The sequence below is a fragment of the Novosphingobium sp. BL-S-34 genome (assembly GCF_056857015.1).
Genome location: NZ_CM166473.1, coordinates 63,306 through 120,976 on the forward strand (window position 1 = coordinate 63,306; position 57,671 = coordinate 120,976).

General features: G+C 67.0%; 39 protein-coding genes and 1 other annotated feature (2 of these 40 cut by a window edge). Of the genes, 16 read left to right on the forward strand and 23 right to left on the reverse strand.

Going from position 1 to position 57,671, the window contains the following annotated elements; translation table 11 throughout:
• Positions 1 to 1,395, reverse strand: partial view of a TonB-dependent receptor domain-containing protein gene (locus AC1VV3_RS14700; protein ID WP_482962652.1) — the beginning only. It extends 1,614 nt beyond the left edge of the window; only the first 1,395 of its 3,009 coding nucleotides appear in the window; its start codon is at positions 1,393 to 1,395; the stop codon falls past the left edge of the window.
• Positions 1,396 to 1,545: 150 nt separating this feature from the next.
• Entirely contained in the window at positions 1,546 to 3,039 is a 1,494-nt protein-coding gene (locus AC1VV3_RS14705) for a S10 family serine carboxypeptidase-like protein (protein WP_482962653.1), read from the reverse strand.
• A 174-nt stretch (positions 3,040 to 3,213) separates the two neighbouring features.
• Here AC1VV3_RS14705 and AC1VV3_RS14710 point away from each other — a divergent pair, with 174 nt between their 5' ends.
• Together AC1VV3_RS14710 and AC1VV3_RS14715 are read left to right on the forward strand one after the other, a co-directional pair.
• Positions 3,214 to 4,482: an aminotransferase class V-fold PLP-dependent enzyme gene (locus tag AC1VV3_RS14710; protein WP_482962654.1), complete on the forward strand. Its 1,269-nt coding sequence runs from the start codon at positions 3,214 to 3,216 to the stop codon at positions 4,480 to 4,482.
• A gap of 16 nt (positions 4,483 to 4,498) precedes the next feature.
• Positions 4,499 to 6,049: a S10 family serine carboxypeptidase-like protein gene (locus tag AC1VV3_RS14715; protein ID WP_482962655.1), complete on the forward strand. Its 1,551-nt coding sequence runs from the start codon at positions 4,499 to 4,501 to the stop codon at positions 6,047 to 6,049.
• 64 nt (positions 6,050 to 6,113) lie between these two features.
• Here AC1VV3_RS14715 and AC1VV3_RS14720 read toward each other — a convergent pair whose 3' ends face one another.
• The 4 genes from AC1VV3_RS14720 to AC1VV3_RS14735 all read right to left on the reverse strand — a co-directional run bounded on the left by AC1VV3_RS14720 (position 6,114) and on the right by AC1VV3_RS14735 (position 9,251).
• Complete coding sequence (locus tag AC1VV3_RS14720) at positions 6,114 to 6,584, reverse strand: nuclear transport factor 2 family protein (RefSeq protein ID WP_482962656.1); 471 nt, start codon at positions 6,582 to 6,584, stop codon at positions 6,114 to 6,116.
• Complete coding sequence (locus AC1VV3_RS14725) at positions 6,584 to 7,210, reverse strand: pyridoxamine 5'-phosphate oxidase family protein (protein WP_482962657.1); 627 nt, start codon at positions 7,208 to 7,210, stop codon at positions 6,584 to 6,586. The genes AC1VV3_RS14720 and AC1VV3_RS14725 overlap by 1 nt, the downstream gene beginning before the upstream one ends.
• 71 nt (positions 7,211 to 7,281) lie before the next feature.
• Positions 7,282 to 8,106, reverse strand: coding sequence for an alpha/beta fold hydrolase (locus tag AC1VV3_RS14730; protein ID WP_482963144.1), 825 nt, complete (start codon positions 8,104 to 8,106; stop codon positions 7,282 to 7,284).
• A 266-nt stretch (positions 8,107 to 8,372) separates the two neighbouring features.
• Positions 8,373 to 9,251 (reverse strand): LysR family transcriptional regulator, encoded by an 879-nt coding sequence (locus AC1VV3_RS14735; protein ID WP_482962658.1) that lies wholly within the window; start codon positions 9,249 to 9,251, stop codon positions 8,373 to 8,375.
• A gap of 170 nt (positions 9,252 to 9,421) precedes the next feature.
• On the opposite strand from AC1VV3_RS14735, the gene AC1VV3_RS14740 reads away from it, so the two are divergent.
• Positions 9,422 to 10,819, forward strand: a complete 1,398-nt coding sequence (locus AC1VV3_RS14740) for an aldehyde dehydrogenase (RefSeq protein WP_482962659.1) — start codon at positions 9,422 to 9,424, stop codon at positions 10,817 to 10,819.
• Between the two features lie 52 nt (positions 10,820 to 10,871).
• Here the strand turns inward: AC1VV3_RS14740 and AC1VV3_RS14745 are convergent, their stop codons facing one another.
• Complete coding sequence (locus AC1VV3_RS14745; protein WP_132268875.1) at positions 10,872 to 11,282, reverse strand: MarR family winged helix-turn-helix transcriptional regulator; 411 nt, start codon at positions 11,280 to 11,282, stop codon at positions 10,872 to 10,874.
• A gap of 77 nt (positions 11,283 to 11,359) precedes the next feature.
• Here AC1VV3_RS14745 and AC1VV3_RS14750 point away from each other — a divergent pair, with 77 nt between their 5' ends.
• The 3 genes from AC1VV3_RS14750 (at position 11,360) to AC1VV3_RS14760 (ending at position 14,805) form a co-directional block, all read left to right on the forward strand.
• Positions 11,360 to 12,193, forward strand: coding sequence for a p-hydroxycinnamoyl CoA hydratase/lyase (locus tag AC1VV3_RS14750; protein WP_132268873.1), 834 nt, complete (start codon positions 11,360 to 11,362; stop codon positions 12,191 to 12,193).
• Positions 12,194 to 12,218: 25 nt separating this feature from the next.
• Positions 12,219 to 14,342 carry an acetate--CoA ligase family protein gene (locus AC1VV3_RS14755; RefSeq protein ID WP_482962660.1) on the forward strand — a complete coding sequence of 708 codons (2,124 nt, stop codon included), beginning with the start codon at positions 12,219 to 12,221 and terminating at the stop codon, positions 14,340 to 14,342.
• An 85-nt stretch (positions 14,343 to 14,427) separates the two neighbouring features.
• A complete protein-coding gene (locus tag AC1VV3_RS14760) occupies positions 14,428 to 14,805 on the forward strand; it encodes a VOC family protein (RefSeq protein WP_134095945.1) in 378 nt (125 codons plus the stop codon).
• Here AC1VV3_RS14760 and mddA read toward each other — a convergent pair.
• The 5 genes from mddA to AC1VV3_RS14785 form a co-directional block, all read right to left on the reverse strand.
• Positions 14,786 to 15,541 carry a methanethiol S-methyltransferase gene (gene mddA / locus AC1VV3_RS14765; protein ID WP_482962661.1) on the reverse strand — a complete coding sequence of 252 codons (756 nt, stop codon included), beginning with the start codon at positions 15,539 to 15,541 and terminating at the stop codon, positions 14,786 to 14,788. The two genes, AC1VV3_RS14760 and mddA, sit on opposite strands and share 20 nt — an antisense overlap.
• A gap of 201 nt (positions 15,542 to 15,742) precedes the next feature.
• A complete protein-coding gene (locus tag AC1VV3_RS14770; RefSeq protein WP_482962662.1) occupies positions 15,743 to 18,256 on the reverse strand; it encodes a glycoside hydrolase family 3 N-terminal domain-containing protein in 2,514 nt (837 codons plus the stop codon).
• Positions 18,257 to 18,349: 93 nt separating this feature from the next.
• Positions 18,350 to 20,644, reverse strand: coding sequence for a beta-glucosidase family protein (locus tag AC1VV3_RS14775; RefSeq protein ID WP_482962663.1), 2,295 nt, complete (start codon positions 20,642 to 20,644; stop codon positions 18,350 to 18,352).
• The gene (locus tag AC1VV3_RS14780; RefSeq protein ID WP_482962664.1) at positions 20,641 to 22,194 is read right to left on the reverse strand and encodes a tryptophan halogenase family protein; all 1,554 of its coding nucleotides are present in this window, start codon (positions 22,192 to 22,194) and stop codon (positions 20,641 to 20,643) included. The genes AC1VV3_RS14775 and AC1VV3_RS14780 overlap by 4 nt, the downstream gene beginning before the upstream one ends.
• A gap of 22 nt (positions 22,195 to 22,216) precedes the next feature.
• Complete coding sequence (locus AC1VV3_RS14785; RefSeq protein ID WP_132268864.1) at positions 22,217 to 24,694, reverse strand: TonB-dependent receptor; 2,478 nt, start codon at positions 24,692 to 24,694, stop codon at positions 22,217 to 22,219.
• A 177-nt stretch (positions 24,695 to 24,871) separates the two neighbouring features.
• Here AC1VV3_RS14785 and AC1VV3_RS14790 point away from each other — a divergent pair, with 177 nt between their 5' ends.
• A complete protein-coding gene (locus tag AC1VV3_RS14790; RefSeq protein WP_482962665.1) occupies positions 24,872 to 26,137 on the forward strand; it encodes an MFS transporter in 1,266 nt (421 codons plus the stop codon).
• The gene (locus AC1VV3_RS14795; RefSeq protein ID WP_482962666.1) at positions 26,134 to 27,150 is read left to right on the forward strand and encodes a LacI family DNA-binding transcriptional regulator; all 1,017 of its coding nucleotides are present in this window, start codon (positions 26,134 to 26,136) and stop codon (positions 27,148 to 27,150) included. The genes AC1VV3_RS14790 and AC1VV3_RS14795 overlap by 4 nt, the downstream gene beginning before the upstream one ends.
• A gap of 122 nt (positions 27,151 to 27,272) precedes the next feature.
• On the opposite strand, the gene AC1VV3_RS14800 is transcribed toward AC1VV3_RS14795, so the two are convergent.
• The 7 genes from AC1VV3_RS14800 to AC1VV3_RS14830 all read right to left on the reverse strand — a co-directional run bounded on the left by AC1VV3_RS14800 (position 27,273) and on the right by AC1VV3_RS14830 (position 39,753).
• Positions 27,273 to 28,100: an FAD-dependent oxidoreductase gene (locus AC1VV3_RS14800; protein ID WP_482962667.1), complete on the reverse strand. Its 828-nt coding sequence runs from the start codon at positions 28,098 to 28,100 to the stop codon at positions 27,273 to 27,275.
• A 1,215-nt stretch (positions 28,101 to 29,315) separates the two neighbouring features.
• On the reverse strand, positions 29,316 to 30,380 hold the full coding sequence (locus AC1VV3_RS14805; RefSeq protein WP_482962668.1) for a Ros/MucR family transcriptional regulator: 1,065 nt from the start codon (positions 30,378 to 30,380) through the stop codon (positions 29,316 to 29,318).
• Positions 30,381 to 30,625: 245 nt separating this feature from the next.
• The gene (locus tag AC1VV3_RS14810) at positions 30,626 to 32,893 is read right to left on the reverse strand and encodes a glycoside hydrolase family 3 N-terminal domain-containing protein (protein WP_482962669.1); all 2,268 of its coding nucleotides are present in this window, start codon (positions 32,891 to 32,893) and stop codon (positions 30,626 to 30,628) included.
• A 159-nt stretch (positions 32,894 to 33,052) separates the two neighbouring features.
• The gene (gene proP / locus AC1VV3_RS14815; protein ID WP_482962670.1) at positions 33,053 to 34,498 is read right to left on the reverse strand and encodes a glycine betaine/L-proline transporter ProP; all 1,446 of its coding nucleotides are present in this window, start codon (positions 34,496 to 34,498) and stop codon (positions 33,053 to 33,055) included.
• Between the two features lie 347 nt (positions 34,499 to 34,845).
• Entirely contained in the window at positions 34,846 to 37,308 is a 2,463-nt protein-coding gene (locus AC1VV3_RS14820; RefSeq protein WP_482962671.1) for a TonB-dependent receptor, read from the reverse strand.
• 301 nt (positions 37,309 to 37,609) lie between these two features.
• Positions 37,610 to 39,010 carry an ATP-binding protein gene (locus tag AC1VV3_RS14825; protein ID WP_482962672.1) on the reverse strand — a complete coding sequence of 467 codons (1,401 nt, stop codon included), beginning with the start codon at positions 39,008 to 39,010 and terminating at the stop codon, positions 37,610 to 37,612.
• Entirely contained in the window at positions 39,007 to 39,753 is a 747-nt protein-coding gene (locus AC1VV3_RS14830) for a response regulator transcription factor (protein WP_132268970.1), read from the reverse strand. Before AC1VV3_RS14830 ends, AC1VV3_RS14825 begins: the two co-directional genes overlap by 4 nt.
• A gap of 192 nt (positions 39,754 to 39,945) precedes the next feature.
• Here AC1VV3_RS14830 and AC1VV3_RS14835 point away from each other — a divergent pair, with 192 nt between their 5' ends.
• The 3 genes from AC1VV3_RS14835 to AC1VV3_RS14845 all read left to right on the forward strand — a co-directional run bounded on the left by AC1VV3_RS14835 (position 39,946) and on the right by AC1VV3_RS14845 (position 45,843).
• Positions 39,946 to 41,067, forward strand: coding sequence for an efflux RND transporter periplasmic adaptor subunit (locus tag AC1VV3_RS14835; protein WP_442047320.1), 1,122 nt, complete (start codon positions 39,946 to 39,948; stop codon positions 41,065 to 41,067).
• A 4-nt stretch (positions 41,068 to 41,071) separates the two neighbouring features.
• Complete coding sequence (locus AC1VV3_RS14840; protein WP_482962673.1) at positions 41,072 to 44,323, forward strand: efflux RND transporter permease subunit; 3,252 nt, start codon at positions 41,072 to 41,074, stop codon at positions 44,321 to 44,323.
• Positions 44,324 to 44,436: 113 nt separating this feature from the next.
• Positions 44,437 to 45,843 carry an efflux transporter outer membrane subunit gene (locus AC1VV3_RS14845; protein WP_482962674.1) on the forward strand — a complete coding sequence of 469 codons (1,407 nt, stop codon included), beginning with the start codon at positions 44,437 to 44,439 and terminating at the stop codon, positions 45,841 to 45,843.
• Positions 45,844 to 45,852: 9 nt separating this feature from the next.
• Here the strand turns inward: AC1VV3_RS14845 and AC1VV3_RS14850 are convergent, their stop codons facing one another.
• Both AC1VV3_RS14850 and AC1VV3_RS14855 read right to left on the reverse strand, forming a co-directional pair.
• A complete protein-coding gene (locus AC1VV3_RS14850) occupies positions 45,853 to 46,797 on the reverse strand; it encodes a DMT family transporter (protein WP_482962675.1) in 945 nt (314 codons plus the stop codon).
• A 62-nt stretch (positions 46,798 to 46,859) separates the two neighbouring features.
• Complete coding sequence (locus AC1VV3_RS14855) at positions 46,860 to 47,678, reverse strand: AraC family transcriptional regulator (RefSeq protein WP_482962676.1); 819 nt, start codon at positions 47,676 to 47,678, stop codon at positions 46,860 to 46,862.
• 155 nt (positions 47,679 to 47,833) lie between these two features.
• Positions 47,834 to 47,889 (forward strand) — a sequence feature (sul1 is cis-regulatory element that is thought to sense ions involved in sulfur or methionine metabolism; They are found in Alphaproteobacteria).
• A 64-nt stretch (positions 47,890 to 47,953) separates the two neighbouring features.
• Between AC1VV3_RS14855 and AC1VV3_RS14860 the strand changes: the two genes are divergently transcribed.
• Positions 47,954 to 49,450 (forward strand): SulP family inorganic anion transporter, encoded by a 1,497-nt coding sequence (locus AC1VV3_RS14860; RefSeq protein ID WP_132268832.1) that lies wholly within the window; start codon positions 47,954 to 47,956, stop codon positions 49,448 to 49,450.
• 221 nt (positions 49,451 to 49,671) lie between these two features.
• Here the strand turns inward: AC1VV3_RS14860 and AC1VV3_RS14865 are convergent, their stop codons facing one another.
• Positions 49,672 to 50,997 (reverse strand): dicarboxylate/amino acid:cation symporter, encoded by a 1,326-nt coding sequence (locus AC1VV3_RS14865; RefSeq protein ID WP_482962677.1) that lies wholly within the window; start codon positions 50,995 to 50,997, stop codon positions 49,672 to 49,674.
• Between the two features lie 350 nt (positions 50,998 to 51,347).
• Between AC1VV3_RS14865 and AC1VV3_RS14870 the strand changes: the two genes are divergently transcribed.
• The 4 genes from AC1VV3_RS14870 to AC1VV3_RS14885 all read left to right on the forward strand — a co-directional run bounded on the left by AC1VV3_RS14870 (position 51,348) and on the right by AC1VV3_RS14885 (position 56,735).
• On the forward strand, positions 51,348 to 51,500 hold the full coding sequence (locus AC1VV3_RS14870) for a hypothetical protein (RefSeq protein WP_165921496.1): 153 nt from the start codon (positions 51,348 to 51,350) through the stop codon (positions 51,498 to 51,500).
• A 22-nt stretch (positions 51,501 to 51,522) separates the two neighbouring features.
• On the forward strand, positions 51,523 to 53,967 hold the full coding sequence (locus AC1VV3_RS14875) for a glucose/quinate/shikimate family membrane-bound PQQ-dependent dehydrogenase (RefSeq protein WP_482962678.1): 2,445 nt from the start codon (positions 51,523 to 51,525) through the stop codon (positions 53,965 to 53,967).
• A gap of 87 nt (positions 53,968 to 54,054) precedes the next feature.
• Entirely contained in the window at positions 54,055 to 55,428 is a 1,374-nt protein-coding gene (locus AC1VV3_RS14880; RefSeq protein WP_482962679.1) for a carbohydrate porin, read from the forward strand.
• A gap of 173 nt (positions 55,429 to 55,601) precedes the next feature.
• Positions 55,602 to 56,735 (forward strand): BON domain-containing protein, encoded by a 1,134-nt coding sequence (locus AC1VV3_RS14885; protein WP_482962680.1) that lies wholly within the window; start codon positions 55,602 to 55,604, stop codon positions 56,733 to 56,735.
• Positions 56,736 to 56,825: 90 nt separating this feature from the next.
• Here AC1VV3_RS14885 and AC1VV3_RS14890 read toward each other — a convergent pair whose 3' ends face one another.
• Positions 56,826 to 57,671 carry the 3' portion of a magnesium and cobalt transport protein CorA gene (locus tag AC1VV3_RS14890; protein ID WP_132268825.1) on the reverse strand. It continues 135 nt past the right edge of the window, so 846 of the gene's 981 nt are visible here — the last part of the coding sequence; its start codon lies off the right edge, out of view; the stop codon is at positions 56,826 to 56,828.

Here is a 57,671-nt window from a genome sequence, read left to right on the forward strand (position 1 = left end):
GCTGCCGGAAACCGACCAGTAGAAGTTGCGGCTTCCGGCCGAGAACTCACCGTCCACGCCGAGCAGGGCGCGATAGGTGTCGGTCTTGTAGCGCTGGAGATTGTCCGGCGTCAGCTTCTGGAAATACTTGGACAGGAACAGCGGCGCGCCGGCCGCGAAGGCCGGGCGGGCGGCGGAAAGCGCGGCCTTGGCCTGGTCGGTCAGGTAGGGGTTGTCGATCGTGAAGACCACCGGCCCCGCGTAAGTGCCGAAGTTCAGGATCGTGCGGCTCTGGCCCTGCGGGATCTCGGTGCCTTCGGTATGGGCATAGAGCAGTTCGGTGCGCAGGGTGATCGCGTCGGTCAGGTCGTAGTGCGCGATCAGGTTGCCGGTGAAGCGCTGGACGCCGGTGCGCAGCCCCGCCAGGTCGCGATAGGCGAAGCCCTGTCCGCCGCTGGAGAAGGGAATGCCCACGCTGGTACCGGGATCGTAGGGCACCACGTTGCCGCTGGAATCGAACTGCAGCGGCGTGCCGTTCGACTGGGTCAGGAAGCGCGTGAAGGGGGCGGGCGTGTTGAACAGCACGCCGTTCGAGTTGAATTCCCAGAAGTGCGCGTCGAACAGTTCCTTGACCGAGGGAATGCCGTCGCTGGGGCCGGTATCGTCCGGGTTGCTCACCGTCAGGCGGCCCAGCGCCGAAAGCGGGCGCGCGGCGAACATCAGCGTAGGCGACTGGGCATAGTTCAGGTCGATGGCGACATTGCCGCGTCCGTCCGCGAAGTTCTTGCCCGCTGTGCCGCGCAGGCTGTAGGTGTGATAGTCCCCGCGCGAGGAAATGCCGTTCTGGCCATCGAGTTCGAGGCCTTCGAAGCTTTCCTTCAGCACGTAGTTGACCACGCCGGCGATGGCGTCCGATCCATAGACCGCCGCGCCGCCGCCCTGCACCACTTCCACCCGGTCCAGCAGGCCGAGCGGGATGATGTTGGCGTCCACCTGGGCATCGCCCAGGCCCGAGGAGCTGGTCACCATGCGGCGGCCGTTGAGCAGGGTCAGCGTGCGCCCGGCGCCCAGGCCGAAGAGGTTGGGGAACTGCTGGCCCGAACCGCTGCCTTCGCCGCTGCCGTCGGCCTGGTTGAGCATGGGGCTGTTCGAAGTGAGCTGGTTCAACGCTTCCGAGGCGCTGATATAGCCGCGATCCGCGATCGTCTGGCTGTCCACGACATTGAGCGGGGCGGTCTCGTCCGAGGCGTCGCGGCGAATGCGCGATCCGGTGACGACGATGTCCACGGCGGAAGCGCTGTCGTCGGCAGCCGGCGCGAGGTCCTGCGCGAAGGCCGGGGCGGCGAACAGCGCGGCGACGGCGGTGGAAACCATGAGCGCCGCCAGGCCGGCCCTCTCCATGCGTGACTGGATCATCGAACTACCCCTCATGTGCTCTATGCGTTTTTAATCCCTGAGCGAGAGACTAGCGCAGGCGGGCAGCGAGGGGGTTGCGTTGTGCGATGCGCGGGTGAGGCTGTTTGAATTGAAATTTCGCACCGAAGCGGAATCGCGAAATTTCTAGCCTCACTTTGCCGAGGGTTGTGAATTGCGGAAGAAGGCGGATAAGTCGCTGGCGAATTGCACGGCCTCTGCGGGCTCCTCGTACATCATGTGGCCGCCGCGATAGCAGTGCGCCGTGATCCGCTCCGCCAGGGCGGCGGGAAAATCGGCGGCGGCCTGCCGGTTTGCGGCGCAGCCGTTAAGCGAATCGTAAAGGCCGGTCGCCACCAGGACCCGCAGGGCAGGCGCCTTCTCCAGAGCGCGCTGGACCCAGGGCTGCGATGCGCTGGGCGGGCCTTCGCCGGCCATGGCGCGGGCGAGCGATTCTTTGGTGATGGGCGATTGGTCGTATTGCCAGTCGTTGCCTACCGGCAGCTCCGGAATGTCGATCCCGGCGTATTGGCCCTGCCGATAGCCCAGCGTCTGGCGGTAGAAGGCCAGGATCGCGGCATCGCCGGCCTTCTCGTCGGTCTTGTCGTCGGCCGGCGGCGCGGTGCGGCGCATGTCGAAGATGCCCAGCGTCTTGCCCTCCGATGCCAGCAGCCTGGTGCGGAAGTCCCGCGGCGATACCCAGAGCGTCTTCGCGTCGATCGCGGCCGGTGCAAGCCCGGTATAGCGCGCCAGGCCGGCCACCACGCGGGTGCGGTCGCCGGGGGCATCGGGATGGGCCAGGGCGGGATACCAGACCTCCCGCGCCCATTGCTCGGCAGCGGCAAGGGTCTTGGCCGGCTTTGCCGCCAGCGCCGGGTCGAGCTTGCCGAGGGCCAGCGCCGTCGCCGTGCGATTGGGCAGGGTCAGCGCGCGCATCAGCGCCCGGTCGCGTTCCTCGCCCATCGGTATCCCCCCGGAAACGAGCGCGATCCCGGCGACCGGCTGGCCCGCGTCGATCAGGGCTTCCGCCACGCCGGCCGCGCGCCAGGTGCCGAAACTCTCGCCGACGAGATAGACCGGCGCCTTCTCGCGCCCCCGGCTCTTGAGGAAGTTCAGGATGAACGCCGTCGTGGCGGAGAGGTCTCCGGTGGTCGAATAGAGGCTCTTGGCCGCCCGTTCGGAAGCGGCGCGGCTGAAGCCCGTGCCGGCGGGATCGAGAAATACCAGGTCGGCCGCGGCCAGGGGGCTGCCGGGATTGTCCGCCAGCGCGGCGCCCCTGAGCGTTCGCGGGCCGAGGGCATGGAACTGCAGCAGGCGCGAATCCGCGCCGGGCCCGCCGTTCCACACGAAGGCGATGGGCCGCGTTTCGGGGCTTGCGGCCTTTACGAAGTAGGCGGTGTAGAACAAGTCGGCCTGCTTGCCGGTCTGGCGGTCGCCGATCTCCATGGTCCCGGCGCAGGCGGCATAGTCCATGCGGCCGAGCCGGGCCGAGGCACCGGATTCCGCAGGGGTGCAGACGCTGCCCGCTGGTTCGGCATGGGCCGGGATGCTGTTCCCCAGGGTAGGGGTATTGGCCCCCAGTGTGGCGGCGATCAGGGCGGTGAAGATCCGTGCCGGGCGAGGCAGGCGGTTGGGCTTGGCAGGCATCTGGGACCTTTCACGGGGATCAGCTTCCCGCCGACCCTAGCCGAGTTGTGGAGGCAAGTTTATGCGCGAAAGGGGATGGCGCGCGATCACCGTCGGCACGCGTTCTTGACTGCCGATGCAGCAACGCCCGAAATGCGCAATTCTTATGCGCAAGCCTTTGCCTAGGATGCGTAAATGATCCAGCGATCCGATTCGCCCGCCGAAACCGCACTTTCCCGCCGCACCTTGCTGCGCGGTTCGGCGCTCCTGCCGCTGGCCCCGGCAATGGCGGGAGAGGCCCTTGCGGCCGCGCCTGCTGCGGCCGGCTCGCTTTCACGGGCGGGCGACTTCGCGCCCATGGCCAAGGTCTACCTCGATTCCGGCACGATGCATCCGGTGCCCCTGCCGGCTAAGGCATCGGTGGACGCCTATTTCCGGACCCGCACCGAAATGCGCGAGTGGTCCAGCCACGATACCGAAGTCCGCATCAAGTCCGCCTTCGCCCGCCTCATCAACGCGGCCCCGGAAGACCTCGCGTTCGTCCAGAGCACGACCGCGGGAGAGCAATCGATCGTCGATGCGCTCGACCTGCCGGCCGCCAGAGGCAGCGTGGTGACCGATACGCTGCATTTCTTCGGCTCGTTCTGGCTTTACGACCAGCTTGGCAAGCAAGGCGTGGACGTGCGCTGGATCCGCCCGACGGAAGGCCGGATCGATCCCGATGCCTACGAGAAGGCGATCGGTCCCGATACGAAGCTGGTCAGCCTCTCGCTCGTCTCCACCTACAACGGCTTCGAGCATGACCTGAAGCGCATTTGCGAGATTGCCCATGCCCGCGGCGCGCTGGTCTATGCCGACATCATCCATGCGGCGGGCACCGTGCCGATCGACGTCAGGGCCACCGGCGTCGATTTCGCGGCGACGGCCAGCTACAAGTGGCTCATGGGCGATTTCGGGCTGGGCTTCCTCTATGTCCGCCCAGACCGGCTGCCGCGCCTCAAGCGCAAGCGCTTCGGCTACTATCAGCTCGATGGCTTCAACCCGCACGTCTATCCCTACGACCAGCCCGGCGAGACCATCGCCGACATGACGCCGCGCAGCGATGCCGAAGGCCTGTTCGCCATGGGCACGCATTCGCACGCGGTGATGGCCCAGCTCGACTGGTCCCTGGCGAAGCTGCTGGAACTGGGCGTGGACAATATCATGGCCCATCGCCAGCCCCTGCTGCGCCGACTGCACGAAGCGCTGCCCGCCAAGGGCTACACGGTCGTCACGCCGCGCGACTGTCGCAGCCCCTTGCTCACATGCGTCCTGCCGGATGCGCACAAGGCGCTGGCCGAGCCGCTGAACCGGGCCGGGGTGGCGATTACGCTCAGCCACAACCGGTTCCGCATCTGTCCTTCGTGGTTCAACACGATGGACGACATCGAACGCCTGATCGCCGCGCTGCCGGCTTCCTCCTGATCTGGAACCAGACCCCATGTCCGCCAAGAAGACCGTTTTCCCGCGTTCCAGCCTGCTAGCCCTTTCCGCGCTCCTGCCTTTGGCCGCGCTCCTGCCCGCGGGTCCGCTGCTGGCGCAGGACGAAAGCCTGCCGATGCCGCCGGTATTCCTCAAGGCCATGGAGCCGATGGTGGAGCGTCCTGCCGCCAGCGACAGGGTCGTGCTCACCCGCCACCAGGGGACTTTCGGCGGCCGAAAGCTGGGCTATGACGCTATCGTCACCGAAACGCCGGTGGCGAACGCCAAGGGGCAGACGGCGGCGGTGGTCGTCACTTACGCTTATGTCGCGCGCAATGCGGCCCATGCGAAGCACACCGGGGTCACTGCGAAGCGGCCGGTGCTGTTCTTCTTCAACGGCGGCCCCGGCGCATCGTCCTCGCCGCTGCACCTCAACGCCTTCGGCCCACGCCGGATCGTCGGCAAGGGCGATGCCGCGCGGCTGGACGACAATCCGCACAGCCTGCTCGACGTGGCCGACCTGGTGTTCATCGATCCGCCGGGCACCGGCGCCTCGATGCCGGTGAAGGGCGCCGACGCCACCAGCTTGTTCTCGGTCTCCGGCGATGCCGCCGCCGTGGCCGACGTGTTGCAGCGCTGGCGCCGGGCCAATGGCCGCACCGATGCGCCTTTCGCGATCGTGGGCGAAAGCTACGGCACCGCACGGGCGCTGGCCATGCTCGATGCCGAAAGCAAGGCGAAGTTGCCGCTGCCCGACGGCGTGGCGCTGTTCTCGCTCTCGCTGGGCGACAACGACGGCCCCGTGATCTCCGACGTTTCGCTCCTGCCCACGCTCGCCGCCGTCGCCTGGTATCATCAGGCCGTCGACCGCAAGGGCAAGTCGGTGGCGGAGCACTTCACCGAAGCCCGCGCCTTTGCCGAGAACGACTATGCCCGCGCCCTCATCGCCGGCGCGTCGCTGACGGAGGCCGACCGGGCGAAAATCGCCGCACGCATCTCGGAACTGATCGGGATCCCCGCGGCGACGGTGGAAAAGGACGGGCTGCAGCTCGACCGGCAATCCTTCATGCTCGGCCTGCTTTCCGCCAAGGGCCTGCGCACCGGCCAGCTCGACGGCCGCGCGACGCGCGCCATTGCCGAATCCAACATGCATCCGCCCTTCGACGATCCTTCCATGACGCTGGGCGGGGAGACCGGCCATCTGATCGCCGACTACATCGGCAAGGACCTGGGCTATCCCTTGCCGAGCGCCTATCGCACGCTCAACCTGGGCATCAACTTCAAGTGGGACTGGGGCCGCGGCGAAGTCTATCGCACCGTGCGCTTCGCGCCCTTCCTGGCCAGGGCCATGGCCGACAAGCCGGACATGAAGCTGATGACCGTTGGCGGTTACTACGACATCACAACGCCGGTCGCGGCGGGGCAGTTCGCGCTCGACCATGCCGGGATCGGGCCGGATCGCCGCACCTCGAAGACTTATGCGGCGGGCCATTCGGTGTTCGAGGACGAAGGCGAACTGACGCGTTTTGCCGCGGACATGCGTGCCTGGGCCGGGACGCTGGGCCGCTGAACGTCCCGATGTGCCGGGCCGGGTGCGCTGAAGCGCAACACCGCGCCCGGCGCAGCGGATATCGTCAGAGCCCGAGGTCGCTGAGGCCGCGGTGCTCGTCCGGACGGCGCCCGAGCGGCCAGTGGAACAGCCGGTCGGCCGCGGCGATGGGGGCGTCGTTGATGCAGGCCAGGCGCCTGCGCATCAGGCCATCGGCGTCGAACTCCCAGTTCTCGTTGCCATAGGAGCGGAACCAGTCGCCGCTGTCGTCGTGCCATTCGTAAGCGAAGCGCACGGCGATGCGGTTTTCGCGGAAGGCCCAGAGTTCCTTGATCAGCCGGTAGTCGCGTTCGCGCTGCCATTTGGCGGTGAGGAAAGCGACGATGGCCGGGCGTCCGTTCAGGAATTCGGCGCGATTGCGCCATGCGCTGTCAGGCGTATAGGCCAGCGCGACACGGGCAGGGTCGCGGCTGTTCCAGCCATCCTCGGCCAGGCGTACTTTCTCGGCCGCGCTTTCGGCAGTGAACGGCGGCAGCGGCGGGCGCGGGTTTTCCATCATGCGTGTCCTTCTTCCAGGCGGCTGCGCAGGGCTGCGTTCTCCGCCTCCAGTTCGGCCATCCGCTCGTGCAACGGGCGGACCGCCTGTTCGATTTCCCGCTCGGTGAAGCGGGGCGTGATGTGCTGGGGGCAGTTCCAGTCGAACGCCGCCAGCCGCAACCGGAAGATCCGCTCCGGCCGCGCCTTGTAGCCGGGGTCCATGACGAGATCGGTCAGCGCCGCATCGGCGTCAAGCGAGAGCTTCTCGACATGGGCATAGATCTTCAGCCGCATGCGGCGCGGATAGTCCATCAGGATCAGGCAGGCCCGGTCGTTCGCGGCCAGGTTGCCGGTGCTGATGTACTGGCGGTTGCCGCGATAGTCGGCGAAGGCCAGCGTCCGTTCGTCCACCAGCTTGAGGAAGCCGGCGGGGCCGCCGCGATGCTGGACATAGGGCCAGCCGTCTTCGGATACGGACCCCATGTAGAAGCTGTCGCGCGCGGCGATGAAGGCCGCCTCGTTCGCGGTGAAGCGGTCGAATTCGCGGTCTCCCTCGAAGTGGGCCCATTGGCGGTCGGCGCCCATTTCCGCCTGGGCCGCGCGAACGCCGGGCGTCGTGGCGATATCCAGAAATCCGTAGGACATGGTCCATCTCCAAAGCGATGACGGGTGGGAAAAGGGTGCCGGGCGGGTGCCCGGCCCCCTTGTGGCCCGGATCAGCGGGTCGCCACCTCACGGTCGAGGAAGCTGCGGATGAGCGGCGCCATCTCGTCCAGCTTGTCCTCCAGGGCGAAGTGCCCGGTGTCTAGGATGTGCATTTCGGCCTGGGGCAGGTCGCGCAAGTAGGGATGAGCGCCGGATTCGGGGAAGATCGTGTCGTTCTTGCCCCAGACGATCAGCGTCGGCGGCCTGCGTTCGCGGAAGAACTGCTGGAACGCGGGATAGAGCGGCACATTGGTGCGGTAGTCGTAGAACAGGTCGAGCTGGATCTCGCGGTTGCCCGGCCGGTCTAGCAGGGCCTGGTCGTGGACCCAGTTGTCCGGGCTGATGCGGGTGACGTCGCGGACGCCGTCGGTGTACTGGAAGCGGGTGGCTTCGGGCGTCACCAGCCAGGCCTGCGCCTCGCGGTCCTCGGCCGATCCGCTCTGCCAGTAGGTCTTGATCGGGTCCCAGAACGCGCCGAGCCCCTCGTCATAGGCATTGCCGTTCTGCACGATCAGTCCGGTGACGCGCTCGGGGTGCTTCAGCGCCAGCCGGTAGCCCACGGGCGCCCCGTAATCCATGACATACATGGCATAGCGCGCGGCGCCGAGCTGCTCCAGCAAGGCGTCGACCAGGTCGGCATAGTGGGCGAAGCTGTAGTCGAAGGCGGTGTGGTCCGGTGCGTCGCTCTGGCCGAAGCCGGGATAGTCCGGCGCGATCACGCGGTAGCCATCAGCCAGCAGCGGGATCAGGTTGCGGAACATGTGCGAAGACGTGGGGAAGCCGTGGAGCAGAAGCACCACCGGGGCGTCCGCCGGGCCGGCTTCGCGATAGGCCATCGTCAGGCCTTCGACCGTGGCGGTGCGGTAGTGGATGGCGGCGGAGGCCGCATCGTGGGCGGCGGCGGAGGCCGTATTGTGGGTGGCGGCTTGGAACGTCTCGGGGATCGGGGCGGGCATCAGGGGCTTGGTCATGTCTTCCACTTTCGTGAGAGCGGCCGAGCGAGCTGCGTCAGCCTCTGATGGAAGAAGTAGTTCTTATGCCCGATCTCGATAATCGGGTGTCTGCGGAAATCATTGTTCCTGTTTGAGGAATAATGGCCCCATCACTGCAACAGGTCGTTGCCGCGCAGGCGCTGGACGGCCAGGTCCACGAAAGCCCGCACTTTGGCGGTGGCATGCCGCCCCTCGGCATGGACGACGTGGATCGGCATCGGGCTTTCGGCATGATCGTCCAGCACGGACTGCAGGCGCCCCGCCGCCAGCGCCGGGCCGACCTGGTAGGACAGCACGCGGGTGATGCCCCAGCCCTGCTCGGCGGCGGCGATAGCGGCCTGGTTGGTATTGCACAGCAGCCGCGGGTGCACGGTCACGCGGGTCCGGCCGTCGGGGCCGAAGTGCCACTCCGGGGAGACCCAGGCGCCGGTCGGCACGATCACGCGGTGATCCGCGAGATCGGCTGGGGAGCGAGGCACGCCGTGCCGCTCGAAATAGGAAGGCGCGCCGCAGATCGTCCGCCGCACCCAGCCCACGCGCGTGGCGCTGAGGCCCGAGGCGGGGAGATGCCCGATCCGCACGGCGACATCGATCCCTTCCTCGACGATGTTGACGCCCCGGTCCACGAAGAGGCTGCGGCCGGTGACGCGTGGGAACATGTCGAGATATTCCAGCAGGATCGGCAGGACGTGCATCTGCCCGAACATGATCGGCCCGGTGACGATGAGCGTGCCGGTGGGATTGCCGTGCGATCCCGCCGCGGAAGCCTCCGCTTCGGCGATGTCGGCCAGGATGCGGCGGCAATCCTCGAAATAGCGCTGGCCGGCTTCGGTCATCTTCACCGATCGCGTCGTTCGCACCAGCAGCCTGACCCCGATGTCCTCTTCCAGGCCCGACACCGCCCGCGTGACGGCCGGCGGACTGAGATGCATCTGCCGGGCCGCCTCGACGAAACTCGCCGTTTCCGCCACCCGGACGAAGATCCTCATGGCTTGCCACCGGTCCAATTCCACATCCTTCAGCCATGCAACGCTGGGCGGACGATGCGCGGAACAGGGCCTGCCGGTCAACGCCTTGCGGCCGTCAGCCGATGCGCGCCGCTTGCATGGCCCGGTTTAATGCTATAGCCAATAGCTAAATCTTTGGGAGAATCCACGCCATGAAGTTCGAGCGCATCAATCCGCTGACCGGCGACGTCGCCTCCAGCGCAGAGGCCATGACGGCCGAACAGATGCCTGCGATCGCCGCCCGGGCCGGCGCTGCGCAGCCAGCCTGGGGCGCGCTGGGGCCGAATGCGCGCCGCGCGGTGCTGCTGCGGGCCGCCGATGCGCTGGAAGCGCGCAAGGAGGCGTTCGTCGATGCCATGATGGGCGAGATCGGCGCAACCGCGGGCTGGGCCATGTTCAACCTGACGCTGGCCGCCGGGATCGTGCGCGAGGCGGCCTCGCTGACCACCCAGATCACCGGCGAGATCATCCCCTCGGACAAGCCGGGCTGCCTGGCCATGGCGATCCGCGAGCCGGTGGGCGTGATTCTGGGCATTGCGCCCTGGAACGCCCCGATCATCCTGGGCGTGCGCGCGATCGCCGTGCCGCTGGCGTGCGGCAATGCCGTGATCCTCAAGGCCAGCGAGCAATGCCCGCGCACCCATGCCCTGATCATCGAGGCTTTCGCCGAGGCCGGATTCCCCGAGGGTGTGGTCAACGTCGTCACCAATGCCCCGGCCCAGGCGGCCGAAGTGGTGGGCGCGCTGATCGATGCGCCTGCCGTGAAGCGCATCAACTTCACCGGCTCCACCGCGGTCGGCAAGATCATCGCCAAGCGCGCGGCCGAGCATCTCAAGCCCTGTCTGCTCGAACTGGGCGGCAAGGCGCCATTCGTGGTGCTGCACGACGCCGACCTGGATGAGGCGGTCAAGGCCGCGGCATTCGGCGCCTTCATGAACCAGGGCCAGATCTGCATGTCGACCGAGCGGATCATCGTGGTCGATGCGGTGGCGGACGCCTTTGCGGAGAAGTTCGCCGCGAAAGTCTCCACCATGACCACGGGCGACCCGCGTGAGGGCAAGACCCCGCTCGGCGCCGTGGTGGACCGCAAGACCGTGGACCACGTCAATGCGCTGATCGCCGATGCCGCCGACAAGGGCGCGCGCATCCTCACGGGCGGCGCGGCGGACAGCGTGCTCATGCCCGCGACCGTGGTGGACGGCGTGACTTCGGCGATGAACCTCTACCGCGACGAGAGCTTCGGCCCGGTCGTCGCCATGATCCGCGCGCGGGACGAGGACCACGCCGTCGAACTGGCCAACGACACCGAATACGGCCTGTCCGCCGCTGTCTTCACCCGCGACACCGCACGCGGGCTGGGCGTCGCGCGGCGCATCCGATCCGGCATCTGCCACGTCAACGGCCCGACCGTGCATGACGAGGCGCAGATGCCCTTCGGCGGCGTCGGCGCCTCGGGCTATGGGCGCTTCGGCGGCCGGCAGGGCCTGGACAGCTTCACCGAGACCCGCTGGATCACGGTGGAAACGCAGCCGGGCCACTACCCGATCTGAGGGAACCGAGAGCGGGGCAACCCGCTCTCCACTTCGGCGGCGCGCCCGCCGCCTATCGCCAGATGGCGTTGAGCGCGGGGAGCAAGTGGTCGCGGTGCTCGGCGGGCACGCGGTCCAGCAGCTTCTGCTCGAACGCCTCGATCACTTCACCGAGTTCCGTGACTTTTGCCGCCCCTTCGGGCGTAAGCATGATCGCCAGCGATTTGCCGTCCAGCGGCTCGCGGCGGATCCAGCCGGCCGCTTCCAGCCGGTTCAGCAGCGGCACCATGTTGGCGCGCTGGATGTCCAGCGTCTTGCCGATCTGGCTGCTGGTGAGGTCCGAACGGTCCTGGACCAGCAGCAGCACGGCAGCCTCGGTGATGCGGAAACCGCGATCGCCCAGCAGGTCGCCCAGTTCGCCCATCACGGCATTGGCGGCGCGGCGCAGCGCATAGCCCGGCAGTTGCCCCAGAAGATCGGTCATGGTCCCTCGTTGTTTATGCTATTGACGATAGCAATCGTGTTGCTATGCATGACAGCAATCAAGGAAAGAGGATAGCCATGCAAGACCGCGCTGAAACCGATACCGTTTCCTACACCGTCGAAAACCGCATCGCCTGGGTCTCGTTCAATCGCCCCGAGAAGCGCAATTGCATGAGCCCCAGCCTCAACCGGCGCATGAAGGAAGTGCTCGACGAGCTGGAATTCCGTGACGACGTGGGCGTCCTGGTGCTGACCGGAGAGGGCACCGCCTTCTCGGCCGGCATGGACCTCAAGGAATACTTCCGCGAAAACGAAGAGAAGGGCCTCGGCCATGTCCGCAAGGCCCAGCGCGAAGCCTATGGCTGGTGGGAACGCCTGCGCTGGTACGAGAAGCCGACGATCGCGATGGTCAACGGCTGGTGCTTCGGCGGCGCTTATGGCCCACTGTTCGGCTGCGACCTGGCGGTTGCCGCGGAAGACGCGCAGTTTGGCCTGTCCGAAATCAACTGGGGCATCCTGCCCGGCGGCGGAGCCAGCAAGATCATCGTCGAGCTGACCGGCTTCCGCAACGCCATGTACCACGCCATGATGGGCGAGAACATCGATGGCCGGAAGGCCGCCGAATGGGGCCTCGTCAACGAAGCGGTGCCGGCGGAGAAGCTGAAGGCGCGCGTGACCGAAGTGGCCACGGTCCTGCTCGGCAAGAACCCCGTGGCCCTGCGCGGCACCAAGTGGGCGATCCGCCGGGTGAGCGAGATGACCTTCGACAATTCGATGGACTACCTCGTGCGCACGCAGGAAGCGGCGAACTTCTTCGATGGCGAGGGGCGCAAGGAAGCCACCCGCCAATTCATCGACGACAAGACGTACAAGCCCGGTCTCGGCGCCTACGATCTGAACAAGGCGCGCTGAGCGCCAGGCCCTGGGAGAGGCAGCGATGAACGAAAGAACCCTGCCGAGGGACGCGATCGCGCGTCTGCTGCGGCCGCGCTCGGTCGCGGTGGTGGGTGCAAGCGACAAGCCCGGGGCGCTCGGCGCCTCGGTGCTGGGCAATCTCGACCGCAACGCGTTCGCGGGGGAGGTCTATCCCATCAACCCCAAGCGCGAGACGATCGGTTTCCGCACCTGCCTGCCTTCCGTGGAGGCTCTGCCCGAAGGCGTCGACGTGGCGGTCCTGGCGATCCCGCAGGCGGGCGTGGTGGACGCCGTGCGCGGTCTGGCCGCGCGCGGCTGCGGCGGCGCGATCATCTTCTCGGCAGGCTTTGCCGAAGGCGGTGAAGAGGGCAAGGCGCAGCAGGCGGAAATCGCCCGCATCGCCGCCGAGCACGGCATGGTGATCGAGGGGCCGAACTGCCTGGGCCTGGTCAACCATGTAGACGGCATACCGCTGACCTTCGTGGAGACCGACACGGTCGCCCCGTCGGGCCGCCGCGCGGTGGCGGTGGTGTCGCAATCGGGCGCGATGGCGGCCGTGCTCTGCACCACCTTCCAGGCGCGCGACCTGGCGATCAGCTATTCGGTTTCGACCGGCAACGAGGCCGCCAGCGGCGTCGAGGACTATGTCGACTGGCTGGTCGAGGATGGCGACACCCAGGTCATCGCCATGATCGTGGAGCAGTTCCGCCGTCCCGCGCGCTTCCTGGCCGCGGCGCGCCGTGCCCGCGAAGCAGGCAAGCAGGTGGTGCTGCTGCACCCCGGCAAGTCCAGCGCCGCGCGCGAATCCGCCGCGACCCATACCGGGGCCATGGCGGGCGACTACAAGCTGATGCGCCGCAAGGTGGAGCGGGCCGGCGTGGTCTTCGCAGAAACGCTGGAAGAGCTGGGCGATATCTCCGAAGTGCTCCTGCGCGCGCCCGCGCTGGCGCAGGCGGAACTGGCGGTGCTGGGCGAGTCCGGCGCCTTCAAGGCGCTGACGCTCGATCTGGCGGAAGAGCTGGGCATTGCCCTTGCGCCGCTGGGTGATGCGGATTCCCCGGCCCTGCGCGCCGCGCTGCCGCCTTTCGTGCCGGTCAGCAATCCACTCGACATCACGGCGCAGGGGTTGAGCCAGCCGGAGATATACACCCATACGCTGGCCGCTCTGCTGGACGATCCGCGCGTCGGCGGCGTGGTGGCGGGGATCATCCAGACCGATCCCGTGACGTGCGCCATCAAGGTGCCTGCGATCCTGGCCGCGCTGGAAGGCCGCACGATCGACAAGCCGCTGGTCTTCGCCGGACTGGACGAAGGCGCCCCGATCCCACCCGAGCATATCGCCGCGCTGCGGGCGCGGGGCATCCCCTGCTTCCCCAGCAATGAGCGGGCCTTCCGCGCGCTCGCGCGGCTGGGGGCGCTGGCGGCGCGCGACCTCAAGGCGGCAGAGACGGCCCCGATGCCGGTCCCGGGTCTGCGCGATCGCAAGGGCGTGATCGCCGAGTACCGCGCGAAGGAACTGCTGGCGCCGCTCGGCTTCGCGTTCCCGGCAGGGCGCTTCGCGGACGGCGCCGAGGCTGCCGTTTCGGCTGCCGATGCGGTGGGCTATCCGGTGGCGATGAAGGCCCAGGCGGCGGCGCTGGGGCACAAGAGCGACGCGGGCGGGGTGATCCTGGGGCTGGCGGATGCCGATGCGGTGGCCCAGGCGTGGACGCGTATCCATGCCAATGTCGGCGCTTACGATGCCGCGCTGGTGCTGGACGGCGTTCTCATCGAGAAGATGGGCGCACGCGGGCTGGAGATGATAGTCGGCGGTCGCAACGATTCCGAATGGGGCCCGGTGGTCCTGGCCGGGTTCGGCGGCGTGGCGGCGGAAATCCTGCAGGACGTGCGCCTGTTCACGCCCGACATGACGCAGGAGCAGATCGCGGCGGAGCTGATGCAGCTTGAAAGCGCGCCGCTGCTGGCCGGCTACCGCGGATCGCCGGCCCTCGATGTACCGGCGCTGGCGCGGCTGGTAGCGCAAGTGGGCGCGATCCTGGCGGCAGAGCCCTCGCTGGCGGAGATCGACCTCAATCCGGTGATCCTGCATCCCACTGGGCAGGGCGCGGTGGCGCTGGATGCGCTGATGCTCGTCAGTCCCGCCTGACGGGTCGGACCGTCATCCGGTTCCGGCGAAGCGGCAGCAAAGCCCCCGCGCCGGAACCGGATCGCCCGGCGCTCGTTCCCCGGGCATGCTCCATCACGTTTCCCTCGGCACGTCCGACCTCGCCCGCGCCCGCGCCTTCTATGACCCGGTCATGCGCGAGCTGGGGCTGTCGCGGACCCTGGATGTGGATGAGGCGGTCGGCTACGGGGCGGGGATCACCGTGTTCAGCCTCAACCTCCCGGCAGACGGCGGCGCGGCGACGCCGGGCAACGGCGTCCACATCGCTTTCGAAGTGGAAGCGCGCGCGGCGGTGGAGGCGTTCTTCCGCGTGGCGATCGCCAGCGGCGGCAGCGCCGACGGGGCACCCGGACTGAGGCCGGAGTACGACCGTCACTACTATGCCGCCTTCGTGCGCGATCCCGACGGCAACAAGATCGAGGCGCTCACTTTCGCGGCGGCCTAGAAGCTTTCCCCGGGAACCGCGGCACCAGCATGCCCACGCGCAGCCGATAGCTCTCGTAGTCGTGGCCGAACAGATGCACCAGGTCGCGCTCCTCGTAGCGGATGGCGATCAGGATATAGGCCGAGATTCCCAGCGCCAGCAGCAGGTGGCCGCCGGTCATGGTCGGCGCGGCCCAGAACGCCAGGAAGAAGCCCGAATAGAGCGGATGGCGCACGACGCGGTAGAACAGCGGCTGGCGCATGCGCGGGGCGGCGGGCGTTCCTCCGCGCGCGTGGCGGATGACCTGGCTCAGGCCGAAGAGTTCGAAGTGATCGATGAGGAACGTGCTCGTCAGCACGATCACCCAGCCCGCGGCGAACAGCGCCCAGACCAGCGCGCGGGGCGTCGGGCCGGAAAGATCCCAGACGATCGCGGGGATGGGCCGCCACAACAGGAACAGCACGATCAGCGCGAGGCTGGCAAAGAGCACATATGTGCTGCGCTCGATCGGGGGCGGGACGATCCGGGTCCATCGCCGCTTGAAGCCCTGCCGCGCCATCACGCTGTGCTGGAGGCCGAACAGCGCGATCAGCGCCAGATCGAGCACCCCTGCCGCCGCGAGAGGAGCGCCCGGTCCGCGGTCCACCGTGAAGGGAAGACCCGGAACATTGCCGAGGAAGCCGATCAGATAGAGGAAGGTCGCCAGGAACAGTCCGTAGACGACCAGGGCGTAGACCAGAAAAGCTGCCTTGTGCATGGCGAGGTCCCAACGTCAGGGGCCAGCACCATGGCCCGGCAAGAGGGCCCATCGTCAGGGTAACGGACCCTTTCTGCGCAGGCTGACGCTTGCAGGCCGGGCCTACGCGTGCAGGGCCTATTAGATCACTTCTGCGCGTGGAACTCAATATGTCCGAGGGGCCGAAAAGCGGGGGAGATGCGTTCCGGCCCCTTGCGGGCCTCAGCCGCCGCAGGCGTTCATCGGCATCGAGACATAGTCCAGCTTCACGTCGGAGATGGCGATGGCGAACGGTCCGGTGGCGGACAGCACCAGCGGCGCGGTGAGGGCGTGCATGTCGGCGCCGCGGCTGGCGAAGCATTGCAGCGGGATGGCGAACGTGGTCCAGGTGCCCGGCGCCGCCTTGGCCAGTGTCTGTGTGAGCGGGACGCCCACCGTCTTGCCGCCGCTCTCCATGCCCAGCGTGACCGGGCCGGTGGGCTTGCCCTCCAGCCGGTACTGGATCACCAGGCTGATCTCTCCGTTGCTCTCGCGCGAGAGGTCGATGGGGCGGGGCGCGACGATGGCGACGCGGCCTGTTGCCGTGCCGCTTGCCGCCTTGCCGCCCGGCTCTCCCCAGGTGAACAGGCGGGCATCTTCCTGCGCGCGCCGGTCCACGCCGGTTTCCTTGACCAGCTGCGTGTCGAACTGCCAGCCCGGAGGAGTCCGCCCGGTGCCGTAGAACGTGCCGGGGGTCGCCTCGGTCATGCCTGCGGGGCGGGTTTCGTCCAGCTTGCCCACTTTGCCGGGGCGGGCATAGGAAAGGCCGTAGCCGAACGCGAACAGGGGATCGTAGCCCGGATCGCGGCGGTTCAGCACATATTGGTCGGGGCGCTTGGGCCAGGAGAAGCTGAGCTTGCCCTTGAAGTCGTGAGCGACCGCGCCGTCGGCCCGGGCGAACAGCACGTCGGCCACGCCGCCGCCCTCGCTGCCCGGCAGGAACGCCGCGACGAAGGCGTCCGAGGCGTTCAGCTCCGCATTCACCCATAGCGGGCGGCCGGACAGGAACACGGCAACGACCGGAATGCCCGCCGCCTTGAGGCGCTTCAGCGTCGCCAGGTCCGGCTTGTCTCCGGGGCTGTATTCCAGGTTGGGAATGTCGCCCTTGAACTCGGCATAGGGCGTTTCGCCGAAGACCACGATCGCAGCGTCGGGCTTCTTCGCGAATGTGCCGTCCGGCGCGTAAGTCGCGGTGCCGCCTGCAGCCTTCACGGTGTCCTCGATGCCCTTCCAGATGGTGGTGGCATTGGGGAACGCGGAGTTGGGCAGGTCAGCGCCCTGCCAGGTGATCGACCAGCCGCCGGCCTGCTGGCTCACGCTGTCGGCCGCCTTGCCCGCCACCAGGATATTGGCGCTGGGCTTCAGCGGCAGCACGCCCTCGTTCTTGAGCAGGACCAGCGATTCCTGCACCGCCTGCCGCGCAATGGCCTTGTGGGCGGCGCTGGCTATCACGTCGAACTTGCCGGCCGCCACGCGGGACGAGGGGCGGCCGCGCTCGAACGTACCCGCGCGCAGCTTCACGCGCAGGATGCGGCGCACGGCATCGTCCAGGCGGGCCATGGGAATGGTGCCGTCCTTCGCCTCGCGCAGGGTATTGTCGTAGAGCTGCTTCCAGCCCGGCCCGGAATACATGAACATGTCCAGCCCGGCGTTGATCGCCTGGGGGCAATCCTCGTTGGTGCAGCCTTCGACCTGCCCGTGGCTGTTCCAGTCACCCACCACGAAGCCGTCGAAACCCATGCGGTCCTTCAGCACGCCGGTGAGGAGCGATTTGTTGCCGCTCATCTTTTCGCCGTTCCAGCTGGAGAAGCTGGCCATGACCGACTGGGTGCCGGCCTCGATCGCGGCGGGATAGCCGCCGAGATGGACGTCGCGCAGAACCTGTTCGGAAATCCGCGTGTCGCCCTGGTCCCGGCCGCCGGTGCCGCCGTCGCCCAGGAAATGCTTGGTGGTGGCGATCAGGTGGTTGGGGGCGAGGAAGTCCTTGGTGCCGACTTTGCCCTGCACGCCTTCGATCATGGCGCCGGCATAGTCCGCCGCGATCTCCGGCTCTTCGCCATAGCTTTCGTACGTGCGGCCCCAGCGGTCGTCCTGCACGACGGCGAGCGTGGGCGCGAACGTCCAGTCGAGCCCGGCCGCCGCCGTTTCTAGCGCGGTCACTTCACCGATCTTGCGGATGAGATCGCGGTCCCTGGCGGCGCCAAGGCCGATGTTGTGCGGGAACAGCGTGGCGCCGACGATGTTGTTGTTGCCGTGGACCGAATCCGTGCCCCAGATGATGGGAACCTTCGGGCGAGAATCGCTGCGGGTCATCGAGGCGTCGTAGAACTCGTCCGCCAGCTTCAGCCACTTGGCGGGCGAGGCATATTCGTCGTCATATGGGCCGCTGTTGCCGCCGTTCAGCACCGAACCGATCTTGTAGGTGACCACGTCCGCGGGCTTGATCGAGCCGATGTCGACCTGGATGATCTGGCCGACCTTGTCTTCCAGGGACATCGCCTGGATCAGCGCATCGACGCGCTTTTCCACTTTGGGATCCCGCTTCGGCTGGGCGTTCACCTTGGGCCAGATCGCCGGATTGGCCACTGGGGAGGCTGCCTGAGAGGCGGTCTGAGGAGACGCAGATTGCGCGCCCGCCGCTCCGGTCAGCGCCAGGGCGAGGATCGACAGGGAAGCGGCTGGGAAACGGCGGGTCATGAGGTCTCCTGTGAGGGCGGGCGTCAGGATGGGGCTGTGGCGGCGCGCCGGCGGGAAGCCGGTGCCGCCGCCGGGGGTATCAGGGCTTGGTCGTCACGGCCTGGCGGTCACCCGGTCGAGATTGGCGGCGCCTTCGAGAGCGGCGTCACCGGCGAAGTGGCCGATGCGCAGGCGATAGGCGCCGGCATCGACGATCCAGCCGGGCGCGGCGTTGTCGAAACGGGCGATCACGCGCGGATCGACGGTCAGCGAGACGTGACGGGTCTCGCCGGGCTTGAGCCAGACCTTCTCGAACCCGGCCAGGCGATAGGCGCTCGTGCCTGCGGCGCTTTTCGTCTCGACATAGAGCTGCGGCACGTCGGCGCCTTCGCGCTTGCCGCTGTTGGTCACGTCGAAGGCGACGGTCAGCCTGGCGCCGCCGGACACCTCGAGGTTGGCGTAGCGGAAGCTGGTGTAGGTAAGGCCGAAGCCGAAGGGGAACAGCGGCTTTTCGTTCTTCGCGGCATACCAGCGGTAGCCGACATCGGCGCCCTCCGGGTAGTCGACCGGGAAGGAGGCGACGCCGCCGCTCATGCCGTAGACGGTCTTGTCCCCGGCGCTGCGCCGCGCTTCGGCGGCGTGGAGTTCGGCCAGGCCGAGCGGCTGCGGGCGCGGAGCCTGATCGATGCCGACCGGGAACGTCATCGGCAGGCGGCCCGAAGGATCGACCGCGCCGAACAGGATATTGGCGATCGCCTCGCCCCCGCGCTGGCCGGGATACCAGGCCTGGAGGATGGCGGGCACGCGGTTCACCCAGGGCATCAGCACCGGACCGCCCGCTTCGACGACCACCAGCGTCTTCTTGTTGGCGCCCGCGACGGCATCGATCAGCGCGTCCTGGTTGTCGGGCAGGGCCATGCTCTCGGGGTCCTGCGCCTCGGTGCGCCAGGCCCAGGCGAAGACGAGCGCCATGTCCGCGCCCTTCGCGGCGGCGGCTGCCGCCTTGGGGTCGCTGCCGTCGACATAAGTGACGCTGGCACCCGGCGCGAGGGCCTGGATCGCTTTCAGCGGCGAGGAGGCATGCCAGGTGATCCGTGCGAAGGAGGCGGCGGCGCCCTTGGTCAGGGGGATTTCGACCGGCGCGCCGCCTACGGAGCGGACCTGCGAGGACCCGCCGCCCGAAAGCACGCCGACGTCCGCATGAGCGCCGATCAGCACGATTTTCTTCGCGGTCCTGGCAAGAGGCAGCAGGTCGCCCTGGTTCTTGAGCAGGACGATGCCTTCCTCGGCCGCGCGCTGGGCGACTTCGGCGTGAGCCGCATAGTCGATCTGCTGGGCGCTCTCGGGAACGGGATTGTCCATCAAGCCGCTGTCGATCACGCCGAACAGGATGCGGCGCACCATGTCGTCAAGTCGGGCCATCGGGATGCGCCCGCCCTTCACCGCTTCGGCGAACCTGGCGTCGAAGAACATCTGGTCGTCCAGTTCCTGGCCGGAATCCTGGTCGAGGCCGTTGATGGCGGCCTTCTCGGTGGAATGGACCGCGCCCCAGTCGGACATGACCCAGCCCTTGTAGGCCCAGTCCTGCTTGAGCACCTTGTTCAACAGCCAGTCGTTCTCGCAGGCATAGTCGCCATTGACCTTGTTGTAGGCGCACATGACGGAGGCGGGATTGCCGGCCTCGATGCCGAGCTGGAAAGCCAGCAGGTCGCTCTCGCGCAGTTCGGCGGTGCCGATCCGGGCGTCGAGCACGGTGCGGCCGGTTTCCTGCGAATTGAGCGCGAAGTGCTTGATGGTGGAGACGATGTGGTTGCTCTGCACGCCCTTGATGTGCTGGCCCACCATGACGCCGGCGAGCAGCGGGTCTTCGCCGAGATACTCGAAATTGCGGCCGTTCCAGGGGTCGCGGGTCAGGTTGACGCCGCCGGCCAGCAGCACGTTGAAGGTCTTGGCGCGGGCTTCGGCGCCGATCATCGCGCCGCCTTCATAAGCGAGCTTCGGGTTGAACGTGGCGGCGGTGGCGATGCTGGCCGGGAGCGCGGTGGCGACGTCGCCCTTGCGCTGCTCGATCTGGTTGGCGACGCCGAGGCTGGCGTCGCTCTCCCGCAGGGTCGGGATGCCCAGGCGCGGAATGCCGGGGATATGGCCGGCAGAGGGGATCATCGCGATGGGCACCGCCGGCTTGGCCAGGGGCGGGAAGAACCCGTGGACCAGCTGCAGCTTCTCTTCCAGCGTCATCTGCTTGACGAGGGCATCGGCGCGGGCCTGGGAGGTCGCGGCGGACGTGGAGGCCCCAGCACTCTGGACAGGCGCGCTCTGAACAGGCGCGTTTTGAGCCAGCGCCGGTGCGCTCAGGCTGGCGCCGCCCATGAGGCCGGCGATCAGGGCAGTCTTGGTGGCAGAAATCATCGGAAAACCTTGTTGGGCTGGGGGGCCGAGCGAGCGTGATAATGGTCGAGAAGGGCGCGGTGGTCGGGCAGGGCACCGCGGGCGCCGGCATGGGCGCTGCGGACGCGGGAGAAGACATCGCGCGCGGCGGCGCCACCGGGATAGCGGGCCGCACCGGCGGAAAGGCTGGTTTCGAAGCCCATGCCGTAGAGGATGTAGTGGTAGCTTGGCGGCAGGAAGGTCTCGAGATCCACCACGAAGTCGAAGCGCGAGGGCGGGCGGTGGCGCCACTGCGCCAGCATGTCCTGCAAGGCTTCGGGAATGGAGGCCGGATCGGCATTGTCGCGCCAATAGGCGGTGTCGGTGCGCCGGGTGATGCAGTAGTGCAGCTTGAGGAAATGGACGATGCGCTCGAAGCGGGCCGCCATCAGCCGGTTGAAGCTGCGCGCGGCGGCGTCGCGGGCGGCGCGGCTGCCGGGAACGAGGAATTCGCCGATCATCTTGAGCGCGGCCTCGATCAGCATGATGCCGGTCGATTCCAGCGGCTCGAAGAAGCCGGCGGAAAGGCCCACGGCCACGCAGTTGCCGATCCACTGGGTCTCGCGGTAGCCGGTTTCGAAGCGCAGCTGGCGCGGGGTCAGGCTGTCGCCTTCGCTGCCGACATAGCGGCGCAGGGTCGCTTCCGCCTCTTCGTCCGAGCAATGGCGGCTGGAGTAGACATAGCCGATGCCGCGCCGTTCGCTGAGGCCGATTTCCCAGGTCCAGCCCGCCTCGTGCGCGGTGGCCAGAGTATAGGGGCGCACCGGCGCGCCGGGTTCGGCATAAGGCACCTGCATGGCCAGGGCGCGGTCGTTGAACAGGCTGCCGGCGCAGGAGGTGAAGCCCGCTCCCAGCGTCTGGCCGATCAGCAGCGAGCGGAAGCCCGAGCAATCCAGGAAGAAGTCGCCTTCCACGCGGCGGCCATCGGCCAGCACGAGCGCGGCGATATCGCCATCGTCCGCACGCTCCACGGTGGCGACGGTTCCTTCGATGCGGTCGACCCCGGCGGCGACGGATATGTCGCGCAAGTAATCGGCGAAGCGGGCCGCGTCGAAGTGGTAGGCATAGTTCATCGGGCCGGAGAAGTCGGGGTCTTCGACCCGCTTGGGACCGCGTCCGGCGCGGATCACTTGCTCCTGCACGGTGACGGCATCGGCCCAGGGCAGGCGCTGGCCGCTGTCATCGGCGATCCAGTGCGGCAGCAGCGCTTCGTCCTCGCCGCCCACGGGAAGGTTGAACGGATGGAAATAGCTGTCGGTGCCGGTGGCCCAGCCGTCGAACAGCACGCCCTGCTTGAAGGTGGCGTCAGCACGGACCAGGAATTCCGCCTCGCTGATCCCCAGGCCCGCCAGTGTCGTGCGGATCGTGGGAAAAGTCCCCTCCCCCACGCCGATGATGCCGATCTCGCTGGATTCGACCAGCGTGACGTTCGGCAGCTTCAACGTGCGGGAAAGGTAGGCGGCGGCCAGCCAACCGGCCGTACCGCCGCCCAGGATGACGACGCGACCGGAGGAGGGATAGTCGGTCGTCATGTTCTTTCCTTCCAGCTCGCTATCAGAAGTTCGCGCTGGCGCGCACACCCCAGGTCCGCGGCGGCTGCAGGTTCGAGAGGAACACCGGATCGTAGCGCGGCGCGCCGAAGGCACCAGCACCGGTACGGATATGTCCGTTCTCGATGTTCTGGACGAAGGCTTCGACCGAGTACCTGCCGTCTGCCGGGCTGAACCGGAGCGAGGCGTCGGAACGGAAGTAGGCCTTCTGCTTGTCCCACGACGTGCCGTTGGTGCCGCGGTCGGGCATGTTGTCGGCCGGATCGTTGACGTTCACGAACGGATTGGCGTCGCCGTTGAAGTAGCTCAGCCAGCTCTTGGTTTCGTAATGGGTGGTGAAGCGCGGGGTGATCCGGGCTCCGCTCGCTAGTTCGAAATCATGCTCGTAGCTCAGCGTGGCCGAGAAGCGCGGCGCGTGGGCCAGTTCGTTGCCCTGCAGCTGCACGATGGAAGACGCCTTGCCACCGTCGTAGAGACGGCCGTCGACGCTTTCCAGATCGTCCAGCTTGGTCTTCTGCAGCGTAGCCGAGAAGTTCAGGCGGTCGTTGGCGGTGAAGGCGGCATTCATTTCCGCTTCCAGGCCGTAAGCCTTCGCGCCCTTGGCGTTCTGGGTCACGATCTGGCTGCGCACCACGTTGCCGGCATCGTCGCGGAAGGTGACGGCCTGGTTGACCTGGTATCCCTTGAAGTCGGAATAATAGGCCGCCAGGTTGAGCGTCACGGCCCGGTCGAGCAGGCGGGTCTTAAGGCCGACTTCGTAGTTGGTCAGGGTTTCCGGATCGGTCAGACCGGCATTGTCCTGGATGTTGCCCGACTTGAAGCCGGTGGAGATGCTGGCATAGCCCAGCGTGTCCTCGGCAAGATCGGCATCGACGCGGGCGAGGTAGGTCAGCTTGTCCCACTTGCCCTTCACGTCGTTGTTCGAGATCGAGAAGCCGGGCAGCAGGGCCACCAGTTCCGCGGCCGAAGCATCGGGATAGGCGCCGAAGATGCCGGTGGTGCAGGCGCCGCCGGGTGCCTTGTCGGCATCGGTGCAGCCGTCGCCCGAGAACGTGACGTTACGGCCGCCGATGTCCTGCTTCTTGTCCGAGGTGTAGCGTAGGCCGCCGGTCAGGCGCAGCCAGTCGGTGGCGTGCCACACGGTCTGGCCGAACACGGCGCGGCTGTCGATCTGGCGATTGGCCTGGATGAAGCTGCCCGCCCAGCTGAAGGTACCGTCGCGGTAGCCGTTGCGCTGGTCGATGTCGAAGCGGATCTTGTTCTTTTCGTGGCTGTAGTAAGCGCCCAGGATCCAGTCGAGTTCGTTCTCGCCGCTCGACTTGAGCTGGAGTTCGTGGCTCTGGAAGTCATAGCGCGACGACAGCGTGGCGTTCTCGTTGAAGGCGCCGAGCGGCAGATCGTTGCCGTCTGCATCCACCTGGCCGGTCGGGGGCAGGGCGCCCGCATCGGCATCGGTGCGGGTGCTGCCGCCAATGCGCGACCAGCCGGCGATGTAGCTGAGCTGGACGCCGTCCGTGATGTCGTAGTTCATCGTGCTGCGCACGGCGACCGAATAGCGGTCGGTGCTGGGCGCGGTGTCGCTCAGGGTGGACCAGCGCTTGGTGCCCGCGCGCGGGGTCTGGAGCAGGCCGATCACCGGCGCGCCGTTGTCGAGGAAGCCTTCCGCCGACAGGTTCCAGCTGAACTTCTCGCTCGGCTGCCAGAGCATCGAGACGCGGCCCGACTGCTGGTCGGCGGCATAGTACTTCTTGCCCGAAGTGACGAAGGCCGACTTGTTGATGCCGGCGATGTCAGGCGCGGCCTGGTAGTCGGCATAGCCGTCGTGGCGGTCGCTGACGAAGGCGACGCGGAAGGCCAGGGTGTCGGTGACGGGGATGTTGATCGCACCGCGCACGCCGAGACGGTCGTAGTTGCCGGCGGTCACTTCGACATTGCCGCTGAACTCACCGAGCTTGGGCTTGGCCGAGATCAGGCTGAGCGCGCCGACGGTGGCGTTGCGGCCGAACAGCGTGCCCTGCGGGCCGCGCAGCACTTCCACGCGTTCCATGTCGTACATCAGTACCGAGGCGCCCTGCGAGCGCGGCGAGTAGATGCCGTCGATGTAGATGGCGACTTCGGGGTCGGCCACCTCGGTATAGGCACTGTCGTTGCCGATGCCGCGCAGGGTCAGCAGCACGGCCGACTGGTCGCCCTGCTGGTTGAACTGCAGCGAAGGCACGAAACGGGCCAGGTCGGTAACGTCCTTGACGCCGTTCTTGGTCAGCGTTTCCTGGCTGAAGGCCGAAATCGCGATCGGCGTCGACTGAAGAGTCGTTTCGCGGCGCGTGGCCGTGACGATGATGTCACCGTTGGAAGCAGCTGACGACGCCTGTTGCGCCGAATTCTGGGCAGGTGCTGCGGCATCCTGCGCGTGGGCTGCGGTGGAAATGGAAAATAGGCAAGCCGCGAGCGCTGTGCCCGCGACGAGATCGTGCCTCGTCATGTCATCCTCCCAGATGGTTTGTACCTTGTGAGCGGCTGATGGCCGCAATCTGACATCGATGTCAAGCGCATTTGAAAACGGTTCGGCAACGATTTGACATCGATGTCAGATTGTGGATTTCATGACACATCATTTCCGCGATCCGGCCCGTTTGCCTTCGCCTGCCGAGTGCCATAGATGTCCACCATGTCGCTTTCCCCCCCGATCAGCCGCACGTCCGAAGCGCAGGAATCGGTGACCCGCCGCCTGTTCTGGCTCTCCATCGGCGTGTTCTTCATCGGCGGGTTCCTGAGCGCTTCGGTCGGCCTGCTGGTGCCGCAGCTCAAGTCGGTGCTGGCGCTGGACTACAAGAGCGCGCTGCTGATCCAGCTGGCTTTCCACTCCAGCTACTTGCTGTTCGCCCTGCCGGCGGCGCTATCGGTGGTTCGAATCGGATATATGCGGGCGATCGCGGCGGGTCTGACGGTCATGGCGGCGGGTTGCCTGGCGCTGGTGCTCGCGCAGGGGATGCGGCAATTCCTGTTGGTGCTGGGAGCATTGCTGCTGCTTTCGGCCGGGCAGACGGTGCTGCAGATCGCGGCCAATACGGTGGTGACGGTGATCGGGCCGTCGCGGCGCTCGGCTTTCCGGCTCAACCTGCTGCAGGGCTTCAACTCCCTCGGCACCGTGCTTGGCCCGCTGGTGAGCGCGCCGTTCCTTCTGGCCGACATCGCCCCCGGCTCGCGCGTGGAGGTGACCGCGTCGATACCCTTCATCGCCATCGGGGCGGGACTGGCGACGCTGGCCACCCTCTACATCGCGCACCGGGCATTGCTGGCCGACGCGCCGTCCGCCGCGGGCGACTATCTCCCGCGGGACTGGACCCGGCAGATATTCGCCGTGCTCGGCGAGCGCCGGCTTCTCTGGGGTGCCTGCGCGATCTTCCTCTACGTGGGCGCGGAAGTGACGATCGGGACGCTAATGACGAACGTGCTGATGCTGCCGAACCGGCTGGCGCTGGAGCCGGTCAGTGCCGGGCGACTGGTCAGCCTCTACTGGGCGGGAGCCATGATCGGCCGTTTCGCCGGGGCCTGGCTGATGACCTGGATCGCCGAGGCCCGCTTGCTGGTCTACGCGGCCCTGGCGGCGATCATGCTGACGGTGGCCGCGGCCCTGCTGCCCGGCGCGGCTGGTGCCGGCGCCCTGATCGCTGTCGGTCTGTGCAACGCGATCATGTACCCGACCATCTACGCGCTTGCCATGCCGCGGGACAGCAGCAAGGCCCCGCTGGCCTCGATGTGGCTCTGCATGGCGGTGGTGGGCGGGGCGATCGTGCCGCTGCTTACCGGCATGGCGGCTGACGCGATCGGCCTGCTGCCGGCACTGCTGCTGCCGGCGGCCTGCTACGTGGGGATCGCCCTGTTCGCCGCCCTGTGCGTGCGCGGCGGGGAGGCAGCGTCTTGAGCATCGTCACGATCAAGGATGTCGCGGCCAGGGCCGGCGTCTCGCCCAAGACGGTGTCCCGCGTCATCAACGGTGAGGCCTATGTGCGGCCCGAAGTGCGGGAACTGGTGCAGAAAGTCGTGGCCGAACTCGACTATCGGCCCAATGCCTTTGCGCGCAGCCTGTCCAGCTCGCGTTCCTATTTGCTGGGCCTGTTCATCGACGATCCCGTCTCGGGCTACGCCACGGACGTTCAGCACGGAGCCTTGATCGGCTGCCGGCAGCGCAGCTACCACCTGGTGGTGGAGCCGGTCGATCTGACGGCGCCCGATTGGGAGAGCCAGGTTCGTGGCAGTATCGCGGCGCTGCGGCTCGACGGGGCGATCGTTGCCCCGCCGATCTGTGACGAGGCGGCGCTGATGGCCGTTTTCGCCGAGTCCGGCCTGCCCACCGTTCTTGTCGCGCCCAGCAGCGCCCCGCCGGCTTCGGGAACGGTGCGCATGGACGATCGCCGTGCAGCGCAGGAGATGACGGAATATCTGCTGGGCCTTGGCCATCGGCGGATCGGTTTCGTCCAGGGCCCGATCAGCCATAGCGCCTCGGCCCGGCGTGAGGAGGGCTTCCGCAAGGCCATGGCCGCAGCGGGCGTCACGGTCGATGAGGACTGCATCGTGCGCGGAGACTTCAGTTCGCGCACGGGCATGGAACTGGGTGAGCGCCTTCTGGCCCTGCCGGAACGCCCCACCGCGATATTCGCCTCGAACGACGACATGGCGCTTGGGGTGCTGATCACCGCGATGAAGCATGGCATTGCCGTGCCGGAAAGGCTCTCTGTCTGCGGCTTCGACGATGCGCCGTCTTCCCGGGCGGCCTGGCCGCAAGTCACGACCGTCCGCCAGCCCAAGGCGGAGATGGCGGCGGCGGCCGTCGATATTCTGGTGAACCCGCAGTTCCGGCAGAAGGCGGGGGACGAGCACGCGCATCTGATGCTGCCGCATGAACTCATCCTGCGTGGCAGCACCGGCCCGGCATAGTTGTGAGGCGCCGGTAAGCGGGGCGAAAATTGCCGGGCCAGGGGTCGCGAAATCGGAGCGCGTCAGGGCCTTCGAGTGGCTGGCCGCTCTCCTTGAGAGTGCGGGGCCGGGGATGTGCGCTCTCAGGCGGGATGGAACAGAGCCAAGGTTCGATGTGGACATTGCCGAGATCTGCGGCCGACCTTGAAGTTGGGACCCTCCTTGCGGAGGGACAACAGGCGTTCGCCGAATGCAAAGGTCGCGCCGCGAGAAACGAGGTGCCGAACTATGGGATCGAACAGTGCGTCGAAGCCCTGGCGCGGTCTGACGCGCATCGGCCAGTGTCGTGCGGAGTGGTGCGACTTTTGGGAGAAAATCGCGCGTGCTGCGCTGCGCGCAAGGTTGCTCGTGCGCGAGAACCGTTCGATGATTGCCATGCGGCGAAAGAAGAACTCTTCGTCTATCTCGCTGGGGCAAACGTGGTGAAACCGAGTGACATAATGCTCCAGCCCGGTATCGGCGAAGAAACGACTGCCCAATCGCTTGCGGCAAAGCGTGTCGAGGGAGCCGTCCGGCGTCACACGAAGGCGTAAGGCGAGGAGATCCAGCACTGAGGCTGCCAGGCGCGGTGCGGATTGACGGAGCAGGTCACGCGGCTCGATCGGATAGAGCAGCACCGATCCGTCGGGCGCGACCCGTCGCTGAATGCTTGAGACTCTCGGGCAGAGCTCCCGCAGCGACGGGGCGAGATCGAAGATCCGGGCGGTTTCTTCGTAGAATATGCTGCCGACGTCGAAAGTATAGGCCGCGATCTGTTGGCTGCGGTGTGTGCCGCCGGCGCGATTCTGCTGATCGAGAACCAGAACGTCATGACCGGCATCCAACAAGTGCGTGGCGGCGGCAAGACCCGCGACGCCTGCTCCCAGGACGATGACGGTTTCCGCTGGTGCCGGGAGCGGGCGCTCGCTCACAGGGAGGTCGCGGCTGTGCAATCGACGCTATGGCGGGGCCGGACGGGTTCATCCATCAAGCTGATGGGAATGTGCCTAAGACAATTGCCGAGGGTAGGAGGCAGGGGAACGTTCAGTCGTGATCTCATTGTTCCCTCACGTTTGCTGGACTACGCTACAGTAGCGATGCGGTTCAGTTATACTGTTTCGATCCAGCGTCGCAATTCGATCAGAAACCGTTTTGGCGGAGTAGATCGGTATTGGATGCTTCTCCAAAAAGAGCGATTTACCGAGGTAGGCGGCTCTAGACGTCGGGAGAGGAAGGATTGGCGTCCGTTTGAATCGGTCGCGGATTTGGTGAGGGGAATGGGAAACGCATGGCGATCGCAATAGCGGGGAAGCGTAGCCTCAGAGTGGGAAGCGGTCGGCGAAGAGACTAGGATTGGGGCGACCGACAGTAACTTCTTTCTGGTCCATGGAGGCTAGGTACGGTTCGTCGAAAGGTCAGTATTCGGGAATGCAACGTCGTGTGCCGCGCAAGTTGTTCGGAAGTTGCCAACGATTCTATCCCGGATGCGGGTCTTCAGCCACTTCTCGCGAGGTCTGGCAGGTCGCCTAGAGGGGCCTTGGCGGTTCGAGCGGGCGGGGCGGGCGTGAGTGGGCAGGCATGGCGGCTGGCACCGGCAACCCGCCGTCTGCAAGGTAGCGTTCGAACGTTGTCGCCTGCGAGTGCGCGTCAGCAGGTTAGCGTCCGCGTAATGGCTCCCGCGGTGGACTCGGTTTGCGGGTGGCAGGTCGCGAGGTATGGAAGGTTGCGGGGCAGGTCGCCGACAGTCCGGGGGCGGCGCGAGCAAGCGTGCACGGCGTATCGGTGGAAAGCTCGCGCGCACAGGATTTCGACCGCTGCGGTCGCGTTCCGGACGGCTGGTTGTGAAACCTGGCAGGCTACGGAGGAAGGTGCGGACAGTTTGGATGCAGGGCCGGCGCTGGCGGGCGTCTACCGCGGTTGGCTCCAGAAGGCATGTGTCTGGAAGTCGGCGTTTGCAAGTGCATGTCTGCGGGCTAACGGCCGCAACATCGTGGTCGCGGCGGTCGCGGTTTGCGTGCACGGCGGCGGGGACCGGGAGGCCGGGAGGGTTACGGCAACCAGAGAACGTCGCGCGATGCAGAACTGAGGGCAACAATCGTAGGGAGGCACGCGGCCCGGCAGGGTTTGTGCCTGCCGGGCCTGGCGTTTTACTCCGGCTGGTTGGCCGGCTTGGCGGGCTCCGTCTTCGCTACAGTGCTGCGCGGGGCGGAGGACGTCTTGGCTGCGCCCGACTTGGCGGTGCCGGTCGATGCGGACTTGCTGCGCTTGGGCTTGGCAGGAGCTGCAGGCTTCTTTGCGGCATCCGCGGGATCGCCCGCAGGGGCTGCAACTTTCGCCGCGGGCTTGGCGGCGGCTGGGGCTGTTGGTTGAGCGGCCGGCGCAGCGGTCGCTCCGGTTTCAGCCGGCTTGGCTGCCGAAGCGGCAGTGGCGGCGGGCTTGGCGCTCTTCGGCTTCGCTGGTGCGGCCTTCTTAACCGCGTCAGGCTTGGCCGCGGTCTTGGCGGCAGCAGGCTTGCCCGGCTTCGATGCCGACTTGGCAGCGGGCTTTGCTGCCGGGGTGGATGTGGCCGGAGCTTCTACCGTCTTGGCCGCCTGGGGAGCGGTTCCGCTCTGCGGTTCGCGGGCGAAGCGCTTCTTGCCGCCGCGCGCGGCGGGCGACTTGCTCGCGCTGTCACCCGTGGCCGACGACTTGGCCTTTACTGCCGGAGCCTTGGCCGCGGGCGAAGTCTTGGGCGCTGCCGGAGCAGAGGGAGCGGCCTTCGCTTCGGGAGCCGGCTTGGCGGGCGAGGTTGCGGTTGTCGTAGTGTCGCGCTTGGCGGCACCGGGGCGACCGCCCAGGCCCATGCGCTGGGCGACGGCGCGGCGATGCTCGGAATAGGCCGGGGCGACCATCGGGTAGTCCGCTGCAAGGCTATAGCGCGTGCGGTATTCTGCCGGGGTCATGCCGTTATTGGCCAGGTGGCGCTTCAGGCTCTTGTATGGCTTGCCGTCGATCAGGCTGAGGATGTGCTCCTTGGAAGCCAGGCTGTCTTCGACAGACACGGCCGGCTTGTGGACTGCTTCGCCATCGGAAGCCGACTGGCCGGCAAGGGCCGAACGGGTCTGCTCGATCAGGGCGGCCAGTTCGTTGCTGGGCACGCTGTTGTTGGCGACATAAGCGCTCAGCAGTTCAACTGTCAGACGCGTGAGGTCGGGCTGTTCGCTATCGGGCATCACATGCTCCCTTGGAGTTTTGCGAGGAGGATCCTGTAACGCTGTCCTCGCACGATTGACGTAAATAAACAGGAAATCCTTTGCGGGCCAATAGTCAATTTGGAGGGATGCCAGTTGCGGCCCATCCTGACGGCGTTTGGCACAGTGTGCGCGGTCGAATACTATGGTGTCACCGGTTCCGCCGCACCGCTTGCTGCAGTGCAACAGGTGCGGCGCATGGGCCCCGTGCAAACATGGGGCCGGCCCTAGGTCGTGGGTGCCGCGGCATAGAGTTCGATCTGCGAATGCAGTCCTCCTGTCGAGGATTGACCGACCCAGATGTCGAACAGTCCGGGTTCGGCGATCCGGGCGTTGCCGGCGCCGACGAACTCCAAGTCCTTGCGCGTTAATGGAAAACGTACGGTCTTGCTGTCGCCGGGATCCAGTGTCACGCGCTCCATGCCCTTGAGTTCGCGGATCGGGCGGGTGCGGCTGGCGACGCGGTCACGCATGTAGAGCTGGACGACTTCGCTGCCCCGTCTACTGCCCTTGTTGGTGATCCTTACCGAGATGTCGACAGTCTCGTCCCAGCGCATGGCGGTGTCCGAAAGCTTGAGGTTCTCCAGCACGAATTCGCTGTAGCTGAGGCCGTGTCCAAAGGGGAAACGCGCGCTGTTGTCGGTGGTGGTGTAGCGGGCGCGATACTCGGTGCGGTTGTCGACGACCGGGCGGCCGGTGGACTTGCGGTCGTAGAAGAACGGTTCCTGGCCCGATTCCCAGGGGAAGCTGACCGGCAGTTTGCCCGAGGGATTGACCTTGCCGAACAGCACGTCGGCCACGGCATGGCCGGTCTCGGAACCGAGGAACCAGGTCGCCAGGATGGCCTGGGCATTGGCGACCCCATCGTGAAGCGCCAGCGCGCGGCCGTGGCGCAGCAGGACGACGACCGGCTTGCCGGTCGCGGTCACGGCATCCGCCAGGGCCTGCTGGGCGGCGGGAATCTCGATGGTCGTGCGCGATTGCGCTTCGCCTGACATGGTCTGCGATTCGCCCAGCGCGAGCAAGACGACGTCTGCCGCCTTGGCCGCGTCCACGGCCTTGGCGATGCCGCCGTCCATTGCATTCTCGATGCCGCAGCCGGGCGTGATCGTCAGCCTGGCCGGTTCTGCCAGCGCCGCGCGCAGACCGCTGGCGATGTCCACGCCCTTGCCCGGGTCCCCGTAGAACGCCCAGGGGCCGTAGACATTATCCTTGTCCTCTCCGAACGGTCCGATCAGGGCGATCTTCTGGCCCTGCGCAGGGTCCAGCGGCAATAGGCCGCTGTTCTTGAGCAGGACGATGGAGCGCCCGGCAGTTTCTCGCGCCAGTTCGCGATGGGCCGGCGTGGCGATGTGAGTGCGTTCCACCTCCTCGTCCAGCGAGCGCCAGGGATTGTCGAACAGGCCCATGGCCATTTTCACATAGAGGATGCGCCGCACGGCCACGTCCACCGTGCCCATCGGCACGGCGCCGCTCTTCACCAGATCGGGCAGGTAGCGCACGTAGAGCCCGCTCTGCATCGACATGTCGACGCCTGCCAGCACGGCAAGGCGCGCGGCGTCGCGTTCGTCTTCGGCATAGCCGTGCGCGATCAGTTCCTCGTCGGCAGTATAGTCCGAGAAGACGAAGCCGCGGAACTCCATCTCGCCGCGCAGGATGTCGGTGAGCAGGGCGCGGTCGGCGGTGGCGGGCACCCCATTGATCTCGCTGAAGGCGGCCATGGTGGTGAGCGCGCCAGCGGCGAAGGCGGCGGAGAAGGGCGGCAAGTGGGTTTCGCGCAGCGTTTCGTCGCTGATGTCCACGCTGCCGTATTCCAGGCCGCCCGCGACGGCGCCGTAAGCGGCGAAGTGCTTGGGGCAGGCGAGGAGCGAGTCGGCGCGGCGCAAGTCGCGGCCCTGGAAGCCGCGTATCCTGGCCGCGGTCAGCAGCGCGGTCAACGTGACGTCCTCGCCCGATCCTTCGACCACGCGGCCCCAGCGCTGGTCGCGCGCGACATCGGCCATGGGCGCGAAGGTGAGGTGCAGGCCGGCGGCGGTGGCTTCCACGGCCATGGCGCGGGCACTCCGTTCGGCCAGGGCAGGGTCGAACGTGGAGGCTTCGGCGAGGGGTACCGGGAAGATCGTCTTGAGCCCGTGGATCACGTCGCCGGCGAAAAGCAGGGGTATGCCGAGGCGGCTTTGCTTGACGGCAAGTTCCTGGGCGCGGCGGGCGCCGGCCACGCCGATGCCGTTGAACAGGCAGCCCACGCGGCCCTTGCGAATCTCTTCCGAGAGGCGCTTCTCGTCCTGGATCCCGGCTTGCGGATTGGGCGGGTTGAAGGGGCGGAAGGCGTCGGCAAGGCAAGTCATCTGCCCCGCCTTTTCCTCGATCGTCATGCGCGCGATCAGCGCGTCCACGCGGCTGACCTCGTCGGCGGCGAACGTGATGCGCGGCAGGCCGAGGGCGGCGGCGCCTCCAAGGATGCCAGAAAGGACGGCGCGGCGATGAATGGTCATGGAAACGAGAACAGGATCCGAGTGATGCAAACGATGCCCCCGGAACGCGGCTAGAGATATTATTGTTGCACTGCGGCACAAAAGCGACCGGCCGGGTGTCGCGTGGGACAACCGGCCGGTCGTGGTTCTGTCAGGCCGGGAAGGCCAACAACGTTGAGGTCAGGCGGGGCTGGCGATCATGACCGCGGGCCGGGCCTTCGGCGCTTCCGGGGCCATTCCCGGGATGGCGTCGTCCACGGTGACGGGCTGGCCGCTCTTGATGAGGGCGATGGCCTCGCCCCGGTTCTCCACGGCGGGCGGCGAACCGCGAAGCGGCATGCCGGCGGTCTCGCGCACGGTGAGCATCGTCAGGATGCCGATCGCGGCGGCGCCCATCAGGTAATAGGCCGGGACCAGCGGATCGCCGGTGCGGCTGACCAGCCAGGCGGTGACCAGCGGCGTGGTGCCGCCGAACAGCGAAACCGAGAGGTTGAAGGCGATCGACAGGCCGCTGTAGCGCACGGGGGTGTAGAACAGCGCGGGCAGGGTGGAGGGCATCGAACTGGTAAAGCAGACCAGCGCCACGCCCAGCGTCATAAGGCCGAGGAAGATCAGCCAGTCGTTGCCGCTGCCGATCAGCAGCATGCTGGGGATCGACAGGACCATCAGCGCCACGCAGGCGCCGATGATCATCGGCCGGCGGCCGAGGCGGTCGCTGAACAGGCCGCCGACGACATTGAGCGGCATCATCACCAGCATGACCAGGATGATCAGCAGCAGGCCCTTGCTCTCGGCATAGCCCATCGTCACCGTCAGGTAGTTGGGCATATAGGTCAGCAGCATGTAGTCGGTCACGTTGAAGACGAGGACCAGTCCCACGCACTTCAGAAGCTGGCGCCAGTGCAGGCGGAACATGTCCGACAGGCCGGGGCGGTCCGCCTCGCGGGCGTCGACCTGCTCGCTATAGGCCTGGAACGCCGGGGTCTCCTCCAGCTTGAGGCGCATGTAGAGCCCCAGCAGGCCAAGCGGGCCGGCGACCAGGAAGGGCACGCGCCAGCCCCAGGACAGCATGTCCGCATCGCTGAGCGACATCTGCAAGGCCGTGACCGTGCCGGCGCCGGCGATATAGCCGCCGAGCGTACCGAATTCGAGCCAGCTGCCCATCAGGCCGCGCTTCTGGTCGGTCGAATATTCGGCGATGAAGGTGGCGGCGCCGCCATATTCGCCGCCCGTCGAGAAGCCCTGGACGAGCCGGGCCACCAGCAGCAGGGCCGGTGCCGCCAGGCCGATCCGGTCATAGGAGGGAATGAGGCCGATGGCGAAAGTGCCGGCCGCCATCATCACCATGGTCAGGGCCAGGATCTTGTGGCGCCCGTAGCGATCTCCGAGCGGGCCGAACACGAGGCCGCCAAGCGGGCGCACGAGGAAGGCCGCCGCGAAAGTCGCCAGAGTGGCGATGAGCTGAACCGTGGGGTTGCCCGAGGGGAAGAAGACATGGCCGAGCGTGACGGCGATGTAGCCGTAGACGCCGAAATCGAACCATTCCATGGCGTTACCGAGCGCGGCAGCGCCGACCGCGCGCTTCAGCAGCGAGCGGTCTACCAGGGTAATGTCGTCAATGGCCATTTCACGGCGGGATTTGAACCAGCCGAATTGCGCATGTTGCGCAGCGGCGCCAGATTGCGCATTTCGCGCAACAGGATCGTGCATGTCTGTCTCCGTTCACGCCCGGGCAGGCGCAACGAAGCGGCACCACGATCACCAGGCGAGAGAACGGCCGCAAGGCGGCCGTAAAGGGATGCGATGCCGACAGGGCATCAAGCGGGGGAGGCGCCCCCATAGACAGGTTTGCAGAAAAAGGGGCTGCTAATGGCCGAACCGTGCCTCTGCAGCGATGAATCGAAAATACGCACGACTGAGTCGGCGGCGATTGTGCATCGCCGCCGACCAGGTTTTTGTCAGTTCAAAAGGGATCAAAACTGAAAGTTGACGGATGCCGAGAAAGTGCGCGGAGCACCGATATAGGCATAAGTCGTCGCGGTATTGGTGATGCCCGCGTCATCGAAGGCACCGTAGTAGAACTTGTCGAACAAGTTGGTGACGTTGACTTGCACGAAGGTCTTGTCGTTCAGGCCCAGGAAGCCGAGGTTGAGCCGTGCGTCGAGGTTGACGACGGTATAGGCCGGAACCTTGGCAGCCCAGAGCTGGTTGCCCGAACTGTCGACCACGGCGGCGTTGAGGCTGTTGTAGTAGCGCGATCCGGTCTTCTTGACTTCCACGCCCAGCGACGCGGGGCCGGCATTGCCTTCCACGCGGCCGCCGAAGCTGTAGTGCGGCACGCCGCCTTCCATCTTGCCGGCGGTTTCCGCGTAGCTGGAAGCGCCGGTCTGCACGTCGTCGCGGATGCTCGACCAGAGGTAGGAGCCGAACAAATAGGCCGAGACGTGCTTGTCGGGACGGAACGAGACGCTGCCGTCGATGCCGTAGCGGTCCACGGTGCCGAGGTTGGTGTACGTGGAGGTCTGGGTGTCCGGGTTGTAGGCCGAGGACAGGCGGTTGGAGAAGATCGTGTACCAGCCCGCGACCGATGCCTGGAACATGCCCGAACGGTAGCGCAGGCCGAGGTCGAAGTTGTCGGTCGTTTCCGGCTTGGGATCGGCCGAGCCGTCCGAATAGTAGAAGGCGTTGGTGTAGAGGTTGTCCGTGCCAGGGACCTGCAGGCCCTTGGAATAGTTGGCGTTCATCGACAGGGCCGGGGTGAAGTCGTACGTGAAGCCCACGTTCGGCAGCACGCGGCTATAGTCGAACACCTTGTTCTGCGGTGCTGCATAGGTCGTGGTCAGGCTGGCCTCGTAGGCGGCCAGGCTGTCCCCATCGGCAAGGCAGTTGACCGAGCCGCTGTTGCTGTAGGTCACGCAGTTCTGCGTCAGGTTGCGGCGGAAGAACGGCACGCGCAGGCCGCCGACGACGTGGAGCGAGTTGTTGACGAAATCGCCCGAGTATTCGCCCGAGACCTGATGCAGGATCGCGTAGGACATGCGGTCGCGCTTCTGCAGGACGTTGCCGTTCATGTCGGTCAGCGCATCGTCGGTGTTGAAGTAGTTCGATGCGAAGCCGTTCGAGTCCAGGTAGCCCAGCTCGCCGGTCTGGTGGTGGCGGCCGCGATCGTAAGTATAGGCCATGCGGACACGCTGGTTGTCAGAAAGGTCGTAGCGCAGCGAGGCGATCACGCCGATGCGGTAGGTTTCGGTCTGGCTGGGCGCCGAAAGGCGTACCGTGTCCAGCGTATCGCCGTCGCCGTTGAGGTCTACGCCGCCGAAGTAGGGGGTGCCGCCGATATAACCGCTGGCGATCGTGCTGCTGTAGCTGCCTTCCTTAGCTGCCACGGTGCCGCCGCCGTTGGCGGAAGTATACTGGAGGTAGGGATCGACCGTCAGGGTCAGCTTGTCGCTGAGGGTGAAGCGCGAATTGATGCGGATGTTCGCGGTCTTCGACGGGTTGTAGCGATATTCCCAGGCCGATCCGCAGGAACTGGCGGCATCGGCCACGCCTTCGGTGCCGGCCGGGATGGTGCAGCGGGCGACGGTATAGGCGTCACGCTCGTCGGCATTGGTGGGGATGCCGCTGGTGTTGGTCAGGGCCCAGTCAGAGGCCATGGTGTTGTGATTGACGTTGTAGTGGCCCGAGATCGCGATGAAATCGCCGTTGCTGCCCAGCGGCTGGTAGAGCTTGGCGTTGAACTGCGTCTTGTCGATCTGGCCGATGCCGCCGTAGAGCGCGTCGTACGTGTCCTTGGAGGCCGAGAACCAGGCGCGGGTGCCGGACGAATTGAGGTCGCCGGTGTTGACCATGCCGAACACGCGCATCTTGCCGTAATCGCCGACCGTGCCGACCATGCGGGCGCCGAATTCGTGGCTGGGGTCGATGGAGCGGTAATTGACGGTGGAACCGGAGGCCGAGGCAGTCGGCGAATCGACATCGGTCGTGCCAAGATTGACGTTGACCTGCTCGATCAGTTCCGGATCGAGTTGTTGATTGGTATAGAGTGCATAGTTGCCGGTATCGTTCAGCGGGATACCGTCGAAGGTCTGCGAGATGCGGCTGTCATCGAAGCCGCGGATCATCAGGCTGCCGCCCGAGGAGCCGTAGCCGTCGTAGCTCTGGAAGTTCACGCCGGGGATCAGGTTGATGATCTCGTCGATCGACTGGCCCGGCGTCTCGCGGCCGATCACGTCCTTGGTCAGGACCTGCTTGGCCTTGGGCGTGTTCGGAATCTCGATTCCGGCAATGTCGTTCTGGGTGCGGCCGGTGACGACGATTTCCGACTTCTCGAAATCGAGCGAACCGGTGGACTGGGCGCGGGCCGGGGCGGAACCGAGCACGCAAGCAACCGCGAAGCTCGCCGCGGAGGCGGCGAGAACGGAACGTTTCTGCATTGGATTTACGACCTCATTGGTTCCCCCTGAAGGGGGCATCATGGCTTCAGCATGCGTCTCCGCCTCGGGAAGCACAATCGTCCGCCAACGGTCGTCTTCGGGCAGCCAGGGCGTCGCTGCTGCTGAAGCCTTAATCGGTTTTATGTGACAGTGTCGAGACAGTTGCCGCAGAGTTGAACTGACGAAGATACCAAACTCTATTTGGTGAGGACTTTATGCAACGGCTTAAATCCACATTTCAATCGGATTTCAACTCTGTTGCATCGCCTTGATACAGTCGTGCCCAATTGTATCGGCGTCGTCAATCGCGAACGACTTCGCCTTCGCCGCGAATCGATGTCGCCGGAATGCGGATTTCGGCGATCAATCCGCCGCCGTCGCGGTTGCGCAGGCCGATCGCGGCTCCGAACGTACCGACCTGGGCCTGGGCGATCGCCAGGCCGATACCGGTGCCGTTGCCCTTGCTGGACGACAGGCGGCGGAAGGGCTGGAACGCCAGTGCCAGTTCGTCCTCGGGCAGGCCCGGCCCCCGGTCCGCCACGCGGATCACGAGGTCCGCCCCCTCGCGGTGGCAGCTCAATTCCGCGCTGCCGCCGTACTTGAGCGCATTGTCCACGAGGTTGCCGAGTGCACGTGCCAGGGCATGGGGCTTGACCCGCGCTTCGACATCGCAGCCCTGGCTGAAGACCACGCGGTGCCCGAACTCGGCGGCGTCCTCCGCGGTGCTGGAGAGGATGGAATCGATGTCCAGCACCGACCAGGGTTCGCGGATCTCGCTGCTGCGCGCAAGGTCCAGCCCGTCGCGCACCATCTGCTGGGTCACTTGCAGGTCGGCGACGAGCCGGTCGCGCAAGGCTTCGTCCTCCACTTGTTCCAGCCGCAGGCGCAGCCGGGTAAGCGGGGTCTGGAGATCGTGCGTGACGGAGGCCAGGATCTGCGTGCGTTCGCGCAGGCCTTCGCGCACGCGCTCCTGCGCGAGGTTGAAGGTCTCCAGTGCGGCGCGCACTTCGCTGGGGCCCTTGACCGGGATCGGCTCGAACTCGCCGACCAGCGAGAAGGCGCGGGCGGCGCGTTCCATGCGGCGCAGCGGCGTGGTCGCCAGGCTGGCCGCGAGCAGGCCCAGCAATGCCCCGGCGACGATGATGAGTTCGATATAGGGCGGCCCGACGCGGTGCCGGTTCCAGCTGCGGTCGGGCCAGAGGTCGACGACATAGTCCAGCTTGCGGTCCCCGGCATCGACGCGGATGAACCAGCAGTCCGGCAGCGGGTCGGTGTTCATGCCCGCCGCGTGGGGATAGCGCGTCAGCTGGGCGAAGCATTCGCCGTTCAGCAGCGGCATGACCTGGGCGGGACGGCCGAGGCGCTCGGACAGGCGGCGCGAGAATGTCGGGTCCGGCGCGGTCATGCGCCATGCGGGATTGGCATCGTGCGCCCCCAGGATCACGCCGCGTGACAACAGGTTGGCGGTCCTTGCAGGCTGCCGCTCGAAGCGGTGGGCGATGTCTTCGGCGCTGTCGAGCGCGGCATCGACCTGGTCCCTGCGGAACGTATAGTGGCCCAGGCCGTCGGAGGCCTGCAGCGCCAGGATCGCCGAGGCCGCCATGCCCAGCGAGAGCACCAGCGTCAGGCGCCCCGCCAGCGAGCGCGGATAGTCGCGCAGGCGTTTCAGGAAGCCGGGTTTGACAGGTTCGGCGCTCGTCATTCGAAGGCGATGGGCCCAGGCAGGACGTAGCCTTCGCTGCGCACCGTCAGGATCAGTTCGTCGCCGCCCGGCTCGCTGGCCAGCTTGTGTCGCAGGCGGCTGATCTGGATGTCTATCGAGCGGTCGAAGGCGACGGTGGCGCTGCGCTCAGGCAGCAGTTCCTCACGCGAGAGCACCTGGTTCGGCGCTTCGATGAAGCGTGAGAGCAGGCGGTATTCGGCGGAGGAAAGCATGACCAGCCGGTCGTCGTGAGTGACCAGGCGGCGCTGGTGCAGGTCCAGCCGCCACGGCCCGAGGCGCGCGAAACGGGCGACGCGGGGGCGCTGGCCGCCCTGTCCCGCCGCGCCGTCGAACACGCGCGAGCGGCGCAGGAGATTGCGCACGCGGGCCAGCAGCTCGCGCGGTTCGAAGGGCTTGGTGAGATAGTCGTCCGCGCCCAGTTCCAGGCCGAGCACGCGGTCGATCGGGCCTTCGCGCGCGGTGACCATCATGATCGCACCCTGATGTCCGGCTGCGCGCAAGTCCCGGCAGATGTCCAGCCCGTCGCCGTCCGGCAGGTTGAGGTCCAGGATCAGCAGGTCCACCGGATCGCCCTGGAGGCAGGTGCGCAGTTCGGCCACCGAGCCGACCGAATCCACGCGCTGCGGCTCGCGCGAAAGCTGCGCGGCGATGAGTTCGCGAATGTCGGGATCGTCCTCGAGGACGATGATGCGGCCTTCCGGCGCATCGCTCTGCGGGATCATGAATGAAGCCATAAACGCGCTGCCCGGTGAAGTCTGCCCTGGTGATACACGATGAAACAATAGGCTACCGCCGGCAACTTGACGATACGCGCTGTTGATTGCCGTTCCGTGCTGCGGCGCACAATTGCAGGACCAAAGCTGCAAACGTGCACAGGAGCCCCCCGCTTGCGCCCTTCGTTCAAACATTTCGCCATGGCCCCGATGCTATCCATGGCCGCGCTTTCGCTGGCGACGCTGAGCCTTGGCGGGTGCGGCCAGCAGCAAGCCATGCCGCAGCAGGACGTCGAAGTGGGCGTGGTGACGCTGCGGGCCGAGCCGGTGACGGTCTCCACCACGCTGTCGGGCCGCACCGCTGCGACGACGGTGGCGGAAGTGCGCCCGCAAGTGGACGGGGTGATCCAGTCGCGCCTGTTCGAGGAGGGCTCGCTGGTCCACGCCGGACAGCCGCTCTACCAAATCGATTCGCGGCTTTATCGCGCGTCGCTGGATACCTCGCGCGCGCAGCTGGAGAACGCGCAGGCCACGCTCTACAGCGCCGAGGCCAAGGCGAAGCGCTATCGCACGCTCGGGGACAGCGAGGCGGTGAGCGGTCAGGATCGGGACGAGACGATCGCCGCCGCCCGCGCCGCGCAGGCCGCCGTGCACCAGTACCAGGCGACGAGCCGCAGCGCCGCGGTGAACCTGGAATTCACCCGCGTGCTGGCCCCGATCACCGGGCGCATCGGGCGCTCGTCAGTAACCAAGGGCGCGCTCGTCACGGCCAGCCAGACCGACGCGATGGCGACGATCCAGCAACTCGATCCGATCTTCGTGGATATCACCCAGTCCTCGGCCGACCTGCTGCGCCTGCGCAGCGCGCTCGCCAAGGGCAGCATGATGCCGGCCAGCGCGAAAGTCTCGCTCACGCTGGAGGACGGCACGAAATACCCGGGCGAGGGGACCATCGAGTTCAGCGAGGTCAATGTCGACCCCCAGGCCGGAACGGTGACCCTGCGCGCCCGCTTCCCCAACCCGGACGGCCTGCTGCTGCCCGGAATGTTCGTGAACGTCGCCGCGCCGCAGGGTGTGGTGCAGAACGGAGTGCTCGCGCCGCAGCAGGGCATTTCGCGCGATGCCAAGGGCAACGGCACGGCGCTCGTCGTCGATGCCTCGGGCAAAGTGGAGCAGCGCAAGGTCGTGACGGGCCAGGCGATCGGCGACAAGTGGCTGATCGTCAGCGGGCTGAAGGCGGGGGACCGCCTGATCGTGGAGGGCACCGACAAGGCCCGCGCCGGCGCCAAGGTCAAGGCCGTCACTGTGAAGCTGGGCGACTGATCCGATGAACCTCAGCCGCTATTTCGTCGACCGGCCGATTTTCGCCTGGGTCATCGCCATCATCGTCATGATGGCCGGCGTCGCCGGCATCATGAGCCTTCCCGTCGCGCAATATCCCGATGTCGCGCCGCCCTCCGTCACCGTCAGCGCCACTTATCCGGGCGCTTCGGCGCAGACGCTGGAGAATTCGGTCACCCAGGTGATCGAGCAGCAGCTGACCGGCATCGACAACCTGCTCTACTTCTCGTCGAGTTCGGACAGTTCGGGTTCGGCTTCCGTCACCGCGACTTTCGCCAAGGGCACCGACCCGGACGTGGCGCAAGTGCAGGTGCAGAACAAGGTGCAGCAGGCCAATTCGCGCCTGCCCACCCAGGTCCAGCAGCAGGGCCTCACCGTCACCAAGTCGGGGTCGGACATGCTGCTGGTGGTCGGCCTCTACGACGAGAGCGACAAGACCACTGACAGCGACGTGGCCGACTATCTCGTCTCGAATTTCCAGGACGATCTCGCCCGCGTCAACGGCGTGGGCGGGGTGCGCGTGTTCGGCGCGCAATATGCCATGCGCATCTGGCTCGACCCGGCCAGGCTGGCGGCGCGGCAATTGATACCCTCGGACGTCACCAGCGCGATCTCGTCGCAGAACGTGGACCTTTCCGCCGGCCAGCTCGGCGCCGAGCCGCTGGCCAAGGGGCAGATGCTGAACGCCGTCGTCAAGGCGAAGTCGCGCCTGCAGACGCCCGAGCAGTTCCGCGACATCGTGGTGAAGACGCTGACGGACGGCTCCGTCGTGCGCCTTTCCGACGTGGCGCGGGTGGAGCTGGGACAGGAGAGCTATTCGACGTCGGCCCGCCTCAACGGCCTTCCGGCTTCGGGCATCGGCATCGAGCTGGCCTCCGGCGCGGACGCGCTCAAGACCGTGGCCGCGGTGAAAGCGCGCGTCGACGAACTCGCGCAGGGCCTGCCCAGCGGCTACAAGATCGCCTACGCCCGCGACACCAGCGACTTCGTGAAGCTTTCGATCAAGGAAGTGATCGAGACCCTGGTGATCGCCATCGTGCTCGTCGTCCTGGTGATGTACGCCTTCCTCCAGAGCTGGCGCGCCACGCTGGTGCCGGCCATTGCCGTGCCGGTCGTGCTCATGGGCACGTTCGGCATCCTGGCGTTGCTGGGCTATTCGATCAACACGCTGACCCTGTTCGCCATGGTTCTGGCCATCGGCCTCCTCGTCGACGACGCCATCGTCGTGGTCGAGAATGTCGAGCGCCTGATGCACGAGGACGGCCTCAGCCCCTATCGCGCCACTGTCCGTTCGATGGAGGAGATCGGCTCCGCGCTGGTCGGCATCGCGTTGGTGCTTTCGGCGGTGCTGCTGCCGATGGCGTTCTTCGGCGGCTCGACGGGCGTGATCTATCGCCAGTTCTCGGTCACCATCGTCTCGGCCATGGCGCTTTCGGTGCTGACCGCGCTGATCCTCTCGCCCGCGCTCTGCTCCACTTTGCTGAAGCCGCGTGAACATGAGGATCACGCGCAGGCGCCCGCCACGGGCCTGCGCGGCGCGGTGCAGCGGGTCCAGAAGCAGATCGACGGCTGGTTCGGCGGCTTCAATCGCTGGTTCAACCGCATGACCGGCCGCTATGTCGACACGACCGAGAAGCTGATCGCCCGCCGCCGCGTGTGGCTGGTGGTCTACGGACTGGTGATCGTCGCGCTCGTGGTGGTCTTCACGCGCCTGCCCACCGGCTTCCTGCCGACCGAGGATCAGGGCCAGGTCATGGTCGTCTACCAGCTTCCCGCCGGCGCGACCTCCGAGCGGACCGACAAGGTGCGCGAACAGATCGAGGCGGCCTTTGCCTCCGAAGGCGACAACGTGCCGCTGCGCTTCACCATCGGCGGCTTCAGCTTCAACGGAGCGGGCCAGAACGCGGGCATGGGCTTCGCCAGTCTGGCGCCGTTCGACGAGCGCAAGGATTCCAGCAAGAGCGCCGCGGCGATCAGCGGACGGATCATGGCCAAGCTGGGCAAGATCCGCGATGCGCAGGTCTTCGTGATGACGCCGCCATCGATCCAGGGGCTGGGCCAGTCGAACGGGTTCTCGTTCCAGTTGCTCAATTCCACCAACATGGACCGGGCCAAGTTCGTCGCCCTGCGCGACAAGCTGATCGCGGCGGCCAATCAGGATCCCAAGCTCTCGCAAGTCCGCGCCTCCACCCTGCCGGATACGCCGCAGTTCGACATCCACTACGATGACGCCAAGCTCTCCGTCCTCGGCCTTTCGGTGGACAATGCCACCGACACCCTGAGCACGGCCTGGGGCGGCACATATGTCAACGACTTCATCGACCGTGGCCGCGTGAAGAAAGTCTACGTCCAGGGCGAGGCTACCGCGCGCATGCTGCCGAGCGACCTCGACAAGTGGTTCGTCCGCTCGACTTCGGGCACCAATGGCGACGGCACGAGCAAGATGGTGCCGTTCTCCGCCTTCACGACGATGGGCTGGGAAACCGGACCGAACAGCCTCTCGCGCTTCAACGGCCGCTCGTCCTACACGATCCAGGGCGATGCCGGATCGGGCTATAGCTCCGGCGATGCGATGAAGGAGATGGTCGCGCTGCAGCAGAAGATCGCGCCGGGCACCAGCTATGCCTGGAGCGACCTGTCCTACCAGCAGAACCAGTCGAGCGGGCAGGCGGTCTACCTCTATGCGCTGTCGATCGCGGTGGTCTTCCTGTGCCTTGCCGCGCTTTACGAAAGCTGGTCGGTGCCGCTGGCAGTGCTGCTGGTGATCCCGCTGGGCGTGATCGGCGCGGTGATCGCGGTGGCCGCGCGCGGTCTGGAGAACGACATCTACTTCCAGGTCGGTCTGCTCACCACCATCGGCCTTGCCGCCAAGAACGCGATCCTGATCGTCGAGTTCGCGGAAATGTCCTGGCGCGACGGCAAGGACATGCTCCACGCCGCGCTGGAAGCGGCCCGTGTGCGCCTGCGACCGATCATGATGACCTCCATCGCCTTCATGGCCGGCGTCGTCCCGCTCGCCATCGCCAGCGGGGCAGGCGCGCAAGGCCGCATCGCCATCGGCACTGCCGTGCTGGGCGGCATGCTGACCGCGACGGCGCTGGCGATCTTCTACGTGCCGATGTTCTTCGTCGTCGTTGCCAAGCTCTTCCACCGAGGCGGCAAGGACGACGCTGCCCGGGACCTGCGGCCTGCATCGCATGCCGAAGTCCCGGGCACCCCATCCGAAGGAGAGGCCTGAGCCTCCCCTCTCTCCCCATTCACCGGCGCGGAACAGTCGCACCCTCCCGCGCCGGTGAAGCCCGGAGCCCCATCAGGTCGGGGCTCCGGGCACCTTCATCGAGGAACCAGTCGATGCGTCGCACCCTGATACCGCTCCTTGTCGCCGCCACGGCCCTTGCCGGCTGCAACATGGCGCCCAAGTACGTCCAGCCCGAAGCGGCCGCGCCTGCGCAGTGGCCGCAAGGCGCGGCCTATGCCCCTGCCGAAGCGGGCGAGGCGGGCATGCCCTGGCGCACGCTCCTTGCCGATCCGCGCCTGCAATCGGTGATCGAGCGGGCGCTTGCGAACAACCAGAACCTTCAGGCCAGCCTGGCCAATGTCGCTTCGGCGCGGGCGCAGTACCATGTCGAGCGGTCGTACCAGTTGCCGACCCTGGCCGGCACGGCCAGCGCGACCGGCACGCGCGGGCTCCGGTCCTCGCAGGGCGATACCCAGACCTACAGTGCCAATGCCGGCTTCAGCGCCTTCGAACTCGACTTGTTCGGGCGCCTCAAGAACCAGAGCCGCGAAGCGCTGGAGACCTATCTCTCGACCGAGTCCGGCTATCGCGCCGCCCGGCTGACGCTCGTGGCCAATGTGGCGACGGCCTATGTCACGCTCGCCTCCGACCGCGATCTGCTGACGCTGGCCGAAGAGACGCGCGCCAGCGGCCAGCGCTCCGTGGACCTGACGCAGAGCCTGCTGAAATCGGGGCTTGCGGCGGCCGGAGACCTGGCCTCGGCGCAGACGGTGCTGGAGCAGGCCAACTCCGACGTCGCTTCGCAGACGACTCTGGTGACGCAGGACCGCAATGCGCTGGAGCTGCTGGTCGGCGGGTCGGTGGAGGATGCCCTGCTGCCCGCCTCGCTGGCCGAACTGGATGCGCGCATCGGCCAGGTTCCTGCCGGCCTTTCCTCCGAAGTCCTGCTGCGCCGCCCCGACGTGGTGGAGGCGGAGCATCAGCTGAAGGGGGCCTATGCGCAGATCGGGGCGGCCCGCGCGGCGTTCTTCCCCACGATCTCGCTGACTTCCGCGCTCGGCCTGGCCAGCACGGCGCTGGGGGATCTCTTCACCGGCGGCGCGCTCGGTGCCAGCGGCACGGCAAGCGCGAGCCTGCCGATCCTGGGCGGCACCAACAAGGGCAACCTCGAATATGCCAAGGCGCAGCGCGAATATTACCTCGCCACGTATCGCGCGGCGGTGCAGTCCGCCTTCAAGGATGTCGCCGACGCGCTCGCCCGGCGCGGCACCATCACCGAGCAGCGCGCCGCGCAGGACCGGCTGGTGACGGCGGCGGAGAGGAGCTACCGCCTGGCAGACGCGCAGTACCGGGCGGGGACGGATACCTATCTCGATGCGCTGGTCGCCCAGCGGTCGCTCTACGCCTATCGCCAGACCCGGATCGCGACGATCCTGGCGGACCTCACCAACCGGATCACCGTCTACAGCGCGGTGGGCGCGGACGATACGCTGGCAGGGCCGGTGAGCGCTGCGACCTAGACCCCGATCCTAAGCGACCGCGGCGGCGCGTCTCGGGCCGTGCGCGGTCAGGCAGGAGACGACGCTTGCGCCCATGCAGGCGATGGCCAGCATTTCGGGAACGGTCGGCAGCCGGGCTTCCCAGAGGAAGGCGTAGAGCAAGGCGAAAGCGGTCTCGAACAGGATCATCTGGCCGACCATGGTGAGCGGCAGCAGGCGGCTCATGGTGTTCCACAAGGCATTGCCCACGACCGAGGCGAACAGCGCGACCGCGCCGGACACCGCCAGGAACCGGTACCATGCCGCCGCATCGTGCGCGGCCGGTTCGAGCAGGAGCGCGAGCGGCACCAGCACCACTGCCTGCAGTCCGGTGACGATGCCCAGCAGCAGGCTCCAGTCGTGGGCGGAGACATGTTCCAGCCGCACCAGCCAGCGGCTGTTGATGATGGCGAACGTCGCCCAGGACGCCAGCGCGCCCACCGCGCAAAGCAGCCCGATCAGCGGCATGATACCGGCCTGGGCATGGCTGCTCGACAGGGTCTGCCAGCCGATGCAGCCGATCGCGCCGATGCCGAGCAGCAGCGAGGGCGCCAGCCGCGCCAGCGAAGGCGCGCTGGCATCGCGGCTGCCGACGATAGTGACGACGACCGGGATGAAGCCGATGATGAGCGACGTCACCGCGATCCCCGCCATCTGTACCGCGCTCGACAGCAGGATGTAGTAGAGCGTGTTGCCCAGCAGGCTCAGCCAGGCCAGCGCGATCCACTCGGTACGGCCGAGATGCCGCACCAGCATCGGCCACCTGGGCACCAGCAGCGCCGCCGCGATCAGGCCATAGGCAAGATAGCGCCCGGCGGCGAGGTAGAGCGGGCCGAAGTCTCCCGCCAGTTCCGGCGCGAGGAAGACCAGCCCCCAGACCGCGCCGGCCGCTGCGCCGAACCCTACTCCGACAATCGTGTTCCGCGCGTCCGACACTGCTGACTCCGTCCAGAAAGGCGGCAGATTGCAACGGCTGCCCGCGGGGGTCTTGTCCCCGTCTACGCCGGTTTTGACCGAGGCTCCGGCCCGGTCTCGCCCTGCGTCTCTGGCGGGCTTTCCGCGATCGCATCCTGCATCTGGCGGCGATAGGCCGCCGGCGGCAGCCCCGTGGCCTTGCGCAGGGCGCGCGTCAAGGCGCTCTGGTCGGAATAGCCGAAGCGATAGGCCAGTTCGGCGATGGAGCGATGCCCAGCGGCCAGCGCCTCGCGCACCCGCTTCAGGCGCAAGTCGGAAAGCCAGGCGCGCGGCGTGGTGTCCAGTTCCTGGCGGAACAGCTCGTGGAGGCGGCTGACGCCGACACCGGCATGGCGGCCCATCGCGGCGGCCGTCCAGTCCCGGCCCGGCTCGGCCTCCAGGGCCGCGAGCAGGGCGGCCAGCCGCAGGCGAGAGCGCGGCATGCCGCCTGCCAGCGTATCGAGGAACAGCGGCGCCCAGCGATCCACCATGGCCTGTGTCGTTTCCGCCGAGGCATCCTGCTGCGCGGCCATCAGCGCCATGAAGTCCACCAGCTTGCCCGCGGCAGGCGAGAGCGCGGTGTAGGGGCGCCGGATCAGCTCCTCGCGCAGGCGCGGGGCCACCGCCTCGGGGTCGAGGTCGAGAATGAACGAACGGTTCGGCACCGCGCTCACCTGGTCGTGGAGCGTGTCGCTTTCGACGAAGGCCATGTCCCCGCGCAGGATCGCCGCGCCGCGCGTGCCGATCTCCATCGACAGCGCGCCTTCCAGCGGCAGCACGATCTGCGCGAAGCCGTGGCGATCGGTCGTGCTGTCCGGGCCGTAGCTGCGCAAGTCCAGGGAAAGGGTGGGTGGCGGCGCCATGCCCCCGTCTACCACCGATCGCCGCCCCGGCGACAGACAGTTTCGCTATCGGGACTGGCGGGCGGCTGGCGGGCGGGGCGCTGGCCGTGCGCAGGAACTGGCAGGTGCAAGGGTTGAAACCGGCTGGCAAGGTCGTGTAAGGGGCCGCCATTCGCAAGGAGCCCGGTGAGAATCCGGGTGGCTATTCCGGCCGCCGATCCGCCGGACAATCTCGCATGACTTCCTTCATTCAGCACCGGCACTGCCGGCGTCATGCGCAATTGCGGACCTTTTCCATGTCCAATGCTCTCACCCGCTATCGGCGGCAGTGGTTCAGCGACGCCCCGACGGCGCGCCGCGACGTGCTTGCGGGGATCGTCGTCGCCCTCGCGCTCATTCCCGAGGCCATCGGCTTCTCCATCATCGCCGGGGTCGACCCGCGCGTCGGCCTCTACGCCTCGGTGGCGATCGCGATCGTGATCTCCATCACCGGCGGCCGCCCGGCGATGATCTCGGCCGCGACGGCCGCGGTGGCCGTGCTCATCGGCCCGCTGGTGCGCGATCACGGCCTCGAATATCTCTTCGCGGCAACGATCCTCATGGGCCTGTTCCAGATCGTCGCGGGCCTGTTGCGGCTGGACTTGGTGATGCAGTTCGTTTCGCGCTCGGTAATCACCGGCTTCGTCAACGCGCTGGCGATCCTGATCTTCATGGCGCAGCTGCCCCAGCTGACTCATGTGGGCTGGGAGACTTACGCCATGGTCCTGGGCGGGTTGGCGATCATCTACCTGTTCCCGCGCCTGACCCGGGCCGTGCCGTCGCCGCTGGTGGCGATCCTGGTGCTTTCGGCCATCGGCATCGCCATGGGCTTGCCCGTGCACACGGTGGGCGACATGGGCCGCCTGCCCGAGGGCCTGCCGAGCTTCGCGCTGCCGCAGGTTCCGCTGACGCTGGACACCTTGCGCATCATCCTGCCCTATTCGCTGACGATGGCCGCGGTCGGCCTGCTGGAATCGCTGCTGACCTCGCAGATCGTCGACGACATGACCGATACCGACAGCGACAAGCGCCGCGAATGCGCGGGCCAGGGAAGCGCCAATATCGTTGCCGCCCTGTTCGGCGGCATGGGCGGCTGCGCCATGATCGGCCAGTCGGTGATCAATGTCAGCTCGGGCGGACGCGGACGGCTTTCGACGTTCGTGGCCGGCGCCTTCCTGCTGTTCCTCCTGGCGGTGCTCGGCCCCTGGGTGGGCCGCATTCCCATGCCGGCGCTGGTCGCGGTGATGGTGATGGTCTCGATCGGCACGTTCAGCTGGGCCTCGATCGCCAACTTGCGCCGACATCCGCCGACCTCCTCGGCGGTCATGCTGGTGACGGTCGTGGTCGTCGTCGCCACGCGCGACCTGTCACTGGGCGTTCTGGCGGGGGTCCTGCTTTCGGGCGTGTTCTTTGCGGGCAAAGTGCAGCGCATGTTTGCGGTGGAGCGGGCGCTTTCCGCCGATGGCACGCATGCCACGTACCGCGTCACCGGGCAGATCTTCTTCGCCTCGGTCCAGCGCTTCACGCGCGCGTTCCAGTCCGAGAGCGAGGCCTCGCACGTCCTTATCGACGTTTCGGCCGCGCATTTCTGGGACATCTCGGGCGTCGGCGCGCTGGACAAGGTGGTCGCCCGCCTTCGCCGGGAAGGCCGCAGCGTGGAGATCGACGGCTACAACCGGGCCAGCGCCGATATCGTCGACCGCTTCGCCCTGCATGACAAGACCGGCTTCGAGACCGGCGCGACGCCGCATTGACGATGAACTCCGGGACTGCCTCTCGCCGTCCCGGAGCGCGTGGCACCGTTCAGCCGGTGCCGGCCGTATCGCTTCCCGTGCGGATCAGAAGTGGCCCGAGCAATAGGCCAGCAGCAGGATGATGGGGATCGGAACGCCGATCAGCCAGAGAAGTCCCGAACGCATGGTTTTTCCTTTCCAATTGTTCGGGAAACAATCCACGGAAGCAGCCGCGGTTCCCGTCAGGACGCGGCCGGGGCACCCTCTTCGGCGGGCTGGAACTGCATCGGACCGCGCATCCCGAGACGCTCCGAGACGATCGTGGGCACCAGGGCCTGCCCCGCCACGTTGACCGCCGTGCGGCCCATGTCCAGGATCGGGTCGATCGCCAGCAGCAGCCCCACGCCCTCCAGCGGCAGGCGCAAGGTGGAGAGCGTGAGCGTCAGCATGACGACGGCGCCGGTCAGGCCGGCCGTGGCGGCCGATCCGATCACCGAGACGAAGACGATCAGCGCATAGTCGGAAAGCTGCAGCGGCACGCCGTAGAACTGGGCCACGAAGATCGCCGAGATCGCGGGATAGATCGCCGCGCAGCCGTCCATCTTGGTGGTCGAGCCCAGCGGCACGGCGAAAGCGGCATAGGAGCGCGGCACGCCGAGGCGCTCCGTCACTTCCTCGGTCACCGGCATGGTGCCCACCGAGGAGCGCGAGAGGAAGCCGATCTGGATGGCCGGCCAGGCCACCGAGAAGAACCGGATCGGGTTGATACCGTGGATCAGCAGCAGGATCGGGTAGACCGCCAGCAGGACGATCGCGAGGCCGATGTAGACCGCGCCGGCAAAGGCGCCGAGCGCCGAAAGAGCATCCCACCCATAGCTCACCACGGCATTGGCGATCAGCGCGGCGGAGCCCAGTGGGGTCAGCGCGATCAGCCAGCGCAGCATCTGGCGCAGCACGAGGTTGGCGGACGTCATGAAGGTCAGGAACGGTTCCGCCTTGTCACCGATGCGCACGGCAGCGGCGCCCACGGCCACGGCCGCGATGATGATCTGCAGGACGTTGAATGAAACGGCGGTTTCCGGGCCGTCCGCCTCGATGGTGGTCGATGCGGTGATGCCCAGGTAATTGGCGGGGACCAGTCCTTTCAGGAAGTCCAGCCAGCCGCCCACCGCCTTGGGGACTTGCGCGGCGCCGGCATCGACGCTGGCGTGAAGGCCGGGCTGGATCGTCAGGCCCAGGGCTATGCCGATGAGCACGGCGAACAACGCGGTGATCGCGAACCACAGCAGGGTCTGGCCCACCAGCTTCACCGCATTGTCGAGCCCGCGCAGCGCCGCGACCGAGGCGATGATGGCGGTGAAGACCAGCGGCGGCACCAGAGTGCGCAGCAGCTGGACGAAGATCTGGGCGATCGTGTGGAATGTCTCGCTCGCACCGCTGGCCAGCGCACTGTCGGCACCCAGTTGCCGGACCACCAGTCCCGCGCCGAGGCCGACGACCATGCCCAGCATGACCTGAGTCCCGAAACCGGGAAGCCATGACCGTTGGGAGCGCGGGGAATTCGACATTCGCTTACTTTCGTTACCGGCTTGCCGCCACTGGCCTGCTTCGCCGGTGCGGGCCATCGGCGGCGCTGGCCGGTAGGCCCGGGCCGCAGCCCATTTCGTCGCTTGCGGCGCATCCTGCAAGGGCAGGCGGCCGCAAACTGTCGATCCGGGCGCTCGCACACTGCCTCTTCAATGTCAACTTAATCGGTAGACAATGCGTCCGATCCGGCGTTCTCCGCCTCCATGCCGCGCGGCCATAACGTAAAGATAGACTTCCATAACTTTATGGTTTGGAATACTATAGCAATAACAAAGCAATAAGCGATTGCCCTTGCGCAATTCAAATTGGTCGAGAGCGTGATGGAGTGCCAATGCGCGACGCTTCCAATCCGTGCAGTCACCAGACCGGCAAAGCATTGATTGCGCGCTGTTCCTGCTTTCCTGAACCGGAAGGCCGGATCGCGCGTGTCCTGACCGTTTCTGTTCGCCTTTTTCCGCGCTGCGCGATTCTGAATCGCATGTGAAATCAAAGCAAGGAGGTGCCGAATGCGGGGCACGAAGTACGACGCCAGGAAGCACGACGCCAATATGCCGACAAGGGCATGGCTCTTCCTGCTGGGGGTGGTGGTCGTGGCCGCCGGGCTCTTCTTCACGATCGGCGGCGCGAAGCTCGTCAGTCTGGGGGGCAGCCTCTACTTCGTACTGGCCGGCCTCGCGCTGATGGTCTCGGGCGTGCTCATCGCGCGCCGCCGGCCGATCGGCGCACTGCTGTTCGGCGCAGTCTTCCTGCTGACGGTTCCCTGGGCGCTCTGGGAAGTGGGCTTCTCGTTCTGGCCGCTGATCTCGCGCCTTCTGGCCATGGGCGTCGGCGCGACGGTGGTTGCGGTCTCCTATCCGCTGCTGCGCCGCGCTGCCGGCCTGGCTCCGGCGTGGAAACCCGCGCTGGGCGTGGCGGCGGTCGTCGGACTTGCCTCGGCCGCGGGTTTTGCGGGCATGTTCGTGCCCCATGCGACCGTTGCCTTCTCGGGTCCGGAAGGCGCTCTGGTCCCGGTCGATCCCGCGCATGAGCAGAAGAACTGGGAAGCCTATGGCAATACCAGCGGCGGCAGCCGCTTCGCCGCGCTGGACCAGATCACCCGCGACAACGTGAAAAACCTCAAGGTCGCCTGGACCTACCGCACCGGCGATGTGGCCGTGAGCGACGGCAATGGCGCCGAGGACCAGGATACCCCGCTCCAGGTGGGCGATACCGTCTATATCTGCACGCCGCACAACAACGTCATCGCGCTCGATGCCGATACCGGGCGCGAGAAGTGGAAGGCGCGGATCGATGCGCGCGCTTCCGTCTGGAACCGCTGCCGCGGCCTGGCCTATTTCGATGCCAGGGCACCCCTTCAGCAGCCGGCGATGCCCGGATCGAGCCCGGTGACCGCCGTTACCGTGCCTGAGGGCGCGCCGTGCCAGCGCCGCATCCTGATGAACACCATCAATGCCGAACTGATCGCGCTCGATGCCGAGACCGGCAAGTTCTGCCCGGACTTCGGCAACGGCGGCCGCGTCGACCTCAAGGCCGGGCTCGGCAATGCGCCGGACCCGCAATATCAGCTGACCTCGGCGCCGACCCTGGCCGGCACTACCGTGGTCGTTGGCGGCCGCGTGGCGGACAACGTGCAGGTCGACATGCCGGGCGGCGTGATGCGCGGCTTCGACGTGGTCACCGGCCAGCTGCGCTGGGCCTTCGATCCCGGTAACCCGGCGATCACCGGGATGCCCGCGCCGGGCCAGACCTATACCCGCTCCACCCCCAATGTCTGGGCGGCGATGTCCTACGATCCGGCCTCGAACACCGTGTTCATGCCGGTGGGCAGTTCCTCGGTCGATCTCTACGGCGTTCCCCGGAGATCGCTGGATCACCGCTACGGCGCCTCGATGCTGGCGCTCGATGCCACGACCGGCAAGGAGAAGTGGCACTTCCAGACCGTCCGCAACGACCTCTGGGACTTCGACCTGCCGATGCAGCCCAGCTTCATCGACTTCGCGGCCAAGGACGGGCGGACGGTCCCGGCGCTGGTCTTCGGCACCAAGGCCGGCCAGCTCTACGTGCTCGACCGCGCGACCGGCAAGCCGCTGACCGAAGTGGCCGATGTCGCGGTCAAGGCCGCGGATATTCCCAACGAGCCTTACGCGCTCACCCAGCCGCGTTCGGTGGGCATGCCGCAGATCGGCGTGGGCCCGCTGACCGAGGCGGACATGTGGGGCGCCACGCCTTTCGACCAGCTCCTGTGCCGCATCGCCTTCAAGGGCATGCGCTACGAAGGGCTCTACACCGCGCCGGGCACCGACAAGTCGCTCAGCTTCCCGGGGTCGCTGGGCGGGATGAACTGGGGCGGGCTTTCGACCGACCCGACCACCGGCACGATCTTCGCCAACGACATGCGTCTGGGCCTCTGGGTGCGCATGGTCGCCCAGACCAGGGCGCAGGCGGGCAAGGCCGGCGCCGCGGGCGAGGCGATCAACACCGGCATGGGCAGCGTACCGCTGAAGGGCACGCCCTATTCGGTGGTGAAGGACCGCTTCCTCTCCGCGCTGGGCGTTCCCTGCCAGGCGCCGCCCTTCGGCACGCTGACGGCGATCGACATGAAGACCCGCAAAGTGAAGTGGCAGGTCCCGGTTGGCACCGTGCGCGATACCGGCCCCATGGGCATCAAGATGGGCCTGCCGATCCCGATCGGCTTGCCGACCCTGGGCGGAACGCTGGCCACGCAGGGCGGCCTGGTCTTCATCGCCGGTACCCAGGACTACTACTTGCGCGCCTTCAACGCGGCGAACGGCAAGGAAGTCTGGAAGGCCCGTCTGCCGGTCGGCAGCCAGGGCGGGCCGATGAGCTACAAGTCGCCCCGGACGGGCAAGCAATATGTCGTCATCACCGCAGGCGGTGCGCGCCAGTCGCCCGACCGCGGGGACTACGTGATCGCTTATACGCTCAAGTAGCGGCTCGGGGCGGCGCCGGTCGTCGCCCCATATTCCTTCAAACGAAAGCAAGCCCGCGTCACGCAGGACGGCGGGGAGGAGGGGGCCTTGGCCCGACGCATCCAGACCTTGATTCGCCGTGCCGTCCGGACCACCGGTTTCGGACTGCTTCTCGCCGTGCCGCTGGCCGCGCTTCCCGCTCATGCGGATGAGCCGGAAGCGCCGCAAACCGCCGGGCCGGTCGAGCCCCCGGCCGCCGCCGAAAAGCCGGTCCCGCCGCCCGCCGGGCGCGAGACCCTCACGGGGGACTGGGGCGGCTTGCGCACCCGGCTGAAGCAGTCGGGCGTGACCTTTCGCGGCGACTACGTCTCAGAGACATTCTCGGCCGTGGATGGCGGAGAGCGCCGCGGCACCACGTACGTCCAGCAAGTCCGCATGGGTACGGATCTCGACATGGAGCGCCTGGCCGGCTGGCAGGGCGCCACCTTGCACCTGACCGTGAACGACCGGCGCGGCGTGGGCCTCTCTTCGGATTACGTGGGCAATCGCCTGCCGATCCAGGAGGCGGCCGGCGGCTATTACGCGCGCCTGACAGAGGCCAGCATCGAGCAGAGCCTGATGGGCGGCAAGCTCGACCTGCGGCTCGGCTATTTCGCCATGGGCAACGATCTGGGCGGCATGCCGATCGGCTGCAATTTCGTGAACGCGGCCTTCTGCGCCCATCCGCTTTCGATGTCCGGCGACAGCGGCTGGTACAACTACCCCAATGCCCGCTGGGGCGCGGCCTTGCGCTATCGGTTGCGGCCGGATCTGATCGTGCGCACCGGGCTCTACCAGGTGAACCCGCGCCTCAACGATCAGGACAATGCCTGGAACCCCTTCGCCGGCGGCACGATCGGCGTGCTCCTGCCGCTGGAACTCGAATACGATCCCGGCGCGGCGAAAGGCAGCCGCGTCCTTCCCGGGCACTACAAGGTGGGCGGCTATTACGATACGTCGCGCGTCACCCGGCAGGGCGGCGGCGGCACCGTGAAAGGGCGCTACGGCTTCTATATCCTGGCGGACCAGATGATCTGGCGCGAGGGTGGGGGGCGGAGCGGCAGCAGCCGCGGCCTCTCGGTCTTCGGGCAGTTCACGGCCAATCCGCAGATCTCGGCGCAGATCACCCGCTGGTACGCGGGCGGCCTGGTCAAGACCGGGACGTTCGCGGGCCGCGATGCCGACACCGTGGGGCTGGGCTTCACCCACGCCGTGGTCGATCCGCGCCTGCGCCGCCTTCATGTCGATACGGCGCCGGTGCCGGGCAGCTATGCCTCGCTGCCGGCAGGGGAAACGGCCATCGAACTGAGCTACGGCTTCCAGGCGAACCGCTGGCTGGTGGTGCGTCCGGACGTGCAGTACATTCTTGACCCGGGCGCGTTCAACTTCCGCTCCACGGCGAATGCGCTCGCGCTCGGCTGTCAGGTGAGGATGCAGTTCTAGGCTTTCGGGCGGCCGCCTTTTCGCTGCGTGCGATGAAATCGATTCCTTGAGCGTTGGGCAGTGGATCGTCTGTCCGTCCCGCCACGTTCCACTATCAGCCGATGCAGAGCGCGCCCCCGCACCCCGGCCGGGGCCGGTCTCGGCATAGCAGAACGACACCAAGGAGAGCATCGATGAATCGGCGTGATTCGAACTTCGGCGGCCAGCAGTCCGGTGGTTACCGCAACGAAGACTCCGACTGGGAAACTCCCCGCCAGGCCAACCAGTGGCAAAGCGAATCCCCTCGCCAGACCGGCGGCTGGGGTAACGATGAAGACCAGCAGACCCGCTATTCCGAAGAGACGCGCCGCCGCCGCGCCGCGTCCGCGGAGGACCTGGAAGGCCGCTATCGCAGCGATCCCCGCGACGAGGCCGGCTATCGAGCCGCTGGCCGCGACGGGGCGGGCTATCGAGAGGGCGGACGAGCCGGCGGGCGCTATGGCCGCGAGCGTGGCTACGGCGAACGCGGCTATGGCGACGATTACAGTCGCCGCGGCGGTGACCAGTCCTATCGCTTTTCGGGCGACCGCGGCGCCTATCCCAGCCGCGAATACGATGCCAGCGGCGGCAACGACTTCGCCAGCTTCACCAGCGAGGACTACGGCGGACGGGACTTTTCTGCCCGGCGCGGCGGTGGCGGCGGATTGAGCCCGAGCTTCAGCTACCGCCCGACGTTCGACACGTTCGGCCGCGGATATTTCGGCAGCCGTGGCTATGGCGAACAGGAAAGCGAAAGCCGCAGCCCGCGCGATTACGGCGAGTGGCGCGAATATGGCGAGGAACGCGGCTTCTTCGCGAAGGCCGGTGACGAAATCGCCAGCTGGTTCGGCGACGAAGACGCCGCCCGCCGCCGCGAGGACGACCATCGCGGTCGCGGCCCTTCGGATTATACCCGATCCGACGAGCGCATCCGCGAGGATGTGAACGACCGCCTGACGCAGGACTGGCGCGTGGATGCCACCAATATCCGCGTCGTCGCCAAGGACGGCGAGATCACGCTGGACGGCACCGTGGGCAGCCGCAACGCCAAGCGCCGTGCGGAAGACCTTGCCGATGACGTCACCGGCGTGAAGCACGTCCAGAACAACTTGCGCGTCACCGGCGGCACGAACTGGACGGACACCGGCCAGGGGGCTTCGGTTCCCGGCTCGGCACGGACAGGTTCGACCGCCACCGGCTCGACGACGACTGGCTCGACGACGGCCGGTTCGAGCACGAGCGGGCTGACCCCCACTTCGGGTTCGAGCACCACAGGTAGCTCTTCGTAAGCGATCACGACCGCTTGCGAAGGTTGGCCGCGGCGTTCCCCAGGGAATTCCGCGGCCTTTCCTTTGGGATGTGCGGCGGGCGTGGGAGGATCAGAGCCAGCGGGTATGGCGGAACCACGCATAGAGCGTGGCGCAGAGCACGGCGATCACGGTCAGCACCCCGAAATAGCCGTAGCGCATGTGCAATTCCGGCATGTTCTCGAAGTTCATGCCGTAGATGCCCGCGATCGCGGTGGGTACCGCCAGGATGGCGGCCCAGGCGGCGAGTTGGCGGGTGATCGTGCCCTGGCGCTGCGATTCCAGCAGGTGGCTCACTTCGAACACCGTCGTCAGCACTTCGCGCAGGCTGGCGACCATGGAATCGACGCGGCGCACATGATCGAAGACATCCGCGAAGTAGGGCCGCACCGCCGCATCCAGATAGGGCACGTCGAGGTGGACCAGCTTGCTGCTCACTTCCGCCATCGGCCCCAGCACGCGCTGGAACCGGATCAGTTCGCGGCGCAGGCCGAACAGGCGCATCACGTCCTCGCGGTCGAGGAAGGCGTCGAGCGCGCGCTTCTCGATCTCCAGCACGTTTTCCTCGATGGTCTCGACGATGGGCAGGTAGCCATCGACGATGAAGTCGAGGATGGCGTGAAGGACGTAGTCGACGCCATTGGAGAGCAGGGTAGGCGCGGCCTCCAGCTGGGCGCGCAGCTCGGTATGGGCCCGCGCGGAACCGTGGCGGACCGAGATCACATGATGCTTGCCCACGAACACCGAAGTTTCCCCATAGACGATCTCGTCGCCTTCGAGGTGGGCGGTGCGGGCAATGACGAAGAGCTGGTCGCCATAGATATCGACTTTGGGCAACTGGTGCGCCTTCAGCGCATCCTCGACGGCCAGGGGATGGAGGCCGTATGTCTTCTGGACCGCGCGCAGTTCGGCTTCGGT

Coding starts and splice junctions, on each gene's coding strand:
- AC1VV3_RS14820 (WP_482962671.1), bottom strand. CDS start 37,308: ATGCAGAAACGTTCCGTTCTCGCCGCCTCCGCGGCGAGCTTCGCGGTT.
- AC1VV3_RS14715 (WP_482962655.1), top strand. CDS start 4,499: ATGTCCGCCAAGAAGACCGTTTTCCCGCGTTCCAGCCTGCTAGCCCTT.
- AC1VV3_RS14810 (WP_482962669.1), bottom strand. CDS start 32,893: ATGACCATTCATCGCCGCGCCGTCCTTTCTGGCATCCTTGGAGGCGCC.
- AC1VV3_RS14785 (WP_132268864.1), bottom strand. CDS start 24,694: ATGACGAGGCACGATCTCGTCGCGGGCACAGCGCTCGCGGCTTGCCTA.
- AC1VV3_RS14760 (WP_134095945.1), top strand. CDS start 14,428: ATGCTCCATCACGTTTCCCTCGGCACGTCCGACCTCGCCCGCGCCCGC.
- mddA (WP_482962661.1), bottom strand. CDS start 15,541: ATGCACAAGGCAGCTTTTCTGGTCTACGCCCTGGTCGTCTACGGACTG.
- AC1VV3_RS14720 (WP_482962656.1), bottom strand. CDS start 6,584: ATGGAAAACCCGCGCCCGCCGCTGCCGCCGTTCACTGCCGAAAGCGCG.
- AC1VV3_RS14740 (WP_482962659.1), top strand. CDS start 9,422: ATGAAGTTCGAGCGCATCAATCCGCTGACCGGCGACGTCGCCTCCAGC.
- AC1VV3_RS14875 (WP_482962678.1), top strand. CDS start 51,523: ATGCGGGGCACGAAGTACGACGCCAGGAAGCACGACGCCAATATGCCG.
- AC1VV3_RS14870 (WP_165921496.1), top strand. CDS start 51,348: ATGCGCGACGCTTCCAATCCGTGCAGTCACCAGACCGGCAAAGCATTG.
- proP (WP_482962670.1), bottom strand. CDS start 34,498: ATGGCCATTGACGACATTACCCTGGTAGACCGCTCGCTGCTGAAGCGC.
- AC1VV3_RS14705 (WP_482962653.1), bottom strand. CDS start 3,039: ATGCCTGCCAAGCCCAACCGCCTGCCTCGCCCGGCACGGATCTTCACC.
- AC1VV3_RS14710 (WP_482962654.1), top strand. CDS start 3,214: ATGATCCAGCGATCCGATTCGCCCGCCGAAACCGCACTTTCCCGCCGC.
- AC1VV3_RS14845 (WP_482962674.1), top strand. CDS start 44,437: ATGCGTCGCACCCTGATACCGCTCCTTGTCGCCGCCACGGCCCTTGCC.
- AC1VV3_RS14750 (WP_132268873.1), top strand. CDS start 11,360: ATGCAAGACCGCGCTGAAACCGATACCGTTTCCTACACCGTCGAAAAC.
- AC1VV3_RS14825 (WP_482962672.1), bottom strand. CDS start 39,010: ATGACGAGCGCCGAACCTGTCAAACCCGGCTTCCTGAAACGCCTGCGC.
- AC1VV3_RS14780 (WP_482962664.1), bottom strand. CDS start 22,194: ATGACGACCGACTATCCCTCCTCCGGTCGCGTCGTCATCCTGGGCGGC.
- AC1VV3_RS14730 (WP_482963144.1), bottom strand. CDS start 8,106: ATGGCCTATCGCGAAGCCGGCCCGGCGGACGCCCCGGTGGTGCTTCTG.
- AC1VV3_RS14860 (WP_132268832.1), top strand. CDS start 47,954: ATGTCCAATGCTCTCACCCGCTATCGGCGGCAGTGGTTCAGCGACGCC.
- AC1VV3_RS14885 (WP_482962680.1), top strand. CDS start 55,602: ATGAATCGGCGTGATTCGAACTTCGGCGGCCAGCAGTCCGGTGGTTAC.
- AC1VV3_RS14725 (WP_482962657.1), bottom strand. CDS start 7,210: ATGTCCTACGGATTTCTGGATATCGCCACGACGCCCGGCGTTCGCGCG.
- AC1VV3_RS14830 (WP_132268970.1), bottom strand. CDS start 39,753: ATGATCCCGCAGAGCGATGCGCCGGAAGGCCGCATCATCGTCCTCGAG.
- AC1VV3_RS14735 (WP_482962658.1), bottom strand. CDS start 9,251: ATGAGGATCTTCGTCCGGGTGGCGGAAACGGCGAGTTTCGTCGAGGCG.
- AC1VV3_RS14770 (WP_482962662.1), bottom strand. CDS start 18,256: ATGACCCGCCGTTTCCCAGCCGCTTCCCTGTCGATCCTCGCCCTGGCG.
- AC1VV3_RS14775 (WP_482962663.1), bottom strand. CDS start 20,644: ATGATTTCTGCCACCAAGACTGCCCTGATCGCCGGCCTCATGGGCGGC.
- AC1VV3_RS14755 (WP_482962660.1), top strand. CDS start 12,219: ATGAACGAAAGAACCCTGCCGAGGGACGCGATCGCGCGTCTGCTGCGG.
- AC1VV3_RS14840 (WP_482962673.1), top strand. CDS start 41,072: ATGAACCTCAGCCGCTATTTCGTCGACCGGCCGATTTTCGCCTGGGTC.
- AC1VV3_RS14790 (WP_482962665.1), top strand. CDS start 24,872: ATGTCCACCATGTCGCTTTCCCCCCCGATCAGCCGCACGTCCGAAGCG.
- AC1VV3_RS14745 (WP_132268875.1), bottom strand. CDS start 11,282: ATGACCGATCTTCTGGGGCAACTGCCGGGCTATGCGCTGCGCCGCGCC.
- AC1VV3_RS14835 (WP_442047320.1), top strand. CDS start 39,946: ATGGCCCCGATGCTATCCATGGCCGCGCTTTCGCTGGCGACGCTGAGC.
- AC1VV3_RS14865 (WP_482962677.1), bottom strand. CDS start 50,997: ATGTCGAATTCCCCGCGCTCCCAACGGTCATGGCTTCCCGGTTTCGGG.
- AC1VV3_RS14805 (WP_482962668.1), bottom strand. CDS start 30,380: ATGCCCGATAGCGAACAGCCCGACCTCACGCGTCTGACAGTTGAACTG.
- AC1VV3_RS14855 (WP_482962676.1), bottom strand. CDS start 47,678: ATGGCGCCGCCACCCACCCTTTCCCTGGACTTGCGCAGCTACGGCCCG.